The 57671-nt window shown below is 36.2% G+C and carries 44 protein-coding genes, 1 tRNA gene and 2 pseudogenes; 17 read left to right on the forward strand and 30 right to left on the reverse strand.

Going from position 1 to position 57671, the window contains the following annotated elements; genetic code table 11:
* From FC33_RS08270 to FC33_RS02475, 4 genes are all read right to left on the reverse strand, one after another.
* Positions 1–2228, reverse strand: a 2228-nt coding sequence (locus FC33_RS08270) for a SpaA isopeptide-forming pilin-related protein (RefSeq protein WP_057827042.1), incomplete at its 3' end; no start/stop codon positions are given.
* 251 nt (positions 2229–2479) lie between these two features.
* The gene (locus FC33_RS02465) at positions 2480–3475 is read right to left on the reverse strand and encodes a glycosyltransferase family 2 protein (protein WP_057827043.1); all 996 of its coding nucleotides are present in this window, start codon (positions 3473–3475) and stop codon (positions 2480–2482) included.
* Positions 3476–3493: 18 nt separating this feature from the next.
* On the reverse strand, positions 3494–4129 hold the full coding sequence (locus FC33_RS02470) for a sugar transferase (protein WP_146993465.1): 636 nt from the start codon (positions 4127–4129) through the stop codon (positions 3494–3496).
* A 24-nt stretch (positions 4130–4153) separates the two neighbouring features.
* Entirely contained in the window at positions 4154–4942 is a 789-nt protein-coding gene (locus FC33_RS02475) for a DUF4422 domain-containing protein (protein ID WP_057827045.1), read from the reverse strand.
* Positions 4943–5149: 207 nt separating this feature from the next.
* On the opposite strand from FC33_RS02475, the gene FC33_RS02480 reads away from it, so the two are divergent.
* Genes FC33_RS02480 through FC33_RS02490 form a run of 3 tightly spaced genes read left to right on the forward strand, consistent with a single transcriptional unit; the run spans position 5150 to position 8400 of the window.
* Complete coding sequence (locus FC33_RS02480) at positions 5150–6184, forward strand: sugar transferase (RefSeq protein ID WP_057827046.1); 1035 nt, start codon at positions 5150–5152, stop codon at positions 6182–6184.
* Positions 6185–6189: 5 nt separating this feature from the next.
* The gene (locus tag FC33_RS02485) at positions 6190–7227 is read left to right on the forward strand and encodes a sugar transferase (RefSeq protein ID WP_057827047.1); all 1038 of its coding nucleotides are present in this window, start codon (positions 6190–6192) and stop codon (positions 7225–7227) included.
* On the forward strand, positions 7228–8400 hold the full coding sequence (locus FC33_RS02490) for a hypothetical protein (RefSeq protein ID WP_057827048.1): 1173 nt from the start codon (positions 7228–7230) through the stop codon (positions 8398–8400).
* 141 nt (positions 8401–8541) lie between these two features.
* Here the strand turns inward: FC33_RS02490 and FC33_RS02495 are convergent, their stop codons facing one another.
* Positions 8542–9660, reverse strand: coding sequence for a serine hydrolase domain-containing protein (locus tag FC33_RS02495; protein WP_057827049.1), 1119 nt, complete (start codon positions 9658–9660; stop codon positions 8542–8544).
* A gap of 173 nt (positions 9661–9833) precedes the next feature.
* Positions 9834–10833: pseudogene (locus tag FC33_RS02500) on the reverse strand (glycosyltransferase family 2 protein).
* A 92-nt stretch (positions 10834–10925) separates the two neighbouring features.
* On the opposite strand from FC33_RS02500, the gene FC33_RS02510 reads away from it, so the two are divergent.
* From FC33_RS02510 to FC33_RS02520, 3 genes are read left to right on the forward strand one after another with little or no spacing between them, the layout of a single operon-like run.
* Positions 10926–11966, forward strand: coding sequence for a glycosyltransferase family 2 protein (locus tag FC33_RS02510; protein ID WP_081037034.1), 1041 nt, complete (start codon positions 10926–10928; stop codon positions 11964–11966).
* 15 nt (positions 11967–11981) lie between these two features.
* Positions 11982–12866 (forward strand): capsular polysaccharide synthesis protein, encoded by an 885-nt coding sequence (locus tag FC33_RS02515; protein WP_057827053.1) that lies wholly within the window; start codon positions 11982–11984, stop codon positions 12864–12866.
* A 1-nt stretch (position 12867) separates the two neighbouring features.
* Positions 12868–13806: a beta-1,6-N-acetylglucosaminyltransferase gene (locus FC33_RS02520; RefSeq protein ID WP_057827054.1), complete on the forward strand. Its 939-nt coding sequence runs from the start codon at positions 12868–12870 to the stop codon at positions 13804–13806.
* 234 nt (positions 13807–14040) lie between these two features.
* Here FC33_RS02520 and FC33_RS02525 read toward each other — a convergent pair whose 3' ends face one another.
* The 13 genes from FC33_RS02525 to FC33_RS02585 all read right to left on the reverse strand — a co-directional run bounded on the left by FC33_RS02525 (position 14041) and on the right by FC33_RS02585 (position 31820).
* Positions 14041–16656 carry a YfhO family protein gene (locus tag FC33_RS02525; protein ID WP_057827055.1) on the reverse strand — a complete coding sequence of 872 codons (2616 nt, stop codon included), beginning with the start codon at positions 16654–16656 and terminating at the stop codon, positions 14041–14043.
* Between the two features lie 5 nt (positions 16657–16661).
* Positions 16662–17855, reverse strand: coding sequence for a hypothetical protein (locus FC33_RS02530; RefSeq protein ID WP_162257611.1), 1194 nt, complete (start codon positions 17853–17855; stop codon positions 16662–16664).
* A 2-nt stretch (positions 17856–17857) separates the two neighbouring features.
* Entirely contained in the window at positions 17858–18871 is a 1014-nt protein-coding gene (locus FC33_RS02535; RefSeq protein WP_057827057.1) for a glycosyltransferase, read from the reverse strand.
* A gap of 15 nt (positions 18872–18886) precedes the next feature.
* Positions 18887–19879 (reverse strand): stealth family protein, encoded by a 993-nt coding sequence (locus FC33_RS02540; protein WP_057827058.1) that lies wholly within the window; start codon positions 19877–19879, stop codon positions 18887–18889.
* Positions 19880–20053: 174 nt separating this feature from the next.
* Positions 20054–22513: a mucin-binding protein gene (locus FC33_RS02545; protein ID WP_155519388.1), complete on the reverse strand. Its 2460-nt coding sequence runs from the start codon at positions 22511–22513 to the stop codon at positions 20054–20056.
* Positions 22514–22637: 124 nt separating this feature from the next.
* Positions 22638–23414, reverse strand: a complete 777-nt coding sequence (locus FC33_RS02550) for a tyrosine-protein phosphatase (protein WP_057827060.1) — start codon at positions 23412–23414, stop codon at positions 22638–22640.
* A 19-nt stretch (positions 23415–23433) separates the two neighbouring features.
* Entirely contained in the window at positions 23434–24252 is an 819-nt protein-coding gene (locus FC33_RS02555) for a CpsD/CapB family tyrosine-protein kinase (RefSeq protein ID WP_057827061.1), read from the reverse strand.
* 17 nt (positions 24253–24269) lie between these two features.
* The gene (locus FC33_RS02560; RefSeq protein WP_057827062.1) at positions 24270–25052 is read right to left on the reverse strand and encodes a YveK family protein; all 783 of its coding nucleotides are present in this window, start codon (positions 25050–25052) and stop codon (positions 24270–24272) included.
* Between the two features lie 17 nt (positions 25053–25069).
* Entirely contained in the window at positions 25070–26071 is a 1002-nt protein-coding gene (locus FC33_RS02565) for a glycosyltransferase family 8 protein (protein ID WP_057827063.1), read from the reverse strand.
* 16 nt (positions 26072–26087) lie between these two features.
* Complete coding sequence (locus FC33_RS02570; RefSeq protein ID WP_057827064.1) at positions 26088–27218, reverse strand: serine hydrolase domain-containing protein; 1131 nt, start codon at positions 27216–27218, stop codon at positions 26088–26090.
* A 32-nt stretch (positions 27219–27250) separates the two neighbouring features.
* Positions 27251–27904, reverse strand: coding sequence for a sugar transferase (locus FC33_RS02575; protein WP_057827065.1), 654 nt, complete (start codon positions 27902–27904; stop codon positions 27251–27253).
* Positions 27905–28245: 341 nt separating this feature from the next.
* On the reverse strand, positions 28246–29235 hold the full coding sequence (locus FC33_RS02580; protein ID WP_057827066.1) for an LCP family protein: 990 nt from the start codon (positions 29233–29235) through the stop codon (positions 28246–28248).
* Positions 29236–29378: 143 nt separating this feature from the next.
* Entirely contained in the window at positions 29379–31820 is a 2442-nt protein-coding gene (locus FC33_RS02585; protein ID WP_057827067.1) for a glycoside hydrolase family 68 protein, read from the reverse strand.
* A gap of 802 nt (positions 31821–32622) precedes the next feature.
* On the opposite strand from FC33_RS02585, the gene FC33_RS02590 reads away from it, so the two are divergent.
* Complete coding sequence (locus tag FC33_RS02590) at positions 32623–33600, forward strand: glycosyltransferase family 2 protein (protein WP_057827068.1); 978 nt, start codon at positions 32623–32625, stop codon at positions 33598–33600.
* Positions 33601–33645: 45 nt separating this feature from the next.
* On the opposite strand, the pseudogene FC33_RS02595 reads toward FC33_RS02590, so the two are convergent.
* The 4 genes and pseudogenes from FC33_RS02595 to helD form a co-directional block, all read right to left on the reverse strand.
* Positions 33646–34645: pseudogene (locus FC33_RS02595) on the reverse strand (Gfo/Idh/MocA family protein).
* Positions 34646–34763: 118 nt separating this feature from the next.
* Positions 34764–36305 carry a glutamine-hydrolyzing GMP synthase gene (guaA, locus tag FC33_RS02600; RefSeq protein WP_180752517.1) on the reverse strand — a complete coding sequence of 514 codons (1542 nt, stop codon included), beginning with the start codon at positions 36303–36305 and terminating at the stop codon, positions 34764–34766.
* A gap of 114 nt (positions 36306–36419) precedes the next feature.
* Complete coding sequence (gene coaA / locus FC33_RS02605) at positions 36420–37343, reverse strand: type I pantothenate kinase (RefSeq protein ID WP_057827070.1); 924 nt, start codon at positions 37341–37343, stop codon at positions 36420–36422.
* A 25-nt stretch (positions 37344–37368) separates the two neighbouring features.
* Complete coding sequence (helD, locus tag FC33_RS02610) at positions 37369–39672, reverse strand: RNA polymerase recycling motor HelD (protein ID WP_057827071.1); 2304 nt, start codon at positions 39670–39672, stop codon at positions 37369–37371.
* A gap of 294 nt (positions 39673–39966) precedes the next feature.
* Between helD and FC33_RS02615 the strand changes: the two genes are divergently transcribed.
* The 3 genes from FC33_RS02615 to hflX all read left to right on the forward strand — a co-directional run bounded on the left by FC33_RS02615 (position 39967) and on the right by hflX (position 43860).
* Positions 39967–40617 carry a VTT domain-containing protein gene (locus FC33_RS02615; protein WP_057827089.1) on the forward strand — a complete coding sequence of 217 codons (651 nt, stop codon included), beginning with the start codon at positions 39967–39969 and terminating at the stop codon, positions 40615–40617.
* A 78-nt stretch (positions 40618–40695) separates the two neighbouring features.
* Positions 40696–42561, forward strand: coding sequence for a monovalent cation:proton antiporter family protein (locus FC33_RS02620; RefSeq protein WP_057827072.1), 1866 nt, complete (start codon positions 40696–40698; stop codon positions 42559–42561).
* Positions 42562–42591: 30 nt separating this feature from the next.
* Positions 42592–43860: a GTPase HflX gene (gene hflX, locus FC33_RS02625; RefSeq protein WP_057827073.1), complete on the forward strand. Its 1269-nt coding sequence runs from the start codon at positions 42592–42594 to the stop codon at positions 43858–43860.
* A 31-nt stretch (positions 43861–43891) separates the two neighbouring features.
* On the opposite strand, the gene FC33_RS02630 is transcribed toward hflX, so the two are convergent.
* The 4 genes from FC33_RS02630 to FC33_RS02645 all read right to left on the reverse strand — a co-directional run bounded on the left by FC33_RS02630 (position 43892) and on the right by FC33_RS02645 (position 46537).
* Positions 43892–44881 (reverse strand): DUF6681 family protein, encoded by a 990-nt coding sequence (locus FC33_RS02630; protein WP_057827074.1) that lies wholly within the window; start codon positions 44879–44881, stop codon positions 43892–43894.
* 14 nt (positions 44882–44895) lie between these two features.
* Entirely contained in the window at positions 44896–45411 is a 516-nt protein-coding gene (locus FC33_RS02635; protein ID WP_057827075.1) for a hypothetical protein, read from the reverse strand.
* A 67-nt stretch (positions 45412–45478) separates the two neighbouring features.
* Positions 45479–45916, reverse strand: coding sequence for a Fur family transcriptional regulator (locus FC33_RS02640; RefSeq protein WP_057827076.1), 438 nt, complete (start codon positions 45914–45916; stop codon positions 45479–45481).
* Between the two features lie 72 nt (positions 45917–45988).
* Positions 45989–46537, reverse strand: coding sequence for a guanylate kinase (locus tag FC33_RS02645; protein ID WP_057827077.1), 549 nt, complete (start codon positions 46535–46537; stop codon positions 45989–45991).
* A gap of 64 nt (positions 46538–46601) precedes the next feature.
* Here FC33_RS02645 and FC33_RS02650 point away from each other — a divergent pair.
* A tRNA-Thr gene (locus FC33_RS02650) sits at positions 46602–46674 on the forward strand.
* Positions 46675–47223: 549 nt separating this feature from the next.
* On the forward strand, positions 47224–48288 hold the full coding sequence (locus FC33_RS02655; RefSeq protein ID WP_057827078.1) for an Abi family protein: 1065 nt from the start codon (positions 47224–47226) through the stop codon (positions 48286–48288).
* Positions 48289–48639: 351 nt separating this feature from the next.
* On the opposite strand, the gene FC33_RS02660 is transcribed toward FC33_RS02655, so the two are convergent.
* The 3 genes from FC33_RS02660 to FC33_RS02670 form a co-directional block, all read right to left on the reverse strand.
* Positions 48640–51684, reverse strand: coding sequence for an SEC10/PgrA surface exclusion domain-containing protein (locus FC33_RS02660; protein ID WP_057827079.1), 3045 nt, complete (start codon positions 51682–51684; stop codon positions 48640–48642).
* Between the two features lie 242 nt (positions 51685–51926).
* Positions 51927–52484 (reverse strand): recombinase family protein, encoded by a 558-nt coding sequence (locus FC33_RS02665; protein ID WP_057827080.1) that lies wholly within the window; start codon positions 52482–52484, stop codon positions 51927–51929.
* A 6-nt stretch (positions 52485–52490) separates the two neighbouring features.
* Positions 52491–53663, reverse strand: a complete 1173-nt coding sequence (locus tag FC33_RS02670) for a hypothetical protein (protein WP_146993478.1) — start codon at positions 53661–53663, stop codon at positions 52491–52493.
* A gap of 168 nt (positions 53664–53831) precedes the next feature.
* Between FC33_RS02670 and FC33_RS02675 the strand changes: the two genes are divergently transcribed.
* The 5 genes from FC33_RS02675 (at position 53832) to FC33_RS02695 (ending at position 57629) form a co-directional block, all read left to right on the forward strand.
* Positions 53832–54185 (forward strand): hypothetical protein, encoded by a 354-nt coding sequence (locus FC33_RS02675; protein ID WP_057827082.1) that lies wholly within the window; start codon positions 53832–53834, stop codon positions 54183–54185.
* A 2-nt stretch (positions 54186–54187) separates the two neighbouring features.
* Positions 54188–55315, forward strand: coding sequence for a type IV secretory system conjugative DNA transfer family protein (locus FC33_RS02680; protein WP_057827083.1), 1128 nt, complete (start codon positions 54188–54190; stop codon positions 55313–55315).
* Positions 55296–55871: a hypothetical protein gene (locus tag FC33_RS02685; RefSeq protein ID WP_057827084.1), complete on the forward strand. Its 576-nt coding sequence runs from the start codon at positions 55296–55298 to the stop codon at positions 55869–55871. The genes FC33_RS02680 and FC33_RS02685 overlap by 20 nt, the downstream gene beginning before the upstream one ends.
* A 185-nt stretch (positions 55872–56056) precedes the next feature.
* Positions 56057–57370 (forward strand): Rep family protein, encoded by a 1314-nt coding sequence (locus FC33_RS02690; protein ID WP_057827085.1) that lies wholly within the window; start codon positions 56057–56059, stop codon positions 57368–57370.
* Between the two features lie 58 nt (positions 57371–57428).
* Positions 57429–57629, forward strand: coding sequence for a hypothetical protein (locus FC33_RS02695; protein ID WP_057827086.1), 201 nt, complete (start codon positions 57429–57431; stop codon positions 57627–57629).
* Positions 57630–57671: the final 42 nt, after the last annotated feature.

Below are 57671 nucleotides of genomic sequence, written 5' to 3' on the forward strand. Positions count from 1 at the left end.
CTTGATGAACTCTTGATGCTTGAGCTCTTCTTGCTGCTGCTTGAAATCTTGCTTGAACTTAATTTCTTACTTGATGATGAACTCTTTACGCTTGAGCTCTTTTTGCTGCTTGATGAAATCTTGCTTGAACTTGATTTCTTTGATGATGAACTCTTAATACTTGAACTCTTCTTGCTGCTTGAAACCTTGCTTGAGCTTGACTTCTTGCTTGATGAGCTCTTAATACTTGAACTCTTCTTGCTACTGCTTGAAATCTTACTTGAACTTGATTTCTTGCTTGATGAACTCTTAATACTTGAACTCTTCTTGCTGCTTGAAACCTTACTTGAGCTTGACTTCTTGCTTGATGAGCTCTTAATACTTGAACTCTTCTTACTGCTTGAGATCTTGCTTGAGCTTGATTTCTTGCTTGATGAACTCTTGATGCTTGAGCTCTTCTTGCTGCTGCTTGAAATCTTGCTTGAGCTTGACTTCTTGCTTGATGAGCTCTTAATACTTGAACTCTTCTTGCTACTGCTTGAAATCTTGCTTGAACTTGATTTCTTACTTGATGATGAGCTCTTTACGCTTGAACTCTTCTTGCTGCTGCTTGAAATCTTGCTTGAACTTGACTTCTTGCTTGATGAACTCTTAATGCTTGAACTCTTCTTACTACTGCTTGAAACCTTGCTTGAACTTGACTTCTTTGATGATGAACTCTTAATACTTGAGCTCTTCTTGCTACTTGATGAAATCTTGCTTGAGCTTGATTTCTTTGATGATGAACTCTTAATGCTTGAACTCTTCTTACTGCTACTTGAAATCTTGCTTGAACTTGACTTCTTGCTTGATGAGCTCTTAATACTTGAACTCTTCTTACTGCTGCTTAAAATCTTGCTTGAGCTTGACTTCTTACTTGATGAACTCTTTACACTTGAACTCTTCTTACTGCTACTTGATGAGCTCTTTGAGCTTGAACTTGAACTACTGCTTGAAACTGCTGGCTTATCTGCAACAACCGGTGTTGCTGTGTGGTTATTGCTGCTGCTGATTACAACTTGAATTGGAGTTGAGCTTAATTGATAACCTGCAGGAGCCTTAGTTTCGACTAAGTAATATTGACCATCAGGCAAGTCATCAATTGTAATCTTACCATCTTGACCAGTTACTAAGTTTGTCTTAATAACTTGATGATTTGCATTTTCCAATTCAAAAACTGCTCCTGGTAAAACCTTTGTTTTATCGACCGAGTCAACCTTTGTAACCTCAATCTTACCAGCATAACTTTGAACTGTACCACCGGTCCCCCAGTTTACAGTCGCTGAATCTGTTGAACGTGACCACTTAACATTTGGTGTTGTGGTCGTAACAGTAGCTTTGTTGCTCCAAAGGTTACCACCATTATCATTAATATTTGTGATCGTTGTTTCATATTCAATTTCAACTGGCGTATCAATGTTACCTAAATCGAAGGTGATTGTATTCCCACTGACCGTTGCTGTTCCTGGAACGGTTCCCGTTTCGGTACTTTCTTGACCGTCATGATATTCAACTGAATGGAATGTTGCTGACCCATTATCATATGTTTGACCAGCACCAAGTGTATCGGTTACCTTTACATCCTTCAATGATTTACCTTGAGGATTAATAACAATATCCCAGTAGATCTTAGTCGGAACACCGTTTTTTTCAGCACCTTGATCAAGCCAGCCAGCTTTGTTAATTCCCCAATCAGGGTTATTATTTACCGTTCCGCCACCAGTAGCTGAACTGTTTGCTGTACTTGAAGATGATTCAACCTTCTTGACGGCTGTGACTGATAAGGTTCCGTGTTTGCCGTACTGGCCAGCAAGTTTACCGTTAAATGTAATCGTCCCAGTTGATGAACCCTTAGTAAACTTAACGGTTCCGACAACTTCACCGTTGGAATTCTTAACGACCCCAGTTGTGTCCTGGTTAACGACCATTCCTGCAGGTAATGTTACCGTTGCGGTATCACCGTCAGTAACGTTCGTGCTATCCGGAATTGACCAGTTATAACTGACGTTGTATCCTGTCCAACCATCAGCTGGCAAATCAGCCGGATTAACTTTCTGTCCCTGGCTATTTGTAACCGTTGCATCGCTACCGCTTAATCCCGTAATCGATGTGATTTCGTTTGCGTGGATCGCAGCGCCGACCGCAACAAAAACCGCAACAATTGCTGACGCAATGACAATCAGCAAGCTACGTTTCTTACCCTTTTTCATAACGAAAATCTCCTTACACCTTTTGTAACTCATTGCTTACTCTTAAAAAAGACATAACCTAATGAATTCGATGTTATTGTATAATTTAAAAATTTTGAAATGGTAAAGAGGTGTTAAGGAAGTCTTACGAAATTTATAAATTATCTTTAATTTTCAAAGCAAAGCATTAATAATATATGTAATCATAATTTATTGTTAATGATTTCCAACAGAAAATAAAAAAAGAGCCGTTTTCACGACCCTCTTCACTATTAACCTTCAACTTGTTTTTCATTTTGCTTAGCCCGCACAATGAATAAAATCGATGATAACCGATAGGCATGCATCTTAAGCAAAATTACCGGTAACATCCGCAATCCATGACATTCGCTTAACTTAATTCCGGATAAAGCTTCCTTAAAAATCGGTTTATTTAAAAGTTGCTTTAACTGTTTAATTTTCAAACTGTACTTAACCGGATTGGCCGATGCAAATGTCTCATGAACCATGATAATGTTAAAGTGCATCATCACGTATGTATTGAATGCTTTCTGAATTTCAGCCGGACAACCTTCCAAGTTCCGTTCGGATTCTTCCAAGGCAGTAAGGTAATCCTCTGACTTCCGGTCAAAGGTCGTCATTACCGATTCCGTATCCTTTGAGTAATGGTAACCAACCGGTAATGAAAACTTGATCGTTTCGCATTTCATTAAATATTGCAGCATAAAGTTGCCATCTTCAGCAACGCGCAGATTAGTATTGAACCTTAAATTGTATTTCTTAATTAAATCATGCTTGAAAATCTTTCCCCATGCTGTAAGATACTGGGTTGGATTTTCCATCATCATTGTTTTAGCATGGATGGATTCGTCGGCATCATAATACTTGGCCCGAACGACCTTTTGCTCTTCACCAGATTCAAATCCAAAAACATTCAAATCCGCCGTTTGCTCATCGTTCAACACGATCTTAAGCGGTGAGAGAACATAGTCATCCGCATCAACAAACATGATGTAATTGCCAGTGGCTTGCGCCAATCCGGTATTGCGCGCAACGGAAACACCTAGATTCTGTTGACTGATTGCTTTGACCCGTTCATCTTGGGCGGCATAATCCGTCATAATGGCAAGCGAATCATCCGTTGAACCATCATCCACTAAAATTATTTCTAAATTTTGATAATCTAAATTAATAATCGAATCCAAACAACGCTTTAAGTATTTCTCGTCGTTATACACTGGAATGATTATACTCAGTTTTTCTTCCATACTAATCCTCAACGTTCTTTAAAAAGCACCGTCGGCCTTAAAAATTGCAACGATATTCTTAAAAAAGACCTTAATGTCAAACCACAATGATGCATGGTCAACATAGTATAACTCAAGGTCGCACCGTTCTGGATACATAATATTACTTCTGCCGGAAGCTTGCCAGTATCCCATCGCTCCAGGCTTAACTGAAAGAAATTTATCTACCCGATCGCCGTATTCTTTTAATTCATCTTCAACAATTGGCCGGGGACCGATCAGTGACATGTCGCCCTTTAAAATATTGAAGAATTGCGGCAACTCGTCAATTGATGATTTCCGTAAGAAGCGACCAAACTTAGTAATTCGCGGATCTTCATCCGGTGGAAGCTTATACCCGTTTTCAATGTACTTTTGATAAAGTTGCGGGTCTTCTTCCAGCCGCTTTTCCGCACCAACGATCATCGACCGGTATTTATACATGTAAAATATCTTATGGTCTTTTCCAACACGTTTTTGTTTGTAAAATACCGGGCCCTTATTGTCACCAAAACGATCAATAATGAAAATTACTAAGGTCACTGGTATTAAAAAAATTAAAGCAATTACTGAAATCACGATATCCAGTAATCTCTTTACAAACAAATAGGCCTTATTTTGTTTTTTGACTGACAAAAAAGCCACCTCACAAACTAAAAACTACTTCTCGTCTTTATTAGGGTTTCCTTTGATCTTCCGCATTAAGAATGACGTGATTTTCTTAACCCAATGTTGCTTACCCATAAACATCACTGGGACTTCCGTATAGTTAATTTCATTCTTTTCAACCCAAACATCCATCAGCAATTCACTGATAAAGCCGTAAATTCGCTGTTCATATGGAGTATATCCGGTAATATCCGTTCGCTTTTCAACTTCAAAAAGCACATCCATTAACCAATCAGTATATTCATCAAAAATGGCTGACTTAGCAATGAACATGTTAAACATATGAGCCGATGTCCGTTGAACACACTTGTCAAAATACGGAACATAATCCGGATACTTTTCTTCTAACACTTTGCGGGTCGTTTCCATATCCTTGATGTGATGGATATGTTCATAGTGCGACCACGAAGTTTCAATGTAGTAATTTCGCTTTCTTGGCAAAATCATATCATATTTGTCCATCAATTTGGTCAACTGCTTTTCATTCATTACATGGTTATATTTTTGGTCAACAGTTGCAAAAAAGTGACTTCCACCGTCAGAGAAAAGCCGGCGGTAATGAACAAGTCCTTTAACGTCTGCTTGACGGTTATGAGCAACCCAGTATTGAGCCGTTAATTCTGAGTAATTCTGATTACGATCAGCAATGTTATCCCCTGTATTGTCCCGTAAATACCCTTTAAAGGTTTCCTTTGCCGGTCCAACTTGAAGCGGATAATAAATCTTTCCTTCAGGCATCCGGGTCTGTTTATGACTAACGACATAAATCTCAGATTTCATTAAAGGTCCTACTTTCTTATAGATTAGCCACTATCCGAGTATTATATTATATTTTTCCGGTAAAATAAAGTTAATCTTAGATTAATTAATCATTAATTGTCATTAAAGCTTACTGTAATAACAGTATATTTTGCGTTGCTCCATTACATTGTTGTGACGTATAATTACTTTATCTATGTAAAATTCTTTCGAATCAAGGAGCAAATAATGAATAATTATCTTGTAAATATTGATGACCCGGTTCTTAACGGGGGCCAAAAGGCTAAGAACGATATTACGCGGTTCTTAACCGAAGATGGGTTTAAGGAACTTAATATTCCAATCGTGATCCATCCAGAAGATAAGAGTCTTGGAGCCCAAATTCGGAAATTTAAGGATGGCTTGATTACCATTCCGAAAGCCATTAAAAAAATCAAAGATGCAGATAACATCGTCTTTCAATATCCGATTTATTCAACATTTATTATGAATAAATTGATTCCGGCAATCAAAAAGAACACGCATGCCAATTTGATCATTGTGATCCACGATGTTGAAAGTATCCGGATGTTCCAAGATGGCGGCTACCAACAGGATGAAATGAACATTTTGAATGCCGCTGATTTGATCATTTCGCATAATCAATTTATGACAGATTGGTTAAATCAGCAGCACGTCAACGCTAAAATCGTAAACTTAAACCTGTTTGATTACTACAACCCACAACAATTGAATACGAATAATTCATTTGATAAGAGTGTTGTTTTCGCCGGCAACTTAGCGAAATCTGAATTTTTACCAAAATTTAATCCAGATTTTCCATTGACTCTTTTCGGCCCGAATCCGGCTGACCAATACCAACCAAACGTCAGCTATCAAGGAAGCCTTGATCCTGACGAATTACCAGCACATTTGACCCAGAACTTCGGTTTAGTTTGGGATGGCACAAGCACAACAACGTGCGATGGGACTTACGGTCACTACCTTAAATACAATAACCCGCACAAAACATCATTGTATTTAAGCTCTGGTCTTCCGGTGATCATTTGGAAGGAAGCCGCATTAGCACAGTTTATTACTGAAAATAATGTTGGCTTCGCCGTTGCCAGCCTCGATGAGATCAATGACCGCTTGGATCAAATGACCACTGAGGATTATCAGACAATGAAGCAGAATACCATTGCCGTTGCTGAAAAATTACGTTCAGGATACTTCATTAAAACGGCAATGCACACAGCGCTTAAAGAACTGAAGGAGAATTAATCAAAATGAAAAACTACATTATTAATGACCTCGACGACAACACGATGAATGGTGGTCGCAAAGCCCGGAATGATGTTTTTACATTTGCGAAGCAAGACGGATTTAAGGAAATCCTTTTACCGTTTATCATTCATCCGCAAGATCGCAGTTTTAAAGCTAAGCTGCAAAAACTCAAATACAGTAAGATCACGATTCCTAAGCTGCTGAAGAATGCGAATGACGCGGATGTGATCGTCTTTCAATATCCAATGTACTCAACCTTTTTAATGAACCACTTAATTGAAGACATTAAAAAGTACACCCACGCTAAATTGGTTTACGTCATCCACGATATTGAAGGCATTCGGATGTTTGATGATACGGATAATTATTCAGATAACGAATTACGGCTTTTGAAACAGGCTGACGGGATCATCGCCCATAACCAACCAATGACTGACTGGTTGAAAGAACACGGAATCACCGTTCCAATCGTTAACCTTGGAATTTTTGATTATCAAAATCCGCAATTGATCAACCAAGATATGGATTACAACAAATCCGTTGTCTTCGCTGGAAGCTTGGAAAAGTCAACCTTCTTAACAAAGTTGAACCTGAAAGATACCAAGTTAACGCTGTACGGACCAAATCCAGCAGACCAATATCCAGACTGCATCCAATATGAAGGCAAACTTTCGCCCGAAGAATTGCCAAAGAAATTAACGCAAAACTTTGGCCTTGTATGGGACGGCGATGAACTCGATACTTGTTCTGGAACATACGGCCACTACTTACAATTCAACGCGCCGCATAAAACATCGTTGTACTTAAGTTCTGGCATCCCAGTAATCATCTGGAAGAAAGCTGCTATGGCCAAATTCATTGAAGAAAACCATGTCGGCTTAGCCATCGACAACTTAAACGACCTTGATGACGTCCTTGCTCAAATCACGGATGACGAATACAAGACAATCAAACAAAACGCCATCAACATGGCAATGCAGTTGCGTGAAGGCCACTACACTAAAGCCGCATTAGATCAAATTGTTAAGCAGGTGATGTAAATGGATTCGATCTTAACAAACTGGACAACGAAAGCAAGAAAATTTAAGGAAGCTCATCCGAACATTGCTTCTGCGCTATACTTGATTGCATTATCGATTTTCATTGTCGCAAGTATGATCAAGAATAGTCAGATGTTTCCGTTTTTCTCGCAGGGATTCATTTTTATTCTTGAATTAATTCCAGCATTAATGATTACCATCAAGATTCTGTTTCTTGATGAGCACAACTGGCAAGAATTAGTGATCTTCTTCTTAATGGAATTTTACCTGTACATGTCATCGTACATTGCTGCGAGTGTTAGCGTGTTTTATTTTAGTTTCTTCATTATTGGAGCTAAAGATGTCAAAGCGGAACAAATTTTGAAAGTCTTTATGTTAACGAACATCGCATTCATGATTGTGGCTGCGATTTTGGCATTGTCCGGCGTGATTTGGAACTATTCAACCACGCGGAGTTTGTATTCGCCAGTTTACCGATATGCGCTAGGAATGGCTTATCCAAGCGACTATGCTGCTCGTGGATTGTCCTTATTGCTGGCCTATGCTGTTTTGAAGAAGTTTCGGCTGCGCTTACCAGAATATATTTCATTCATTGCGGTCATCTTCTGGTTCTATTTGATTACCGGAACGCGGGTCGATCTGTTGCTTTCACTCTTACTGCTGGTCTTTCTGGTTGCTTACCCGAAGATCAAGCAACTGTTCAAAAAAATCAGTGTTAAAGCGGTCAATATTACAATGTTGGTTTACATGTTCTTGATCTACCTGATTGGATTCTTATTTACTTGTTTCCCAAGTAATAAGATTTTGAACCTGATCAATAGTGCTTTATCAGGCCGGTTATCACATGAACAAACGCTTTTCCACAACTTTCCAATCAGTTTCACCGGACGGTATATTTATCAGCCGGGTGGAGGATCCGGATTCTTCATTGACGCATCATTCTTCCGCATCTTATGGATGTATGGAATTCCAATGCTGCTGATTGCGATCGTTTTGTTCTTTATGTTGAATAACCGCTTCTTAAAGAATCTGAATTACTTGCCAATCGAATTGGCGTTCATCATCTTCTTTATCAGTGCGGGAATCGACCAGCACTTCTTGGACGCATCGTTTAACTTCGTGCCGCTGCTGTTATTCGCTAATCTGGAAATGTTTGATAAAGGGCAAAACTGAAAATAAAGTAAAACCTCGCCTAAATTTGGGCGAGGTTTTTGATTGCAATGAAATCTAAAAATATCTAAAAATGAATTTTTAAACAGCACCAAAACATAAAAATCAGGCACTGGCAGAAAACTTCTACCAGTGCCTTTTCCCTTATTCAAAGCAAATTTCTACTAATTTGCCCCTAACTTTCAACATCTGTTTAAATGAAATATTATTTGAAAAGAAAATAAATGTTTGATTGCTATCATAATTGGCAATGAAACAACTTTGACACCCATTCATCGCTCCATCTGCATGAATAGTTCCTTGTCCTAAATAAACACCATCGTAATACCTATTCGTATTTGAAGTGATATCGTTTAAAGGAATAATTTTATTACTCGTTAAAGCGTTGACAAAGTTCCAATAATCAATCGCACTGCTAAACATTCCGCCTGCTCCCAATGCAACCGACATTTTCCTTTTCAAGGTTTCAAAACATAAGTCATTTCCTGTGCTTTGCATATTTCCGCTAATTACATCCGCTTTATCATTGACTTGATTATAAAACTTTGTATTTTTTAATTTATATGGAACAAGAATATTTTTATTTATATAATCCTGATAGCCCATTCCTGATACTTTAGATACGATTCCTGCAAGTAAAGCATAGTCACTGTCAGAATAGTTCCATTTACCAATTTTACCCGTTGAATTCAAGTTCTTTTCAACAAAAGATAATGCATCATTTTCATTTTTTAATACTACTGGCGTTTGCTGATTCCCATCGTCAATTCCAGAAATATGCGATAACAAATCCCCAACCGTTATCTTGTTACTATTTGCAATCTTCGGATAAAATTTATTAATTGTCGTTGATAAACTAATTTTATGTTCATCAATTAACTTCTGAATTGCAATCCCAGTGTAAACTTTTTGCAATGACGCAATTGGATACAAGACATTCGGCCCAATCTTATTTTTAGCATCGTTACTTTGATCACTTTCAACAATGTTTGGCTTCTTGGACGGATCACCAAACAATACAATTCCGTTAATTTTATCTTTAGCCATTATCTTTTTTATTTTTTGTTCTTTGTCTTGATCCGTTGTACCGTTCATCTCATCAACGGTAACTTTATGGTAACCACTAATATCCGGATATTCATGCCCCGTCATTCTTTCAAAATAATAATGAGCCATACAATTTTTATTTAAAAAGACCATTATTAAAGCAATTAAAATAACAAAGGTAATACTCCCAATAATATACTTAACCTTATTCTTCACGTTTTTCCCTCATTCTTATTAATATAAAAAAACTAACCTTTATATTATATCTGATAGATTCAAATCATTCAATATAAAAAGAACTATGAACAAATCATAGCTCTTTTTATTCGGTAATTATGATTTCAATAATTATATTTAGATCACTATCTCAAACTTTTAAATAAAGCTGATTAATACCTTTTCTCGGGCTTTAATTTGTTCATTATCATTCCTGCAACAATTGTTAACCAATATTGATGCTTACTCAATAATTTTCGCACCAATTTTTTCCTTCCACTGAAGTATTTATCAAGATTTCCTAAAGAAATATATTTTTCATATTTATCAGATTGACTGATTGCTTTTAACTTTTTCGATGCTTCATAAACTGTAAACTGCTTTTCAAAAATTCCTGGCACAAAGTACCGATATACTAAGAAAATAATTCCTTTAGCCGCCATTCTCTGATTAACAATTGTTACCTGATTATCATTTTGATTATTGAAAAATTCATCTGTAACTTTTCTAAAATAAAGTTCATTATCCAAATTCTCTTTTTTGAATAAATAAACTGAATGCGCTTCTTGAAGATAATAATACTTTTTATTTGTCAAAATAATATTTTTTGCAGCTTCAATACACTGTAAATTGAAGTACATGTCTTCTCCTACACGCAGATTTGTATCAAAAGATAACTCGTTGTCAGTTAATAACTTTCGAAAATAAATGGTAAAGTTAACACCTATCTGAATGCGATGTTCTCCAATGTCAGCTAAGTTCTTTTTCTGCTTTTTAGTAACGCCACTGATTATTTGATCTTCTTTCAAGGCAGTTACATCTGAAAACAATAAATCAGTATCTGGCTTTACCTTTTTCCAAACATCCAGTAATTTTTCAGAATCAATAATATCATTCGCATCAAGAAACATAATATACTTTCCTTCTGCCTTTGTTATTCCTGTATTTCGTGCTGAACTTACCCCCCCCATTTTCCTTTTTTATTAAACTAAACATATTACTATTCTTAATAAATCCTTCTACAATACTTGCTGTACTGTCTTTGGAACCGTCATCAACACAAATGACTTCGACGTTTTCATCACACTTATCTATAAAATCATGAATTGAATTCAACACGTTATTAATCGTACTTTCACAATTATACATTGGAATGACAATACTTAAATCCATAACGTTCTTCACTCCTTAAACCTATAATCATATTATTAATAATATCAAAAATTATTTTTACTTAAATGGCTTTCTAAAAAAAAATAGCTATAATGGTATTATTGATTTATAAACCATTAACACTTGGAGGATTAATTTTGAAGTTACTTACACTTACAATCGCAGCGTATAATGTAGAAGACTATCTTGAAGATACATTATCCAGCCTTTACAAAAGCAAATTCTTAGATGAATTTGAAGTCTTGATCGTTGATGATGGTTCAAAAGACAAAACGTCTGAGATTGGAAAAAAATACGAAAATTTAGCACCTCAGACATTTAAATACATTTCAAAAGAAAATGGTGGGCATGGCTCAACAATCAACAAAGGAATTGAATTAGCGACCGGAAAATACTTTAAAGTCATTGATGGCGATGATTGGGTAAATACTGAAGCATTTGATCAATTCATAACAAAATTGCGAAACACAGATACTGATCTTGTATTGACACAACATGTTGAGATATATCCTGATAAAAAAGAATTAATTGATATGACGCATGATATTGAAGCAAATAAGATTTATTCTTTAAATTCTAAATTAAATTTAGAAGCATCTCTCCATACAATTAGTGTTAAAACTGAACTTTTAAGAAAATACAATGCTCACATTACTGAAAAAGTCCTTTATGATGATGCTGAATACGTAATTTGGGCATTATACGTTTCTGAAGATTTTATCTATTTTGATCTTCCTGTATATATGTATAGAAAAGGCAATGAAAACCAAAGTGTTTCTAAAAAAAGCATGATAAAGAATATTAAAATGCAAGAAAAAGTTGCCTATAGACTTGTTGAACTAGATAAAGACTTTATAAAGAGTATTAGCGATAATAAACAACGGGTAATTTTAAAAACAATTATCCAATCTGTTGGTGGGGCTATGCGTACATATTTACTTTTTGAAAAATATGATAATTCGAAAAAACAATTTATTAATTTTGATTCTCATATTAAGGATATTTCACAGGATGTGTATAACCAACTAAACAGTAATAAATTTATTTCATTAATTCGAAAAGGAAATTACGTACTATTTCCATTAATTCGATTAGTATACCGAATTCGTACAAAAATTAAATTTAATTACTAAGCGAGGTAATTATCGATGAATGATCTATCTCTATTAATAGCTAAAGTATTACGCAAATTTAATTTTCCAATAAAATTAAATGTTAAATATAATGATTGGCGACACAAAAGAATCCTTAATAAATTAACCCCCTACTTTATCCAGGCTAGTAATGATTTATCTGTCGAACCGGAAGAAAATGGGAATAACAAAATTTGGATTTTATGGTGGCAAGGCGAAAAAAGTATGCCTGTTCTTGTAAAATCATGTTTTGATTCTATCAAAAATAATGCTGGGAATGCTGAAGTAATTCTTATTGATAAAGATAACGTACGAAATTTTGCTGATTTTCCTGAATACATTTATCAAAAAGTATCATCAGGAAAAATATCTTTAACACATTTTTCAGATTTACTAAGATTCAACTTGTTAAAACAATATGGCGGATTATGGATGGATGCTACTCTTTTTGTTACGGATAGATTAGAAGATTCCATTTTCAAGGATGATATATATACATGTGCTGGACATGAAGATAAAGAGCATTTTTTTGTTACCCAAGGAAGATGGTGTGGCTTTTTTATAGGTGGTAAAAGAAATCAGCCTCTATTCAATTTCATGAACAATTTCTTCTTAAATTATTGGGAAAAAAATGATGAATTAATTGACTATTTTATGATTGATTACGCTTTAAACTATGCGTGGGAAAATAATATAGGAAATTTTAGATATTGGTGTTCAAAAGCAATCGGTAGAAACAAAAATATGTTTAAGTTACAAGATTATTTGAATTCTCCTTTTAGTCAAGAAACTTTGACTAAATTAATATCAAATACTTCTGTGTTTAAACTTTCATATAAAAAGAAATTGCAAAATGATTCCAATAATTTTTACCATAAATTTATTTTAAAGGAGCATTAATATGGAAAAACATGCTTATCTAATAATTGCTCAAAATGAATTTAGCCAATTAAAAAAAATCGTTTCAGTTATTGATGATACCAGAAATGATATATATATACATATTGATAAAAAAGTTGCATTCTCAGAAGATACTCGTCAATCAATTGAAAAAGAAGTTACTCATAGTAACATTTATTGGATTCCTAGAATTGAAGTAAATTGGGCAGGTCCATCTCAAGTACAAGTAGAATTAAATTTACTTGACTTTGCTATTAAAAAGGACGCATATTCTTATTATCATTTAATGTCCGCTAAAGATTTACCTTTACAAACACAAGATTATATCCATAATTACTTTAAAGAAAATTCAGTTGAATGTGTGGGTTTCTTTAATAAGGAACATTTTTTACAAGAAAAACCGTGGAAAAGGGTAGAACAATATCATGCTTTCCCAGAAAAATCTGTTCGTAGCTTTAAAAACAAATTTACCATTTTTACGTTTAGAGTATATCGTTTTTTAGAAAAAAAGATTCAGACACTCTTTAAAGTTAACCTATGGAAGAAATATAATTATAAGATAGGCTATGGAACTAATTGGTTTTCTATTAGTAATAATCTAGCAACTAAATTAATTTCTCATAAGGCCGAAATATCGAAAGCTTTTAGGCATTCTATTTTTGGTGATGAATTGCTTGTTCAATCTTTTGTACTGAGTTATCCCCAAAAATTTAATTTATCCCTAAAAATAAACGAGAAAGATGACGGTTCAAAAAGATTTATTGATTGGAACAGGAGCGATAATGGCGGTCCGCACATATGGCGAAGCAACGAATTTGACAAACTTGTAACTGCTCAAGAACAAGGATTTTTATTTGCTCGAAAATTCGATTCTCGCTTTGATAATGATACTATAAATAATTGGGTGGATTACTTAAAGAATAGTAAAACAAGTAAGTAATAAAAATACTAACTTAAATTTAATATGAATGTATACTTTTGGTACTGATAGAGAAACTTTATCAGTACCTTTTTTATTCTAGTTAGTGATAAAATCCACTATAATATCAAAATTCTCAAAAAAAGTATTTTAAATTTTCTATTAAATAAAAAAGCTGAGTACCATTATAGTACTCAGCATAGTCTATTCAGCTCATAAATTATTTTAAATATCATTCATAAACTTTATAGACTTCTATCTTTTCTTTTTTCTTATTATACTAATGCATACAATTAATGTTCCTAAGATGAAAAGCATTCCTGAAGTCTTTACTCCTGGAACTTCATAATGAAGTGTAATTTTATTAATACCTTTATTAAGTTTAATTCCCATAAAAGTACTAATTAGAACTTTAGGACTCTGCTTTTTACCATTAACTGTTACATCCCATCCTTTATCATATGGGATTGTTAACATTAAATAATTTGAATCAAAGTCTTTAGTAGTTTCAATATTAATTGCATTTCCTCTAACTTTATTAATTTTCACATTAGATTTTTGTACATCTGTTGATAATTTATCTACTAGCTTTTCATCTTCTACAGCAACAATTGGTGCTAATATTTTTACATCATGACCTCTATGCACTAATTTAATATTTATAACTTCATCTTTTCTAAACTTTCCGAGTGCTACTATTCCATTTTTACTGTTTTTTCCTTCTCCATTATTCAAAGTATAATAGTTAGAATTTATATTCCCTAATTTCCTGTCATTTACATATAAAGTTAACTCAGGAAGTTTTGCCATCATCTTTTCAGGTAAATACATATAAACAATTCCTGATCTGGATGTTTTATACATATAAGCATTCGATACTTGGGAAACTTTTTCATTACTCAGATTTAAATAACTATATAGATCTTTTACCCCAAATAATTTTTCAAATACCTTGTTTTGATATTTAAATGGATTGTTATTTGGTAATCCTGGAAAATCAATTTTTTCAACAGCACTTTTATCTACAGGAAAAGCTAATGGTAAGCTACATTTATTTTTATAAACTTTAAAATCGTTAATATCTTTACTCTCACCGACAATTGAAATTCCATTTTGTAAAGAAGAGATTGAGCGCAATTCATTATCACTTGCGATAACATTTTTGGCATAGGTTCTATTATTCCCAATATAGTACTTTGTACCCATTAAACTATCCATTGCCAACGTAGATCCATTATTATAAGAGCTCCAACGATATACTGGATTAGTTCTTTGAAAATAACCAACTGTTGACATAAAGTTTATCAATTGAGTTGGTTGTTGTGAAACATAATTTGATAGTCCATTAAAATCATACAGTAATGGATCATTAGGATTCATTTCATCTGCAGTTCCAATTCGATAAAACGATTTGTCACTTTTATTAATTTCATCCGTTACCGGCTTCATTGTATTGTAACTTTTAGTAAAAGCCGCTAGATTGGTACTTTGATTTGATAATTTATTAAATACTGCCACATTTGAAAAAATAATATCTAGCATTACAATTGGTAATAACCATCCAGTATATTTTCCATTTTTTACTGAAAGTAATGCAGCAGCAACAATAAGTAACAACATATTTATTATTAAGTTAGATATGTTATGAACACTTACAAAGTTTAATACAATTAAAAGTAACGTTACTAAAATTGGAATTTTTATATTTTCTTTTTTTACATTAAAATGCTTTGCATAATTACTTGAAATAATCACCAATACGAAATCAACAATAAATGTTCCGCGCTGTGGATATCCATGTGGAGCTGTGAACCCATGCCATATAAAATAAAGTGTTTGATTCCATGTAAATAAGAACAATATTCCCAACAATATTCCTGTAAGAATCTTCTCTTTTTTATTAATTAGTTTACTGAAAAAGAAACTTACTAAAATAAATGTAATAACAAAAGACATATATACATGTGGATAGTGGTTAAAGGCAATACCAGAATTCCCAATTATCTGTCCTTTAGCTGAATCAATATTAAAAAATAGATTATTAAATAAATCTTTTATATGGTAAATTCGGTGTAGATTTATTTGTAATGTAGCCTGATCTTTTACCATCTTTTGACATAAATACGAAGGTATTATGCTAATCGACCCTAAAAGAAAAGAAGTAATTCCTGTTATAGCTAATACTTTTGTACGATTAAAAATATATTTCTTATCTTTTACACTTAATATCCAAATAAAGTAAGAAATAGCAATGAAAACAGTAATCATAAAGGTAATATAGTAGTTCATTAACAACATTACTGTATATAAGATACCAAATTTCCAGCCACTCTTACCGTCCAATAATTCTTCAAGGAAAAGCATCAAAAGGGGGAAAAATGCAATAACATTAAACCACATTTCGCAATGATTATATAAAAAGAAATATGAACTTAGTGAAAAACAAAGCGAAAAAACAACATTTATCCCATTATTTGATTGTCTTGTATATTTCGATTTACTTAAAAATACGTATGTCAATAAACTTGTTAAACAAGCATTGAACACTGTATTCAATTCAAAAAATAATGGAATCTTATTTATTGGAAATAGTAGTGATATTAAATTAATTGGTGATAGTAAATAGTATGTTAAAACGCTAAAAAATTGACCACCTAAATTTAACTTATATGAAAAAAGTAAATTTTGCGGATGCAAAATATTTTCACGAAAATACGTTAAAATTGCAATATATTGATTATTCGCATCATTTATCGTGATTGAATTATTTCCAAATGGAAAAACTTTTACAATGCTAAACATTACCATTAATACTACTAATGGTAATACAAAACTTATTACTTTATTTGATAATTCTTTTTTACTTTTCATTATACTTACCTAATCGTCTTATTTTCTTTTGAAATAAAATAATCTGTATTCGCTAATAACAATATTGCCATAAAATTAAACGAATAGTGGAACATATATGATTCAAATATATTATCTATAATAATCAAAGAAAGAATAATCGCTAATGAAAACTTCTTTTCTTTAATAAATTTATATGAGAAATATACAATACATCCAATTACAACCAAGAAAATTAGTAATCCATAAATTAGTAATGTTTGTAAAAAGAAGCTATCAATATAGAAATAATTAGTATGTAACGCTCCTTGATTTATTAAATAGCCAATTTGTCCACCATATCCACGCATATAAATAAACTGGCCAAATAATTTAATTGGATAGGTCATAGCAGCAACATATCCAAGATACAATCTATTAGAAAACAATTTAATATTAATCATTTGTTCAAATTGAGAAGATGAATTAAAATGATATGCTAAATATAGCGATGATAAAATAATGACTAATATTAAAATTGGAACTACAATATTAATTTTCTTTAAAATACGACAAATCGGCTTATAAAATAAAGCTACAATTCCAGCTACACATATTAAAAGCATTGCAGTTTTGGCATACGCAACTTTTTTTACTATAAATGCAATTACAAATATCATCAAATTTTGAAATAATGATATATCAAATTTCTTATAAGTTAAATATGCAAGTACTAAGTACATTACAGTTGCTCCCAATGTTGTAGGATATACCATTCCAAGTGCCTTTCTGCCAACACTTGATGATCCTGTGTTATAAGAAAAAACGTAATTAGGAATTTTTCCTGATATAGCTAGCATTACTGTGATTCCTAATAATATTGTGACAGTCATAAAAAAGAATTTAACTATTTTTTTCCCATCGATATCCTTAGAAGAAAAAATAACTGGAAGTAAATATATTAAATCTCCATTTTTGGTATATTTGTAATTAATAAATGCTATAATTTCCAATCCTAAGAATGAGATAAAATTTAAAGTACTATTTTTTTGAAATAGAAAATATTTACTAAGTAATAGTATTTCACCAGTAATTGTAATTGGACGATACATTGAAGTTACAACAGATCCTAAAGTTGTACTTGTTAAAAATTGAATCGATATTACAAGTATTAATCCAGTAAAATAAATTAAATTTATAATATTTTCTCTTCTTTTACTTTCCAAAATTAATTCTCCCATTTCTAATTTGCAGCTACTTCTAAGGCTTTTAACAAATTCTTACCTTCTCTGATACGCTTTCCATAATTGATAACAGCTTTTTTCATTAATAAATACTCCTCGGAACTTACATTCGAAGTAATTAAATCTAAATCAGAGATATTATCAACTACAATTCCTAAATTGTTTTCCTTAACAATCGAAGCAATTCCTGCTTCCTTCCAAACAATAATTGGTAATCCTGAACTTATGTACAAGGAAGCTTTATGTGGAGAATTATACTTTGTATAATCACCAAACACACCTTTAGAAGAGTCTAAGGATGTTCCATCCCAAACGAGTCCGAAATCAGCGTTTAAATATTTAGGTAATTCATCTGAAGGATAAGCTCCACGATATTCCACATTATTTTTCAGAGAAAATACTGGTTTGGGAGTTCCAAATACTTCTAAATGTATTTTCTCTAAACTTATATTTTTTAGAAATTCGCTTTTTTCTAAATTGCCCGCATAGCAAATTTTGTTAGTTTTTTCTTCATTTTTAAACATTTCTTGCGGATTTAAATAATCAAAAAGTCCCTGTACAACCATTTTGGTAGTTACACCCATTTGTACAAGTTTCTCTTTCATTTTAATAGTGTGTACTATAATTGAGTTCACACTATTAAAAACCGCCATTTCTTTCTCTATATACTTTTTATCATCAGTTCTTAATCTTAAGGCTTCAATATCATGAATCAATAAAATTATTTTAGCATTAGGCGTATAATGTCTAATATTTTTAATAACATTTTCTATAATAAAAATAGAATAAAGTGGATATTGAATAACATACGACTCAGCTGGATGTTCTTTAACTATTTGTTTTATTTTCCAAATACCTTGAAATAATTTTTTAATTCTAGAATTTGAATTTGATATATCAAGAGGTGTGTAACCATTCTTTTCTAAAATTAAACGATCATCATTTTTAGCCTTTGAGCCCGCATCAAATGTTTTACTATCTTTTATTGAAGTAATTACATATTTATCAACCATCTTCTCACCTCTTAATTATTTTTCAAATTCTGATTTATTAGGAAATTTCTCTTCTAACAAATTAATTGTTCGGTTCTTAATTTCATCAAATAGATTATCATCATCAACGGAATCATCATTTAAGCAAAATCCAAGATATTCTTCCCTTGTAATTACATCTTTAATAACATTAAATTCTCCACCAATTGGTAAGAATTTACTACGTTTTTTTATTTTCACTGGTGTAAAATTGCCAGCCGCAAGTTGATAATAACGCATTAAATAATCTGGAATATCAGTATTTGCATCCCGAACATGATTATAACTACTTTTTTCTAGCTCTTCTCCAAAATCATTCCAAACATCTTCAAATGTTGACTTTAAGAATGGTTGAACCCAATGCGTAGACATAAAACCTGTAAATTGTGAATATGGTAAAGAAAGAAAACTTCTCAAGCCCTGCACTCCATACTTTGTCGAAAAATATTTATTAAAATTTTCTTTTATAAATTTTTTCTTATTAAATTTCTGATTAATGAATAGCATTGCCCCAAATAATGACTTAAACCATGGGATTGATGCTGTAAGAGCATTTTCCACTAAAAAATCACATGGCAGTCCATTTTTAAAGAAATCTGTTTCTTTTACAGGTGCATTAAGGAACATATCATCGTTAAAAATAATAAACTTATCAGATAAACCAGGAATTTTATGTGCGTTTAGCTGAATTACATTTGAATTAAATGTCGGTAAATATTTTTCATCAATAATCTCTTTATGATCAACAATTGAGACTTTAGGATTATCTAAATTTAGCCAATCTGGACATTGATTATCAGTAATTATATATATATGATTTGCCCATGATGCATACTTTTCTATTGAACGAAATACATATTTAAATGTTCCCCATTCACGAAATCTTCGATCAGCAAATTCTTTTTCGGGCATATATTGTTTAGCTTTTTTTTGCCAATTAGGATCACTACCATCAACCCATGTAAAAACTATATCGATTTTTTCTTTCACTTTGAACTCAACTTTCTGAATAAATTTAATATAATAATCTCTTGTTATTTTAATATATTAATGCCATAAAAACCATAAACTTACTAATAATAATTAGCAATCACAAAAAATGAGGCATTAAATTTCTAAAGAAATTCATATACCTCATTATAATCCTATGCTCTAACTGACATATTACCTATTGTTTTTTTCTTTTTTTGATAGCCTTAACATAGCTAAAATTCCTGAAAATGCTAATGCAATCGTACCTAATAAAGTATGTTTGTTTGAATTTTCGCCAGTTTGAGGTAATGTACTCTTCTTCGAATTTTGTAACTTTTCACTTAAAGCATTTTTAGTTGAAATATTTTGTTCTGCATAACCTGATGTACTAATTTCATTGTTATTTACTGACTTGTCAGCTGGTTTATTTTCACTCGTGTTATTATTTGCCGGCTTATCAGCTGGTTTATTTTCACTCGTGTTATTATTTACCGGCTTATCAGCTGGTTTATTCTCGCTCGTGTTATTATTTGCCGGCTTATCAGCTGGTTTATTCTCGCTCGTGTTATTATTTGCCGGCTTGTCAGCTGGCTTATTTTCACTCGTGTTATTATTTGCTGGCTTATCAGCTGGTTTATTCTCACTCGTGTTATTATTTACCGGCTTATCAGCTGGCTTATTTTCGTTCGTACTTTCTGATTTAATTTTTGAATACGTAATCGTTTGAACAATATTTGAACTATTTTCAGTTACTTTAATTAAATTACTATTCTCTTGGCTAGGAACATATCCATTAATTTGAGGAGATTTCACACTACTAAATGTAGTCTCAGTTGAAGTCCAATTTTCATACGTAATTTTTCCTGTAACCATATCCTTTTTCGCCGTTCGAATAAAGGTAATTGTCTGTTTAACAGAAGGAGCGGCTTCCTCTCCATTTTCATAACGGTAATTAATCGTATTTGTTATTTGTTTTGATAAGCTAAGGTTTAATGGATTATTTGAATTTGAATAGTTTTCAATTTTATGCTTCAACTCAACATTGAATGTTTGATCATTCTTTTCAAATTTCTTTCCATTGCCATAACCATTTGATACAAGTTCATATCCCTTAGCTTCCAATTCTTTAATTTCATTCGCGGTCGAATAATTACTTTCAGATCCCACTTTACCTGAAATTTTATCCGACTTTATAACCTTACCAGTTGTCTTATCAACATAATTTATTGTGATATTACCATTGCTTTGTACCCCACTTAATTCCGCAGCCTTGTCTGTCATCGGAATCCATTCAGGACTATTTCCTTGGTTACTACTATCTGGATCAACCCATCCTACAATATTTAATGTTCCTTTTTCTAAATAACTTTTTGGCATCCAATCTGGTTTAATATATGCCCAAGTATAAGTGTTAGTATCGCCTGCTCCTGTATACCCTGGAATATAGAATAACGAATAATTGCCATCAGTTGCTTTATCATGATCAGCAGTATATTGGCTTGTTGTTTTATTATCTATCTTATATCCCTTAGGCACATAGACTTTGTAATACACTTTGCTTGACTGTTTTGTTTGTGTTAAGTCTGGTAAATCTTTAATTGGAATAAATGGATAATTTGCAATCGGGTGGCTATCTTTATTTGAAATCCAATGAATTTGAATTCCATCTTGTTTATTCACAGGAAGTGGATGTCCTGTCTTTGCATTATACAAGAAAAGTTCGAATGTACCTGTTCTTCCGCGTTCAGCCGCGTATTGTTGCCAATTAAATCTTACTTCCGTATCTGAAATAAAATTAAAAAAGTGAGATTTATCAATATCAAAATTTTCTGTATACGCCACATCAAATTTGTACCCGGTTGGAGCATTAATCGTTACATATGGGCTTGTTTCGAATTTATCCACACTCGTTTGATTACCATAACCGTATGTCGTCCCAGGTAAACCTGACATAACATCGTCATTTTTTCCCCACTGATCTTTATAGCCAACCATGACATAATCCATATCTTTTTCCCAACGGTGCCCCGTTTCCTTCCAAGGATATACAGGTGCAAAAGTCCCATCAGAGGTAACATTATTTACATCATTAAAATAAATAAAATCATGATATTTATATTCATCCTTATTAACTGTTGATTCTTGCACTTTTGAAGAAGCATCAACTGATGAAGATGAACTTTGTACATTTAAATTAGTCTTTTCTAAGCTAGATGTACTTGAAGTTTTTGATGAATCATTTACTTTTAAATTCAAATCATTTTGATGTAAATTCGTACTTGAATTTACCGCTGCTTGTGATGATTGCGAAAATTTAATTTTTGTATTTTGAGATGAACCGATCTTTTCCTCACTTGAAGATTTAATTTGTGTAGAATTAGAATTTTCCTCAGATTGGTTATTTAAAGCTCTTGATTGTACTGCTAAACTAGAACCTTCTTTAGAAGATGTTTGTGATGATCTCAAAGAATAGACACTTGAACTACTTGATGATGAGCTAGAGCTTTTTACAGTTGAATTACTGATGCTGTTACTTTTAATATTTACATTATCAGCATTTACATTAGTATTAAAAAAAGAATTTGCGGTTAGTACTCCACCTAAAACAAAAGTACTAACTAATAATTTTTTATTGATATTTGTGTTACTCAATACTTGACACCCTTTCAAAATTATTATACCCTTAAAGTCTTAATATTATTTAACAAAATTTCTTATAATCTATAAAATTCCGTTTATAAAAAAGAGATGCAAATTCTGCATCTCCCATTTATAACTAGAAAAAGAAAAATCGTTTTTTCTTCTTTATTGGTGAATAGTCGTGTGCCACAACACGTTCCCCATTAATCAAATCTTCAGCGCTTTTTTCAAATTGAATAGCTTTATCTTCTCCAAAATCATCTGCAATTTGATTTAATGCTTCATGTAACACAAATTTTCTTCCTTTTAATGTGTGAGCATCAGAAGCAACAATTTGAACTAAATTATGCTCTACCATTTGCTTTGATATTTCAGCGACTTTTTCACCAAAGCCACCAATATAACTTGTTGCCGTAACCTGAGCCAAAGCCCCTTTTTCAATGAAATTATATAATAATTTAAGGTTGCTTTGAATTTCACTATTTCTTTCTGGATGAACGATTACCGGCGTTGTTCCTAATTTTTTCAAATTAAAAATCATCTGTCCTGCATACTCTGGAACGTTCCCATGCGGAAATTCAAGTAACATATATCGTTTATTGGCATCAATTCCTAATAAATCATCATAATTGGAAATTAAATTTCCATTGATATGAACTTCTTGTCCTGGGAAAATCCGCAATGGAATTTGATGAGCAATTAATTCGTTTTGAAATTCATTAGTTGCCTTAATTACGTCATCTTTATGATTCACGTATTCGTTATCTAAATGATGTGGCGTACATAAAATATGAGTCACCCCATCATTAACGGCCTGTTTAGCTAACATCAATGAACTTTCTAAATCTGGAGATCCGTCATCAATTTCCGGTAGAATATGACAATGCAAATCAACAATCTTTTCAAATTCCACAGTTCATCCACCTTATTTCTTAGTGTTTTGATTTTTTGTGATGCTTTCGGTGACTATGACCTTTTGATTCATTTTCATCATTTCCATAACCGTACCCATAACCATATCCATAACCGTAGCCATAACCATAACCATAGTAGCCACTATGTTCAACTTTAACGTCATTCAGTACAGTACCAATGATTTTACCGCCAACATGGTTCAACGCATCCACCGCATCATGAACGGCATTTTTATTAGCAACGTTTTGACGTACAACTAAAACCGTTCCATCAACCCTGGCTGCAATCAATTGGGCATCAGTTACTGTCAAAACTGGTGGGGCATCATAAATAACTAAATCAAAATTATTTTCTAACGCACTTTGCAATGTTTCCATTCGCTTTGAGCCGATTAATTCTGACGGGTTCGGTGGAACAGGTCCGCTTGGCATTACATATAGATTATTCACTGTTGTCCCATAAAGAACATCATTGACATTAAAATTCCGATCAGTCAAAAAGTTCGTTAATCCTCGTGAATCAGCAATTCCAAAAGTTGCTTGAATGGTTGGCCGTCGTAAATCAGCATCGACCAATAATACCTTTAAACCTTGCTTCGCAAATGAGGCCGCAACATTCGCTGAAATTGTTGACTTTCCTTCTGAAGCTGTCGATGAAGTGATCATAATGCTTTTATAATCCTGATCTGCACTTGAATAAGTAATGTTTGTCCGAATTGTATTAAATTGTTCGGTATCTACTGACTTAGGCTTAGCAACAGTAACAAGATAGATACCTTTTTCCATACTTGTTGTATCAAGCTCTTTTTTTCTATTAAATAAATCCTTAATACCCATTGTTCACTCTCCTAAATCTATACCCGCTTGCTTGGCTCTTCATCCTCTGATGAATTCATTCGATTTCGAACAATAACCTTTGCGACGCCATAACCTTTATCATTAAAGTTCATATGATAGATGACCCCTAAGTTTACTAATCCTAAATCATCAGATAAATATTTTTCTGATTTAACGGTATTATCTAACCCTAACATCAAAATTACTTTAAATATTCCAATTAAGATTCCTGCAAGTAAACCAATAACAGCACCCTTTTTCAGATTTGGCGATACTGGTTTATCACTTGGGGTTGCACTTGAAACAATCGTTACGTTGTTGATGTGCATCATTTTAGTAATTTTCCGCTTAAACACTTCACTAACAGTATTCGCCATATCTGCAGCAACAGTTGGACTCTTAGCCTTTGCATTAATACTGATTACTAATGAATTAACTTCATTAGATACTGAAATATCCTTACTCAAACTGTTAATATTTCCTTGATAGTTATCCTTCTTTTTCAGTTCTTTTAAAGCTGGTTCTAAAATGATATTTTTCTTTAAAACATCTTTATAAGTATTGATTGCTTGAAGGTCAGTTTGTTGAGCATTCCACTGCATAGCGTCGTTATTAGTCTTTTGACTAACCAAAATGTCAGTTGTTGCTGTATATTTAGGTGTTATGAAGAATAACATGATCAACAAAACAAACACTAAACCGCCAATTCCAAATAAAATGATTTGGCCAATATTCTTTCGAATTTCATTCAGGATGTCTTCCCAACTGAAATATTTTTCTTTCTTTTCACTATTATCCATTGAATAATGTCTCCTTATTATCTATTAACTAATCTATTCTTTAGTGGTCGAATATAAATTTGAAAAACTGAAGCAATAGTTAACGCTATTTTCTGAGGCAAGAAATCATATATATTGAAAATTATTTTCTTGATTCCTGATTTACTATCTTTCGTCAGTGGGATACTTCTCCATGGGCTTCTCCGATAATAACTTAACCATTTATCAGTTTCCGGATGGGTTGAATTTTCAAACCATGGCCTTACAGTGTTAAAAGCACTTGTATAATGAATAATTACCGGATCAGATTTTGCGTTTTCAATTTCTTCTTCACTGTAAAAGTTTACTGGTTTCCGATACGTAACCATATCCGAATAGGTATATTCATAATAAAGGGAAATCATGTTATATTTTGGATCAATAAAATCAATTTTTCCGTCTAAAACGTGATTCAGGACTCCTTGATCATTAAGTTGAACTTTCCCTTTTTTTCTAATTATATAATTTAGAATTTTCTTCTCAACCTGTTTATTTTTCCATTCATCCAAATCTACTAAGAAAACTCCTGCATTAATCATTGCATCGTAAGGACCAATTTCAATATTTTTTCGATAAAACTTACTAAAGGCATCCTTAGTTGCACCAATTACATTACCATGTAAATTTGTTTCTAATAATTTCTTTATTGAAGATACGATAATCGTATCAGAATCAATGTACAAAATTTTCTTTACATTTGAATCGAAATAATCACTCAAAAATAGCCTTGAATAGACAGCTAATGAACCGCGTGCTATATCCAGACTAAGTCCAACCTTTTTCTCTAAATCAATCGGCTTTATCCATCGTGGCATTTTCCGATTATATTTTTGAAAAATCTCTTCAACCTTTTCTTTATTTTCATCAGAGATTCCTGAATCAAAAATCGTAACCCGTAAATTTTCAAGGTCTTGATTATTTTCTAAAAGTGATAACAAAGAGACTCCCATAATTGATGCAAAATCATCATCTGCCGCATAAACTATTTCGTAATCTTCCACTTAAAGCTCCCAACCTTTAATCATTAACCTTATAAACTTTTCTTACAGTTTCTAATAGACTATTACTATCACTTGTCTGTCCATTTGAATTATTACTCATCAAAATAATTCCTGAATTTCCATCTTTTGAAATCTTAATAGCAACTTTGTAGCCTTGAATTCCAGCTGAACCTTCAAAACCGTCTGCTGACGATTCTAATTGTCCTGTCATATTCTGAGCATTTGCAGCTGTAAATCCTTGTTTATCGCCATACGCTTTAATCAAGATTTGCGTTAACTTCAAATAGTCACTTGGGCTTGCCATGATCTGGTTCATTCCCATTTGCGAATTCATTGTCTTAGCAAGCTCTCCACCGGTCATCTTTTGATTACCATTAAATGGTGTCGCAAGCTCGGAATCACTTACCTTGCTTACAAACTTGATATTATTCAAATTATTAGGTTTCAAGAAATTATTATTAATATAGTTTTGATATGACGTTCCAGATACTTGAGAAATAATTCCTTCTAAAAGAACATAATTAATTTCTTGATAGTTATATGTACCTGATGTTCCCGCATTTGCATGGTTTAAATTCCATTGTAAAATATTATCACCTGGTTGAAGTTGATTATTAGGAACATCATTATTCGTAATCCCAGAGGTCATATTAAGCAATGACTTGATCGTGACGTTTTTATTAAGCTCTAACGACTCGTTATAAAATTTACTTACCGGTGTTGATAAGCTCAATTTTCCACTATCAACTAATTTCATGATTGCAGCAGCCGTTAAGGTGTTTTCCAAATCTGCAACCTGATACAGCTTACCATTCTCAATTCCTTTTCCAATGGTTTTACTATCGGATACCTGCCCGTTCTTAATTACCGCATATGCCCCAGTAAAGTTCTGCTCCTGTAATGTTTTCTCGATTCCACTCGAATTTGATTTTGGAGATTCTGCCTTATTATCAACTTTAACCGTTGGCTTGACAGGCTTATCAGTTATTCGATGAACTTGAGTATCATCTTTAGATGACTTTTTTACTGTCTTTTCATACAAAACATGAGCGTAAGAACCAGTATCATATTTTGCAAGTGCATAACCGCCAACACCTAAGATCACTATCGCACCTGCCGTTAATCCGATTTTCTTTGCTGTCGACATAGATTCTCTCCTTTAAACCTTGAAGCAATACATTAATATGCTTCATTCGGAACAAATATTACCTTGACCGTCTTAAACATAATCTTTAAATCCAGCCAAATACTGCGACGTTGAATATAATCCAAGTCAATATTTACCATTCCCTGAAAACCCACACTATTTCTGGCCGTCACTTGCCATAATCCAGTGCATCCGGGTTTAACATATAATCGTTGCTTGTCATATTGAGTATAATCCGCGACTTCACGAGGCAACGGCGGACGTGGACCCACAATACTCATCTGGCCTAAAAGGACATTTAATAGTTGCGGGAATTCATCAATACTCGTTTTGCGAATAAATTTACCAACACGCGTGACCCGCGGATCATTTTTCATTTTAAACATCGCACCGTCAACTTCGCTGTGTTCCTGCAACTTTTCAATTTCATCTTCTGCATTGACGCGCATTGAACGGAACTTATACATTTTAAACCTTTTCCCGTTCTTTCCAATCCGAATTTGGTCATAAAAAACAGGCCCGCCATCATCACATTTTATTGCAATTGCTACAGCTAAAAAGACTGGGCTTAAAGCAACTAATCCGATTGCACTCGCAATAATGTCGAATGACCTTTTTAAAATCCTATAGCCATATTGTCCGTTAACCTTTTCTTGATTAAGTTCAATATCTATATTCTCCGTCATACAACACCCTTCAATCTTTATACTCACTCTTTATAGTCTCCCAACTATATTTCTCTTACAAAAACTACACGCTTCTTTCATGATAATTTATTTAAGAAAATATTTCAAAGATATTTTGGTAATTATCTAATTTTTTAAAATTTAACTAAAAATAAAAGAAGGTGTAGCAAAATGTTAAAAACGAGCGTGGTAGAAGCAGAAAAGTGAACGAATCGCGTAGCATAGATTCGGAGGTTTTCGAACTTCACTAGCTTCGCGTCGCAGTTCGTTTATTTTTGAAACCGATCATGCGGATATAGCAAAGAGGTTGCGATTTACGTCACAACCTCTTCTATAAAACACTATTGTTGTTCGATTTGAACCGATCTCAATCCCAATGACTCTCGAATAAGATCTGAGGCCTTTTGCCGTTCTTGGACAGAAACAACTTGGAATGAAACGCCATCTAAGTTTTGGTTCGTTCCTTGAACATATGTACTCTTAATGTTTTTTGTTGCCTTCCGGTATCCAAATGCAAGTTCTTTCATATCATTTAAAGTTAAATCTGTCTTCACTTGTGAAGAAACTGAATTTAAGAAGTCTTTATTAAGAACCGTTGTTGGTGAAACTGACTTCTTCAGCAACGCAGTAATGACCAGCCGTTGCCGTTCCTGACGACCATAATCGCCCCGCGGGTCTTGATAACGCATCCGGGTAAATTTCAAAGCCGTTGAACCATCCATGTGTTGTGCTTGACCCTTCACAAAGTTTGCGCCTAAGTAACTAAATGTCAATGGTGATGTAACTGTTACACCGCCAACATCATTAATTGCCTTTTCAAGGCCGCCCATGTTAATCAAGAAGTAATAGTCAATCGGAATCTTAAAGTGGCTTTCAACGGCATTAATTGCTTCCTTGACCCCACCATATGTATATGCTGAGTTGATCTTTGCCGGTGAGTATTGTGGAAAATCAGGTAAGTTAACTTCCATATCACGTGGAATACTCAGCAAAGTCGTCTTATTTGTTTTCGGATTGATCGTCATGATCATCATTGTATCTGTCCGCCCTTTATAATGACGGCCAAGAGCACCTGTATCTGTCCCCATGATTAAGATTGAAACAGGCTTCTTATCTTTTAAAATTGATGATGCATTCCGTGAATCAGTTGCACCTGATTTTTGATACATATTATTTGTCGTCGATTTTAAATTATGAAATGCAGTTGCTGCAAATACACCTGCTAAAATCAGCAAAATGATGATAATTGCTAAAATAATATTTCTTACAATATGCCGTTTTTTAGGTGGCTTACGATGGCTTGCCACTCTTGATAAATCATCGTTACTCATATGTTAAACCTCTTTTACAATGAATTCATTTTTCATTATATACAATTTAAGCCAAAAAATCTTTTTTATTTAAAAATTTAATTGTTTTAATATAAAAAAGAACTTAGTCAATGACTAAGTTCTTCAGTATAAATCATCGAATTTTATCCGCGACGCTTCTTGTCAGCAAATCCAAATGCTGCCAAAATGCTTGCCATTGCCATTGAAATCATTCCCCAAACTGTCTTGTTTGAAGCTGTTTCACCAGTTTGTGGCAATCCGTTTGCAGATGTGTTCTTTGCGTTCTTGGTTGCATTTGCTTTGTTAGCCATGCGAACGCTTTGAACAGTGTCAGCTTGAACTTCATTAGCATTTGCACGTGAAACTACTAAGTTCCGCTTTTGAGCGTCGTAGTAAATCTTTTCAGCGTTCTTTTGACCGTTTACACCGTTCTTCTTGTTGCTTACAACCTTAACTGCTGAGCCATTGTAAACTGGTGCAAATTCTGTATCGCCGTCTAATACCCAAACACCTTGTTCTTTGGTTACCGAACCTGGAACAACGCGGGTTGTCCCATCTGGCATAATTTCAACGATGAAGCTTGGACCCCATGTTGCATCATTGCCCTTACCAGCAACCCAGTTCCGGTTTGTCATGTAGTCAGTGATCAAAACATAGTTTGTTGGTTGACCATCTTTACCAAGGATCGGAACAGCATAGTAAGCATATGTTGCGGTTCTTGAGTTAGCATTAGCAGTTGCTGTTAATACAACCCCTGTGCCGTTCAATGGCTTATAACCGTATGTTAAGTGATCTGAAACAAAGCCAAGCATGATAACATTATCACCAACAGCTTTGTCAGCAGCTTGCCATGATGGGTCATTTGTTCCACGGTTCAACCGCGCATCATCAAACAAGTAGTACTTGCCGTTGATCTTGATAATGTCTGGCCGTTCAATTTCATCCGTTGCCAATGGTGCTTGAACTAACGGAGCATAAACGTGAGCAACCGTTGGATTCTTTTCCGTTCCGCCTAATCGAAGAATACCGATTGCAGCGTTAGCGTATGAACCACGAGCTGTCATATCGCTATTGTTAATGATTTGGAACATGTCATTAACGTCATCAGCAATTGTTGCACCACCGTAATTTCCAAGGTTGTAGATTTGATCCATTCCTTGGTAGTTATCTGAACCGGTACTACCTTCGAATAACAAGTAGCGTTGACCGTTATCAACAAAGATGTGCGGATCCCGCAAGCAGAAGTTATCAACATTCATGTTGCCTTGTTCGAATTGGGCAAATGTTTGGTAAAGCTTACCGTCACCGGCAAAGAGAATCTTTTCGTTTTGACGGTCAACGATTGAAATTTGACCATTATTTAAGCCTAATGTCAAAGTTACCGTTGCAATCCGTTGGTCGTTGTGACCTGTTGATGTATCAACATCTGTGTAGTACAACTGGATCGTACCGTCTGAGTTGACACATGCTGAACCTGACCAGCGTTGGTGAACTGAGTTTTGACCAAAACCGAAGACTGGACCGGCACATTTCCAATCGTTGAAGTTTTCATCACCATATTTAGTGTAGAAAAGATACAAATGATTGTCTCTGTTATTTGCTGGATTACCAGCCATTCCAAAAATCAATTGGTAACCGTTCCAGTTTGTAACTGCCCCAGTATTAGCGTTCATTACTGGCCATGAATCCCAAATATCAAGGGGTTCAACTTTCCCTGTTTCAGCATCAGCGGTTGTTGCTGCTGGAAAGTTCTTGATCGTGCTTGGATCAAATTGCGGAATTGCATATTGTGGATTCCGGTTGATCATGTCCTTTGCAATATCAGCATAATCTGTATATGTAACGGTTCCTGATTCTGGAGTACTATCCATCTTAACGCTGTTTAATGCGTCAATTTCTTGGTGAGTTAATTTAGCTAAGTCGATATTTGCTGCTTGGGCGATTTCCTTCGCATTGGCATTTAACTTGTCATATGCAGCCCGAGCATCAGGATTTACAAGTTGTTGTTCAAACTTTTCCTTATTTTGAGCAGCTTCCTTCTTAACCATTGCAGGAATGTTATGTTCATTTGCTTGGGTTCCGTATGCTTGGAAGCCGGCTGTTTCAGGGTTAACTGCAGCTTCATTACTTGATTGTGATGCTGTTGAGCTTGCCTTGGCAGAACTTGCTGAACTTTCATTCTTTGAACTCTTGCTTGATGAGTGATTGCTTGTTGCACCATTTGATGACGAAGCAGCGCCGCGAGTACTCATTGAACCTGTTGAAGCTTCAGAAGTTGCATTGCTCATTGTTGATTGACTGTTTGCAACTTGTGAATTACTTTCAGCAGAAGTTGAGTTTGCAGTTGCTGAAGACTTTGCGGCTGCTGAACTTGCTTTTGAAGCAGTAGCCGTTGCAACTGAATCGCTTTTAGCTTCTGATTCTAATGAAGCTTTTGTTTGATTTTGGCTTGTTGCTTTCTTTGCAGATGTTTCAATTTGTGAATTATTAGTTGAAACGTTATTTGCTGAAGCATTGCCAGTTGCCATTCCAGCAGTAACTGCTGCGGCACCTAAGGCAATTGCAGTAATTGTTTTCTTTTTCATAACAATCCCTACTCCTATTCAATTCATTAAACTAAATCTATTTGTCTCAAAATAGTTATACCGCAACATTTACAAATGTCAATATTCTGAAAATGTGGATTTTAAATTTCATACTTAATAATTTTTAGGTAACAAAAAAATTGTCATCGATATTAGGGGGCTGATTCATTGAATTTATAATGTTTTGTCCAATTACATAAAACATTTAATCGAGAAATATTACAATTACTTTAAATTTTAATCATCATTCGTATATGTCAAATTTTGACATATAATCCAGTGATAAATTATGTAGTTAACGATTTTTTGTTCGTTTTATAATCAAAAAGAAGATGTAACAAAACGTTAAAAACGAGCGTGGTGGAAACAGAAAAGCGAACAGATCGCGGAGCATAGATTCGGAGATTTTCGAATTAGCTTCGCGTCGTAACTCGTTTGTTTTGATGCGAATATAACAAAAGGCTGTGACATAAGCCACAGCCTCTTTTACCAATATCGAAGTTAGGAGGATAACTCGACATCTAATCGACTAGATGTTAAAAATTATACTTTTTAATACTTCCGCATAATAACCACACTGTCGGCAATTACTAAAATTGCCCCGGCAGCGACCACCATTGTGCACACATTTTTTGATTTTTTATCGCATTTGGATCATTAATGATCGTGAGTTACCAGCTTGCGGAAGACTTTTCCATCGTCTCTTATCGTAATTATTGAAATCATAATATTTTTCGTAATTCCCTAAAATATCCTATAATGTTAATATGTTTTGCAAAATCAATTAGGAGGAATTTTTAAAATGCTGCTTTCAATTATCGTTCCGCTTTACAATACCGGAAAATTTGTATCTCAGGCCTTGCATTCTATTCAAAATCAAACGTTCACTGACTTTGAATGTATCATCATAGATGACGGTTCAACTGATCAATCCGTTCAAGTTGCTCAAACTTTTACTCAGCATGATGCCCGCTTTAAGTTATTTCTAAATCCGCACCAGGGATTAGCTGCTACTTTAAATACGGCACTTCATCATGTTCACGGAAACTACATCACATTTTGCGATAGTGATGATTACCTTGAAGCAGATGCCTATCAAAATCTTCAACCGCTAATCCAAAAGAATCCCGATTTGATTATGAGTAACCTTTATTTTGAAAAAAACAACCATTCAATTCAAAATTCTAATTATAAATTTCATGATTTACAGGGAACAGCCGAAATCATCCGCTCTTTTCCTTTAATTTACCGGCAACAACTAATGTATTACAACACCAATAAAATTTATCGTCGAAATTTAATTGATAAGCTTTCATTTAATGATTTGACTGTTGGTTTAGACACTATTTTTAATTACCAAATTTTTGCACAGTGTAAAACGATCCTTTTTAACCGTGATCCGTATTACCACTATCTTCAACGGAAAGGATCGCTCGTAAATCATTTTGATCCGCAACGGCTCGCGATTCGTGAAAAAGAAACCCATGCATTGATCAACCTTTTGCATCAATGGCATGCTGATTATGCAGAGCAACTTTTAAATGAAGAATGGTTTAACACCTTAATAAACGTTGTTACTAATATTTATGCCCCACTCCCAAATGGAAAAACATTAACCCAGAGTGCGCGCTTAAATCGCATAAAAGCAACGTTAACATATTGCCTTCCCCAAATTAATTTTGATTGTCTCAATTCATCTCAGGCATCCCTTATTCATCAAATTCAACAGTGCGTTCGCGAAAATAACGATACTGTTTTGTTTCAGCAATATTCAATTTAAAAAAAAGGTTGTGACTTATGTCACGACCTTTTTCATTGTTATTGATTATTTTAATTCGTCTGCATCAAATCGAATTCCAGCTGATAACCGCAATTCACACAAAACCCGGTTGACCTGAATTGCAAGTTGAAGCCATTGTTTGCGCAATTGCCGGTTTAAATCTTTATTCGGGTCATTAATTATCTTCGCAAAGTCCTTGATTTCTGAAATTAAATGATTTTCCATTGGCTGACCAATTGGATGAGCATTTCGTTGATCATCAACCAATTTAACTTCATTTAGGTCAGCTGCATTGTCCATTACAATCGTATCCTTCAAACCGTAAATTTCACTTGGTAAATACGAGTTGGAAGTTTTACCAATGTTTAGCCCCACTTGAAAATGCGGATACTTCAAAATTGCAATTCCTGAGCCGTCAATTCCATTTTCAAGTTTGACCGGGAAATAATGAACTTCTTCGGGAACGCCAAACCAGCCAACAGCATCATATACTAAATACACGCCTAAATCTTGCAACGCTCCAGCTGAATGTTTCAGCGTAAAGATATTAGGATTCTTTCCTTCAAGAAAGGCATCATAGCGCGAAGAATACTTTTGATAAGTTAATGATGCTCCCTGAATTATCCTCATTGTCCCAAGCTTTTCCTTGATTGCCGCAAAACTTGGTTCATGAATCGTCCGCGCGGCTTCAAAGAAGCAAACTTCCGGATGAGCTTGAAGCAATGTAATAATTTGCTTCATCTCATTGGAATTTGAAAATGCCGGCTTTTCAACGATTACATTTTTATGATTTAAAATTGCTTGTTTTCTGTTGAAAATGCAAATCATTCGGCGAAGCAATGTAAATAGTACTGAACACTTCACTTTCAAAGAACTTATTCAAATCAGTAAAGAAATTCTGAGCCCCAAACGGTTCCCCAAATTCTTTTGCGCGTTCCTCCGTTCGTGAATAAACTGCCGTTAATTTAAATTCATTTGTTTTTTCAGCAGTTGCTACAAAATTCCGTGAAATCATCCCAGTTCCAATAATTCCTAAGTTAATCATAAACAACACTCCTTTACCCTCTTATTTTAATCCATCCACCATTCATCTTACTGATGAAAATAAAAAAAGAGGTCGTGATTTTCATCACGACCTCCGATAATCCTTGATATAACAAGGTTTATTCATATTCAATCGTTGCCGGTGGCTTACTCGTAATATCATACATTACGCGGTTAACGTGATCGACTTCGTTCACGATCCGCACTGAGATAGTTTGCAAAACATCCCATGGAATTTGAGCAAAATCAGCGGTCATCCCGTCAATTGACGTTACGGCGCGAATGGCAACGGCGTAATCGTATGTCCGACCATCGCCCATTACCCCAACGGAACGAATTCCTGGAAGGGCAACGAAGTATTGCCAAATTTCCTTATCTAAGCCGGCTTTAGCAATTTCTTCCCGTAAAATTGCATCCGCATCCCGGACGATTTTTAATTTCTCTTCTGTAACTTCCCCAATTACCCGGATTCCTAATCCTGGTCCTGGGAATGGTTGCCGCCATACTAAGTTATGTGGCATTCCAAGTTTTTCGCCCAATTCACGAACTTCATCTTTGAACAGCGTCCGTAATGGTTCGATCAACTTAAAGTCCATGTCCTTTGGCAGGCCCCCAACATTGTGGTGCGACTTGATCGTTTGGGCCGTATCCGTTCCTGATTCGATCACATCGGTGTACAGCGTTCCTTGAGCCAAGAACTTGATTCCATCAAGTTTTTGCGCTTCGTCGTTAAAGACTTGGATAAATTCATTTCCGATGATCTTCCGTTTCTTTTCAGGGTCAGTCACGCCCTTCAACTTATCTAAGAAACGTTTTTGCGCATCAACCTTAATGATATTCAAGCCGAACTTGCCGGCTAAACTATCCATTACCTGTTGAGCTTCATTTTTCCGTAATAATCCGTGGTCAACAAAGATACTTGTTAATTGGCTGCCGATTGCTTTATGCAACAGAACTCCAACAACTGATGAGTCGACCCCGCCTGATAATGCAAGCAAGACTTTCTTGTCCCCGACCGTTTCGCGGATCTTCTTGACCTGCATATCGATGAAATCATCCATTGTCCAGTTATCGCGTGCCCCGCAAACATCAAAAGCAAACCGCCGTAAAATGTCGTTTCCGTATTCAGTATTGCGGACTTCGGCGTGGAATTGGATTCCATAAAACTTCTTTTCATCATTTGCGATTGATGAAATTGGGCAGTTAGCACTGGTTGCAACCGTCTTAAAGCCATCCGGAGCTTGCGTTACCAAATCACCGTGACTCATCCAAACCGTTTGTTCTGTCGGCAAGCCTTTGAAGAGCACTGCATCCTTATCTTGAACGGTAATCACAGCTTTACCGTATTCCTTGTTATCGGCCGGTTCAACTTTTCCGCCTGGAAGAATGTGGGCCATCAATTGCATGCCGTAACAAATTCCCAAAACCGGAATTCCTAAATTAAAGATTTCCGGATCGACCCGGAATGCGCCATCATCGTACACACTATTTGGGCCGCCAGAGAAAATAATTCCCTTAGGGGCGATCTTTTTGATTTCCGCTGCCGTCGTTTTGTGCGAAAGCAATTCCGAGTATACCCCGAATTCTCGGATTCGCCGGGTAATCAGTTGGTTATACTGACTGCCGAAATCAAGCACGATGATCTTATCAAAGTCGTTCATTTCACTTGTTGCCACGCTGTTCACCTCGTTATCAGATATTGGTTATAATTCTAAACTGGTAACCGAATGATGTCAATCACTATTTGAATATTCGTCATAATTAACGGTGATTTTCTAATATTTACGCAATAATAGTTCGTTAATTATGTGATCATGCCCTTTTTCGATAATTAAATCCGCCCGGTTCTTCGTTGGCAAGATGTAATCCCGTAAATTAATATGGTTTACTTTTCGCCACGTCTCCTTCGCAATCGCAAAAGCTTCGTCACGTTTTCCCGGTTGAGCAAGGGAATAATAGTAATTATGCGGATCATTAAATGCGCCGTCTAACAGCATTTCGAACCGTTCCAAGTACCATCTCTTGATGTCTTTTTCATGCGCATCCACGTAAATTGAAAAATCAAAATAGTCACTTACGTAAATACGCTGATTCGATGGCAGCTGCAACACATTAATTCCCTCAACAATCAGGATATTCGGATTATCGACAATATCATACCGGTTCGGAATAATATCGTATATCTGGTGCGAGTACACTGGCGCGCTGGCCTTTTCACCATTCTTCACTTGATCCATAAACGTGATCAGCTTTTCCATGTCATAGCTTTCAGGAAATCCTTTGCGATCCATGATTCCGCGTTCTTTTAATTTGGCATTCGAATAAAGGAATCCGTCCGTTGTGATCAACTGAACCTTTTTCCCCGGAAATGCTTCCTTTAATAAGATCTTTAATAACCGGGCCGTGGTACTTTTCCCAACTGCAACTGAACCGGCAATTCCAATTACAAACGGGACGTTCGCCATTGGCTTATTTAAAAAGCGCGCCGTTTGTTCCTGCTTGAACCGTTGAACGTTCAGTTGCATTTCCAAATAATAAACTAACGGCATGTAGATTTCCTGCACGTCTTTCATTGAGATCCGGTCATTTAACGACTTGATCCGTTCAAGCTCTTCCGGAGTCAGCGGAACAATATTTTTTTCATAATATTCCCGCCATTTTTCCCGCGGAATTTTGAAATAATTCAATGATTCTTCCATCAATATTTTCCCCTCATTGCCGTAACTAATTGCGGGCGTTCAGCTTATACGTTGCTGGATCGACATTCGCAAACAACCGTGATAATTTGCCTTCCGCAAAAATATCTAACCGGTGCATTGCCCGTGAACAGATCGTATAAACCAATTGCCGTTCATCTTCATCGTGGTAATTAGCATCATTAGCATTCCACATGATAATGGCATCAAATTCCAGTCCCTTTGCCAAGTAAGCCGGAATTACCAAGGTTCCTTCAACTAACCGTTGATTTTCTGTTTTGATCAGCGTTGCCTGTTCTCCCCGGGCTTTAAGCTGATCTGTTAATTCAGTACACTCTGCCAGTGATTTTCCAATAATTGCGGTTGTCATGTGATTTGCCGCATTGCGGTGCAACTGGTTGACCACATCATTGACCATCTTCGCATTTTCCGTATCGACGGTGATCGTTGGCAAATCACCATTCCGGTTAAAGGCCGTTACCTTTTCGCCGTTAACTAAAACGCCCTTCGTAAAGTCGGTGATCTGCTTGGTTGACCGGTATGACTGGGTCAGCTGAACAACTTTCGTTTTTTCAGGATCAAACATCGTTGAAAGTTCATTCAACAAGCTATGACTGTTTTCCTTGGTGAAAATTGCCTGGTTAAGGTCACCTAGCATTGTAAAGTGTGCCCGCGGAAAATCAGTCTTTAAATAAGCGAGTTGGTAAGCAGTGTAATCTTGAATTTCATCAATAAAGACGTGTTTAATATCATTATTGCCGCGCTTCCCGGTAATCAAATCATACAGGTAAAGGTAAGCCGTTGTGTTGGTCATTGATAATTGCCGCTTGATCAATTCCTGCTTGACCTTTTCCGTATGAGCCTGCCATTCATCCGCCGTGATTTGATATTTGTCCAATTTCACTAATTGCGGAACTGCCCTTAAGAAGTCGTAATACTGGCGGTTAATATTAATGAAGCGATTATGAATGATCGTTTGGCGAATCTTTTGGAAATGCTCCATAACATAGTTTTTAGCCAAATAAAACATTTCATCTTCGCCGCTTTCAAAGCTGTCGCGGTTTTTATTGCCATATAATTTGTTCAATTCTTCTTGACTAAGATCTTGAACCGCTTTTTGGACCTTGTCCGTTTTCGCCGTCTTATTTAAGCGCCGGTGAAGCAATTTCAACAGTTCTTCCTTGGTTGCACTTAACCGGTTGCGCAAATGATAGTTTTCATTAAAGCCATAGTAAATTTCGCGAATCTTTTCCTTACTGAAGACGACCTTGCCCTGATACTTGATATCCTTAAAGTCCATTCCGTCCTTTTCAAGGAAAGCAGCGTATTTCGTGGTGGCATTAAAGAATGCCAAACTATCCTTAAGCGTCTTGATTCGCTTGTTTGCGCCCTGGTTATTTTCTTCAAACCGTTCCTGCAACGTTTCAACGTGCAACCGCGGAACCCGGCGTTGCGTATATTGATAGAAAGTCATCTGAACCATATTCTGTTCGCCCAATTCAGGCAAAACCCGGTCAATATAATCATTGAATAACTGGTTCGGCGAGAACAAAATAATTTGGCTTGAATTCAAATTTCCACGGTACCGGTAAAGCAGATAAGCGACCCGTTGCAGCACAGCGGAGGTCTTCCCAGAACCCGCAGCCCCCTGAACGAACAACAGATCAGATTGCGTATCCCGAATGATTTTGTTTTGTTCTTTTTGAATCGTTGTAACGATACTCTTCATCTTGATATCAGACGATTCATCCAACACTTCAAGCAGCATTTGGTCACCAACGGTTTCGTCGGTATCAAACATTGAAATGATTTTTCCGTCTTCAACCATGAACTGCCGTTTCAATTTCAAATCGACCGTTTGCGGACCATCCGGAGTATCATAGGTTACTTTTCCCAAGCCGCCGTCATAGTAGACGCTTGAAATTGGGGCCCGCCAATCATATACGAGAAAATGATCCGGAGTGTCGGAAAAACTAGCAAGCCCGATATAAATTGATTCCGGCTTGCTTTCGCCGGCTTCTTGAAAATCGATGCGGGCAAAGTATGGTTTCTTTTCAAGCTTTTCCAAGACTGCAAGTTCACGAGTCGCGCTTTTCCAGTTATTTTCCCGTTCTTGAAGAAGCTGTTGCTGTTGCCGCACCGACAGCGCCGTATCCATCATGCCCGAGTAAGTCGAGGTTTTGATCCGGACATTATTCTTAAAGTCTGCCTGAATTGCCCGCTCATCCGCTTCGGCATTTTGAATGTTCTGCTTGTCCTTCTTCTCAGCCTTTTGGATTTGGTCAACCACGTAATCCATTCGTTCCTGCTCTTGGCGTTTTTCCTGATCCATCTTCATTTTCCTTTCCGTTTTAAAATACAAGTTACAATATTATATCACAAAGGGAAGTTCAAAACGCGGAAAACGAACGGAAGATCCAAAGAAAGCCAAATTGAGGTTAATAATTCGCCTCTTTGGGGAAAATTAATTCCTTTTTCAGTTTAAACTTTCATAATTTAATCATATTTTTTGATTAGGATATTAAAGAACTAAACGTTTCATTTTACTTGCGTCATTTATTGGGCGCGGTAAAATACTTATTAATTGTTAACGGTCGCAGATGGTTTATTTGAAGTAGGTGAAGGAATGCTCGCGCAAATTATTTATGCAATTTTCCATTTTCGGGAATACCTTTTTCCATTGTTGCAAACCCTTGGAAACTGGTCGTACGTTTTGATCTTCGCAATCATCTTTATGGAAACCGGCCTGGTCGTTTTCCCATTCTTACCTGGTGAATCATTGATTTTCTTCACCAGTACGATTGCGGCGGTCAAGGGTTCAGTTTTAGACATTAAAGTTTTAGTGGTCGTCTTTTTCTTGGCGGCCCTGATTGGCGATACCGTCAACTTTGAAATTGGCCGGCACCTGAAACAATTACCGTTTTTTGAAAAGCACCTCACCGAAGCCAAATTACAGACTGGCATTCGCTTCTATAAGCGCCATGGCGGCAAAACCGTCATTTTTGGCCGGTTCATCCCTTTTATTCGGACATTTGTGCCGTTAATTTCCGGAACGATCGGCATGCATCCGCATCAATTCGCCTTCTTCAACGTGATTGGCGTGTTATTATGGGTCATCGTCGGTTCCGCAGTCGGCTATTTCTTCGGCCAGGTTCCATTTGTTCAAGAACATTTTTCACAAATTTTTATCGCCATTGCCTTATGCGCCCTTGTGCCTGCAATGTTAATGGCCATTATTAATTTCTTAAAACGGCGTAAAGAAAATCAAATGAGATAGTAAATCACTGCAGGTTGCAGTGATTTTTTATATAATAATGTAAGTTATATCTAAATTCAGAGAGGGTTTTTATTTTATATGACACTTTCACTAGTCGTCGTCACGCTGGCGATCTTTGCAACGCCAATGTTGCTGTCGCGTTTTAAAATTTCAGTTTTACCGACTTCGGTTGCCGAGGTCATCGTCGGGATCATTCTTGGCCAAAGCTGCTTGCACCTTGTCAAGATGAATACCGTGCTTGATTACCTTTCAACGTTAGGCGTTATTTTCTTAATGTTCCTTAGTGGAATGGAAATCGATTTTTCTCTTTTTAAGAAAAATAGTAAAAATCAAATGACGCCGTTGGAATTAAAACAGGCAAATGCGCAACCGAAAGCCTCACCGCTGAAAACAGCCGTTGTTGCATACATTTTGAGCTGTGTGACCGCCGTTGTTTTGGCAGTTCTTTTCAAAGTTTCAGGATTATTCTCCAACTTTATGCTCGCAACGATTTTATTTGCGACCGTTTCCCTGGGCGTTGTGATTTCCCTGCTCAAGGAAAATGAACTGCTCAGTAAACCATTTGGCCAAACATTACTGCTCTTTGCGGTTTTAGGCGAAGTTGTTCCGTTATTGACATTGACGGTTTACTCATCGATCTATTCGGGCAAAGGTGAAACCTTGTGGCTGATCTCACTGATTTTTATTGCGGCCGCGTTATTCTTACGGCACTTCCACAAGTTTTTCTCCTTTTATGATCAAATCAATAAAGCCACCACGCAGCTTGACATGCGGCTTGCATTTTTCATCATCATTACCTTGGTAGTGATCGCTGAAAGTGTCGGCGCTGAAAACATTTTAGGAGCTTTCGTTGCCGGGATCGTTGTGAAATTATTACAACCGGAAAAGGAAACGCAACGAAAATTGGATTCAATCGGTTATGGGATTTTTATTCCGTACTTCTTCATCTTAACCGGGGTCAAGTTAAATATTCCAGCCCTCTTAGCATCACCGAAGACGTTGATTTTAATCCCGTTGTTCTTTATTGCATTTACGGTTGCCAAACTGCCGGCCTACTTCGGCTTTAAGACCCGGTTCACCAAGCAAAATTCCCGGGCGGCATCAATGCTCGCAACCACAACGATCACCTTGGTTTTAGCAACCTTGACCGTTGCGCAACAGTTGCATGCGATTACTTCGCAACAATCTGGAGCCTTTATTTTAGCGGGAATCTTAACATGTATCTTTGGTCCGATGATGTTCAACAAGATGTACAAACCGGAACCGGAAGACGAAAAATCAACTCAGGTTCGAATCATCGGCGCCAACTTCATTACGATCCCGGCTGCTCAGCAACTCAGCAATGACGGCTATGACGTGAATGTCTACACCGATAATCAGACAGATTACAAGACATATCGCAATTCACGCGTTAAAGTTAACCTTGTAAAGACCCTTGATGCCGATGAATTGATCAAGCAGGAGATCTTCGATACCGATATTCTCGTGCTTGCCTATAATTCTGAGATCAACTATCATTTGGCATTGAGTGCTAAAAAGTACGGTGTTCGGGAAGTGCTGACTTACATTGAAACCCGTGATCCGAACAACACGATGGAAAAGGAACTTGAAGAAGCGGGCATTGATATCGTCAACAACTTCAGCATGGACGTTAACGTTCTTCGGACGGCAATTGAATCGCCATCAATGCTTCAAGTCCTTTCACACGGCGGCAATGCGCGGATCTATGAAGTGACGGTTACAAATGCCCGGTATGCAGGGCTTGAAATTCAAGAATTGCCGTTTATCAAAGACATTACGATCAGTCGGATCTTCCGCAATCGACGGTCAATCCCGCCTCACGGAAGTACCCGCATTCAATTAAACGACCACCTGATTTTTTCTGGCGAACGCGACGTTGTTCAAAAGATTCGCAAATCACTTGGACGCTTAAACGAAGAATAAATTTAATATAGATTGGGATCTTAATATAAAATGAAATCTGTTATAATTGGCGGAATTGAAAACGAACAAATTAATTTTGATTACACGATGACTGAACTGGCAAACCTTGCCGCCGCTGACAACATGGAAGTTGTCGGTGAAGTGCGGCAAAACATCGAAAAGCCGGTTTCAGCTACCTATTTTGGAAAGGGAAAGGTTGACGAAATTGCGCGGCAAGCGGAAATGCTTGATGCCGAAGCCTTGATCGTCAACGACGAACTGCTTCCTACTCAAATTCGGAATTTGGAAGAAGAAACCGGGTTGGATATCATTGACCGGACAGCCCTGATTCTTGATATCTTCGCTTCGCGGGCTCATACCCGGGTCGCAAAATTACAAGTTAAAATTGCCCAGTTGCAATATCAACTGCCGCGAATCCGGACAGCAAGCATCAATAAAATGGACCAGCAGACTGCCGGCGGAAATACCGGTGGTGGCTTTACTAACCGTGGGACCGGGGAAACTCAGATCGAATTAAACCGGCGGGTAATTCAAAAACAAATTTCTAGTTTACGCAAAGAACTGAAAGAGGTTCAACGCGATAACGAAACCCAACGGAAAAAACGGAAAAAGTCAGATATTAAGTCCGTTGCCCTTGTTGGCTATACCAACGCGGGGAAATCAACAACCATGAATAACGTGCTTGATTTACTTGAGATCAACGACAGCAAACGCGTTTTTGAAAAGGATATGCTGTTCGCAACCCTTGATACGTACGTTCGCAAGATCGTTTTACCTGACAAAAAGTCATTTATTTTAAGCGATACGGTCGGATTCGTTTCAAAACTGCCGCACCAATTGGTTGAAGCCTTCAAATCAACCTTGCAGGAAGCCGCTGAAGCCGATCTGTTGATCCAGGTCATTGATATTTCAGATCCGAACTACCGCCAAATGATCAAAACAACGGAAAAGACGCTTGCTGAAATCGGGGTCGATGGCATCCCAATGATCTATGCCTTTAATAAGGCTGATAAGGCTGGCATCCCGTATCCGTCCGTCGAAGGCAACCAGTTCACGTACTGTGCCCGTGATCAAAAATCAATTGAAATGCTGCTCAGCATTCTTAAAAAGGAACTCTTTAAGGATTATGAAACTGAAACTTTCTTGATCCCGTTCCAAGACGGGCGTTACCTTGACCTCTTAAACAAGAAAGCTAATATCAAGAAAACTGATTACCAAGCAGATGGCACTTTAATTACGGCTGAAGTTGCTCCCAAGCTGAAACAGCAGCTGGCAAAGTATATTGTTGAAGAAGATTAAAAAAAGAATGTGACTAGGTCACATTCTTTTTTTAATGCTTATATTTTTGACTTCGCCAATGCTTTTGCGGTGCCGGGGTCGATTGCCGCGGGCCGAATTCATCAAACGTTTCATGCTGACTGCGTGTCAGATGTTCTGGCGTTGATGATATCTCTGAACTGCTTGTAACCGTTGACCGACGTTGGTTCGTTGATGGCTCTTCAGCGGCTCGTTCACGGTACGCCACTTGAACCTGCACCCCATACGGCGTATCCTTTTCGATCAATCCTGTTCGGCCATTGATTTTTTCAGGTCCGCCAGTGATCACGGCCGTCGCCAGGTACAACTGATACCGTTTTACGGCTTCACGAGCAGTTAACAAGCCGACTTCTTTGACCGTCGCAACTTCTTTCCGGTCGATTTGGTTTAATCCCCCGTAAACGATCAATGAATTGCCCTTCCGCGCCAGTTCAAAGTATGGTAATGCGACAGGGGCACTTAATGCGGGAACCGGCTTGCCGGTTGCTTGAATCTTTTCAGCGATTTCTTCCTCACTCAACCCTTGATAGTCAGCCTTCATGTAATCCATCCGAATCAATTCAGCTGCAATCTGTTGAATATTGTCGCGTTGTTCCATCGTGTGGACCACCGTTGCTGGAAGAAAATCTTCATTCTTAAAGATTCCGTTTGTTTGAACGTACCCCGGTGCCATTTCTTTGCGTTCTTCTTCCGCTGCTGTCATCGGATCTTTGCTTTGAATATGCAAAACTTTTTCGATCCACGGTGAAATATCATATTTCGATTTTTTCGCCTTGGTGAAGTAATATAAAATATTCAAATACGTAAAGTAAAGAATCACTAAAAATGCCAGAATGAATAACGTTCCGCGTCCCCAGAAACCATTTTGGAAGAATCGGAAAGCAACGTACAGCAGGTAGAAATTCCCGATTCCGGCTAAAATCGTATAAATCCGATTCTTTAAAACCGTGCTCAAATTTACGTAACTTAATGAGCTTCGAATCATATCAAATAGCGTAAACACTTAACTTTCCTCCCTTACTGTTGAGCCGCGCCGGCATTATTCTGATTTTGTCCCTGGTTTTGAGCATTCCCATCCCCAGTTCCATTCGTTTGATTATTTGTTTGATTTTCATTGTCAGCATTGCCGTTTTGTTGAGCCTTTTCATTGTTAGCTTGCTGATTATCATTTGTTTGATTTTGGTTATCATTGGCCGCGTTCGTGTCATTATCATTATCTTGATTGTCATTCTTTTCACGTTGAGCCGTCTGACCGCCTTGATCCTTCAGATTATCGTTATTCGCATTTTGCTTTTGCTGATTCTTTTGATTATCTGTTTGATCTTGATTTTGATCATCCTGCTGATCATTTTTCGTTTTATCAGTTGGTTGATCCGTCGTTTTCTGTGAAGGGGTCGTCTTTTCAACCACCTCCGTTTTCGGCTTTCCTTCAACTGTATGAGTAGCCGTATTCACAACCACGTTCGTTGCCCCTAAAGCAAGTACTGCTGAAAAGATTGCAAACGGGGTAATAAAAGGTGCAGTCCGTTTCATTAAATTCTCTCTCCTTCCGCCTGACCCATAATGGTTATCATTCTAAAAGGTAATTTCGATATATCTGCTAACGATTTTTGAATTTTTGCATGCATTCGTCACAGATCCCATAAATTTCAAAGCGATGGCCCGTAATTCGATATCCTGGTAATTGCCGTGCAAATTGTTCCATTGGGCATTCATCCAGTTCACGGACTTTGCCGCAGTTCGTACAGATAAAATGGTGATGGTGAAAATGATCAAAATCGCATTGATACTTAACCTGCAACACACCCTGCCGCGTCTGCATCTCAACGATCCCTAACCGGTCAAAATCGCGAATATTACGGTAAATCGTGTTATGACTCATTTTAGGGTACAGTTGATGCATAAACTCATCGACCTGCGACACGTTGATGTATTCACTTTGAAACTGATAAAGATACTTTAAAAGTTCTTTCCGTTGCTTCGTCAGTTTATAATTATTCCGCGATAAAATTTGTAACGCACTATCGATATCCGCCATTCAAAATTCCTTTCTGAATTATTGATTGCATATAATTTACCACCGGTCTAAATAAAAAACAATCTTTTTTCGCTATCTTTTCTGAATAAGTTGATCGATCAATTGAGTTGTTTTTTCCCAGCAATCATTCACGATCACCTGCGTATTATTTTGGATCTCAGCTGGAATCTGTAAATCCCGCTGACTTTCAAAACTGTTAATTCGTTGTTTAACCGCTTGCGCATCATCGCCACGAGCTAACAGTCGATCTTTCAACGTTTCTTTATCCGAAACTTCAATGTGCCATACGTTGACCTGCTTTCCCAGCCGCTTAACATATTCAACCGCGCCGGCAGTGTCCACTACCAAGCTAACGATTGCATTTTTCTGCCAAGCCCGTTCAAGCCCTTCGCGTGAAGAACCGTATTGCTTTCCATCATAGGTTACCGATTCAAAATAGTGTTTTTGGGCAAAACTAGCTGGAGTTTCAAAATAATAGTCCACCCCGTCCTTTTCCTCTTTGCGTTTTGCCCGGGTCGTATGCGTTAATACCCGCGGAATTCCATATTGCTTTAACAGGTAATTTTGGATCGTTGTTTTGCCGGTTCCGGAAGCGCCGCATAAAATAATTAATTTTTTCATTGATAAATTCCTTCTCTTGTTGCATCTTTATCGATAATATAATATACTTACAAGGTACTAATTTGCTATCTTAGCTCAGCAGGTAGAGCATCACCATGGTAAGGTGGGGGTCGTCGGTTCAAATCCGATAGATAGCTTAAATAAGATTTATTAAGTTGTTGAAACTTTGTAAAACGTACATTTTAGTACGTTTAGAAACGTTAAATTACACTTAATTATAGATAAAAAATAGCATCTGTGCACATCAGATGCACATCGAAATTACCCAATGTGCAGATTTTGTTTGGAGAAGTATGATAATCGTTGATATAACAGGCTTTAAGCCTGTTTTTTTATGTGCACGACATGCACTTTACAAAGTAGAATATTTTTTTATCAAAAGAATAGCATACATTTTAAAATGGTGAATTACATTCAATTGTAGATAAAAAAACGGCATCTATGCACATCAGATGCACATCGAAGTTGCCCAATGTGCAGATTTTGTTTGAAGGGGTACGATAATCGTTGATATGACAGGCTTTAGGCCTGTTTTTTTATGTGCACGATATGCACCTTACCAAATAGAATGTTTTTATTGACAATACTTTGACAAAGGAATAACATACTATACATAGAGATCATTCCTATCCATTGAAGCACACGTTGCGAGCGGATAGGCTTTTTTTTTTAGGGAGAAACTGTATATGAAATATGAATACAAAAATATAACAGGCCTTTTAACATTATTCAAATCTCGAAACATGCAAGGCATTGATGAAACTAATGAAAAAACCTATCAAAAGAATATTAATACTATTCAAACAATTGGATACTATAAACTGAAGCAGTATGGATATCCTTTCTATAATAGGGAAACATTAACTTACTCCAATATTTCATTTAAACAGTTAGTAGACCGATATTATAGAGATCAAGCCTTAAAACAAGAAATATTCCAAATTATAACTGATATTGAAACAGCAATTAATAATCAAATTGCTAATGTCCTTGGTGAGCCCGGCCCATATGATTACTTATCATTTGGAAAATGGTGTCAAAAGAACAGTAAAAATAGGTTCTTAAAGAACAAGTATATGGATAAGTATTCTGTAAAAAAAGAAGAACTCGATTTTTTATCGAAGTTACAATATAAGATAAAAAAGTCTAACTTTGAAGATTTAATAGAATTTAAAAGAAATGATTCAGGTAACTTTTTCCCTCCTGTATGGCTGATGGTTAATACGTTAACATTTGGAGAAAGTATTCATATTATTAAATTAATGTCTAGACGTAAAAGAGAAATCATTGCAAATTTTTTCGACTTAGATGTAGTTACTTTTATAAAATGGATTGATTTATTAAATTTAATTAGAAACATATGTTGTCACAATGGCGACTTAGTTGATATAAAGTTAAAAACTAATCCCATTGTACCTAGAAAGTATCGTCAATACTTGAACATATCAAATATTGACGGTGAATCACTCCCCCACAACTTTTCGATGGTTGTTTGTGTACTTCTAGAACTTATGAAATGTATTAATCCTAAGCATAAAATATATAACATTTTTTACAGGTTAGACAAACTATGTTCAATGGGGAAATATGACAAGAATAAATTAGCACAAAATATAGGTTTCAAAGATTACTATTCAATGAAAAGAATGATATTCTCTTTCTATGAGTATCAAACAATTAAATTTTTCCCTAACGGGAATATATATGTAGTCAATAACCATCAGAAAGATACTTCCCATCATAATATGTAATTACAAAATTAACATATTAATGACCATAACATGTTAGCACCAAATATCATACCAGTCGCAATCGTTAAAGCACCTGTTCCTTCAAGTCAGAGCATTACGCTGAAGCCGGAACCAGCTACGAAGCCAGGAGCAATTGTAAGTTACAATAGTGCTTTTACAAACAAAAAGTACATCAAGTTTCACACTGCGATCGACAACTGCACTGATAAGCTCGGAAGACTTCATTCCGAATGGCGTCAAAGTAATCGATGCATACATGTACAAAAATAGACTACTCATGACGAGTAGTCTTTTTAGTTTGTCAATTTTTATTTATAAACCATCTTAATTTAAAAGATTTCTTTCTATAAATTAGTTACGTTTCTTCTTTGAAATTCCAAGTAAACCAAATCCAGTTAAAATTGATGCAATTCCTGCTAAGATACTACCTTTTGTAGATTGTTCACCTGTTTGAGGTAATGAATTCTTAGAAGTGCTGTTTTCGTTAGAGATATTAGCAAATTCATGTTTTGATGTAGCGATGCTAACAACTGAGCTCTTTTCACTTGTTGTTTCTTCTTTAGCACGTGTGCTTGAAACAATGTGGCGAACGGTCTTAACAGATGTAGTATTATTAGCTGTTGTATGATTACTCTTAACATTGTTAGATGCTGGCTTTTCAGCATTTGGATTTGAGCCTTGTGCCGGTTTATTAGCCGTTTGCTTGTTGTCAGCACTTGGTGTATCTGATACACTTGTTGAACCTTCAGGCTTTGTGGCTGGTTTGTCAACGGTTGTTGAACCGTTTCGTTCACCTGATGGCTTTTCAGCTGTTGTTGCCCCTGATGTGCTTGTAGAACTACTTGCAGTCGTCGTACCACTTGTAGCTGGCTTGTCTGCTGGTTTATTAGCTGTTTGCTTGTTGTCAGCACTTGGGATCCCTGATACACTTTGTGTTCCTTTGTCGTTAGTGCTTGCGGCTGGTTTATCACTATTTGTAGAACCACTTTGTTCACCAGCTGGTTTTTCACCAGTTGTTGTACCAGATGTGCTCGTCGAACCATTGCCACTTGGTGTACCTGATACACTTGATGAACCTTCAGGCTTTGTATCTGGTTTTGTTGCTGGTTTAACCGGCATTGGTTGGCCCGTCAACTTAGCAAGTTTTTCTTGGGCAACGGTCAACTTGTTTTGATCCGCTTGTAATTGCTTTTGCGCGTTGCTGTACGCAAGAGCCGTCTTGTTCAAGTTTGATTGCGCAGCGTTCAACGTGCTTTGTGCTTGTTGCAATGTCTTTTGCGCACTTGCAACGGCTTGCGGAGCGTTCTTCGCAGCTTGCGTGTCGCTTGCCAACTTACTTTGAGCTTCGACCAACTTAGCTTGCGCTGCTTGATAAGCTTGGTTAGCATTGTTCAAGTTGGCCTTCGCATCGGCTACGCCTTGGTTAGCGCTATTCAACGCATTGTTAGCGTCATTGAGTTTGCTTTGAGCATCGGCTAAAGCTTGCTTTGCAGCTGTAACTTGGCTACCCGCTTGTAAGTCAGCTAACTTGTTTTGCGCAGCGGTTAATTGATTGTTAAGATCGTTTAACTTAGCGGTGTCATCACTGATGCGCTTGTTGATCGCTTGCAAGGTCGCGTTGTCTTGATCGTAAGCCTTTTGTTGTTGATCGACTAAGGCTTGGGCATCGTTGACCGTTTCTTGTTGAGCAGCGATTTGACCATTGATACTGTTCAAGTTGTTACGGTCGATTTGTTCTTGATTGAGCGCGTCAACAAAGTTTTGACCGTCACGGGTCGTTTGATCACTTACCGGGAAGGCTGCCACGGTTTGCTTGTTGTTATACAATGGTGAATCTGCTTGACCTTGGAAGAATTCGATGTGCATCCAGCCATATTTGTCGAATGATAAACCAATTACCGCACTATTTGTTTGGTTGTCAGCATCCGTCAATTGGATTGCGTGACCTTCGTTTTCAGCGGAGTCGTTGTACAACATTGATGTTAAACCGGCAAAGATGTCTTTCGTTAAATCGTTAAATGAAACCTTACCAAGATTAGTTTCAGCACCACCATTATCCCATGGTGAAGCAACTTCACTCATGTAACTTAACTTGTTGTTTGCGTCATATAATGGAGCAAAGACGCGTGCTTTATCGTGACTTTGAGTTGTCATATCCCAGTTGTCTTCATTGTAGCCATCAGTGATTTGCTTGGTAATTTCATCAGCGTCTGATGATACGGTAACAGCTGGCATATTTAATTCGGCTCGGATTTGATTGATCAATCCGGCAGCGTACTTGGTTAACCGCATTTGGGTTGCGCTATCTAAATTGTATGGATCAAGATCCTTCACGTTGTCTTGCGCATCTGAGCTTGGAACATAGCCGATATACATGCTATGGTTGTTACCATCAGTCAAGTTCATATGATCATCACGTTCACCTGCCATGACGTTCTTGAAAGCCGTCATGCCTGATTGATAGTTATCATTCATGTAGCCATTGCTATTGAAACCACTGTGCATTTCATTCCAAGCATTAACGGCTGACGTATCAAGGGTTAATTGACCTTCGCCCCATGACTTCTGAATGTTTTGCACGGCTTGTTGATCAGTATCGACTTTTTGTTGAGCTTGACTTGCTTGATCTTTCAACCCATTCAACGTGTCTTTTTCTTGATCTAAGCTGTTTTGGGCATTTTGTAAGTTACCCTTGTCATCATCAACGTTGGCTTGGGCACCAAATTGTTGCCCTTCAGCATCGTTCTTGTCTTGGGTAACGGATGATTGTTGACTCTTAATTGAGCTGATTTGGTTTTGGGTTGCACTGATCTCACTGCTGTTTGCAGCTTGGGCTGATGACACGTTAGCTTGTGCTTGGTCAACCGTCTTCTGTGCATTGTTAACATTGCTTTGTGCTTGACTTGCCTTGCTTTGCGCCGCTGTGACCGCACTTGAAGCTGAAGCCACGTTTTGCTTAGCTGTGTTGACCGCTGAACTTGCTTGGGCAACTTGTTGCTTGTCACTGTTGATCACGCTTTGCGCATTTTCACTTAATTGCTTAGCATGGTCGACCGCACTTGAAGCCGATGACACGTTGGCTTGTGCTTGCTTGACACTTGCTTGTGCCGCATCGTATGAAGCTTTGGTACTGCCAACGTTCTTGGTATCGTTGTTGACCGCCGTTTGTGCTGAACTAACCGCTGCTTTAGCAGAACTGATTTGTGTTTGTTTTGTTAATGAAACTTGCTTTTGATTAATTGAGCTACTTGAAGCAGTTACTTTTGTGGTTTGTGAAGCTGGTTTTACATTGTCAGCATGCACATTTTCTTTGCCAACAAATGTTCCGGCACCTAAGACAGCGCCAGTAATCATTAATGATTTAATCAGATTATTAGTGTTGTTGTGTTTCTTCATTTTCTTTTTCAACCTTTCATTATTTTGCTTTTCTTGAACGACCTATTCCATAATCCATGGCATTCCCTCTTTCAATGGAATTAAAGAAATGTATATAAATTGTTAAAGTTTATATAAAATCATCGTTAATTAATTGTTAAAATCTAAAGAAATTTTACTACTAAATTCTCCTAATTATCAAGTCTTTCAAACAATTCAACGCTAAAACATATCTTTTCCAAAAAACGATGGTTTTTTACAGTCTATTGATTGGATCGTTTTAGGATATTGTAAACACTGCTTAGGGAAACTCCGCATCGCTCAGCGATTTCGTTATTATGAAGTCGCCCGGTTTTGTGGAGTTTTAGTATTTTTTCAACAGTTTCTTTACTTATTCTAGGTCTGCCAAGCTTTTTATCTGTTTGCCTTAATGCATCTTTAGTACGTTTGCTGATCATATCAGATTCTAATTCGGCAATGGCGCTCAAAATAGTAAAGAAGCATCGACCGTTTGGAGTTGTTGTATTGATATTATCGCTGATGGAAAGGAGATGGATCCCACGATCATTAAGACGATTCATAATTTTTACTAACTGTTGGGTACTACGACCTAACCGATCAAGTTTATAAATTAGTAAAGTATCGTCTTTTCTTAATGCTCGAAGTGCCTTTAACAGTTCCGGACGTTTTTCTAATCTTCCTGAGATCTGTTCACTATATATCTTGTAGGGATTATAGGCTTTAAAAGCATCTTTTTGAACTTCAATTCCAAGATCCTGTTTTCCCGTTGATGTTCGAGCGTATGCAATTGTTTTAGGCATTTAACATTATTCCTCCTTTTTAACCATTACAATTGGATAACGTTTCCATCCTATCTCTTTACCGTTACTATCGATTGGCCAAAATGCTTTTGACTGGTTCTTTAATTTATCAGGATTTTCAACACTATTTTCCTTATAATCATCGAGAAACTTTTGTTCTTTTGACTGAAGTGCTAGTTCCGATTGTAAGATAAATCGTTTATCATATTCGACTTGATCTTTTACATAATTGAACTCAGATACACCTCCCACAATCTCTCTAATCAATTCTGTTAACTCATCATTAATAATATGTAATTTATCGATTAACACATATACCTCTTTGTTTTGACCATATTGTCTCAATTCTTGAATCAACTCTTCGTTATCATTTACCAATTCACTTGTATTAGAGATATCTTGAATATGTTTTCTTATAACAGAACGCATTTCACTATCACTAACCTGCTCAATAAAATTATTTAGCTCTTCATTCCGTTGCTTTAAAATTTCATTTATTTTTTCTTCGTCTCGTTCCCTTACGTTTTTGTTGGGATCATCGTAATAGTTTCCTTTAAGACACTTCCTATCCATATCATCTAATCTCATTTCATAATTGGCATACTCTTCAAAAATATAAGGCCTGCGATTCTTCATCTTTATCATTCTTAAACGTAAAAAGTCCATAATTTTTCCACAGCTCTCTTCATTTAAGATAATGCTACTAAGTCTTTTCTCGTCATCTTCACGTAATCGTCTAAAAAGACGGTCACTTGCAGTACTCCTATCACTACTTTTGCTTCTATAGTCTACCTTCTCACCATATTTTATAAATCCTTTTCGATTCAAATATCTATTATCCCACGGGTTCCATTTAAAATTGTCATATTCCACATATATTTCATTAATTACATCGTTTATAGCATTAATTGTTTCTTTATCTCCTTTGTCCTTTTTATCTTTTGACAGTTTTTTTGATAACCTTTTTATTCTTTCTAAATTTTCTGATAAATAATTATGGCAAGTCTGAATAGCAGTACCTTCACCTTCATCAATTAGTAAATTTGGATCAAAACGCAAAATTTGATATCCTTCTGGACACCACACCTTAAAAGAGCGAAAACATAGTTCCTTACCTCGCTTCATAAACTCTTTCTTCTGGCTTTCATTTAAAGAGATAACATTTAATTCTTCTCCCATAATCAATAACTTCCTTTCTAAATATATATCAATTTTAAGTATTGAGAAAAAATCAAAAAATTGCAAAAAAAATACTTTTTGCAATAAAAACAAACCTTTATCAATAAGTTATAGGATGAAGATGTGGTCAGGAAAGACCATAAAAATCTAAAAGAAAGGATTGATTTTATGTTAAATAATCAATCGCGGAAAAAGGGCGGATACTCCCTAGAATGTACCCAAAAATACGTAAACCCAACCGGCATCTTCACTTATTGTGGTGTAATGCCTGAACCCGTTCGGGAATACGTTGACGGCAAATATACCGATCGCATTCTTGCAAATAAAGTATATGTCATGCAAGATACTCCCGATTCAAAGCAGAATCCCATTTGTGTTAAAGTATTGCAACCTAATTTACAGGAATTGCAATTCGGTCAAAAGTTAACGTTTGATAACCTCTTGGCTTGCGAGTTCTTTAGTGGCAACCGAAAGGATGTCTACTTCAAAGCGGATAACTTGCACTTAAAGGAGGCGAAGTAACAATGGTTCCTCAAAACAACAGTGGCCCTGCGGGGCTTACACAATATGTTGAAAGTTGTTTAGCATCTGAATTGGATACTAACGGCGAGTCAACATATAACAACGCATTCAAAGTCTCTTTGAGTGCCAATTACCTGGATATCACTTGTTCAAGGCCCGGAACGTTCGTTCTCGATTCCTTGCTTTACAAGAAAATCGAGAAGATCTTAACGGCCGACCTCTTCCCATATATCACAATTTTGCCATCAAGTGGCATGCATATTGTAGATACAAATAGTGGGGACATTTCAACTGCACGTGCATTACGCTTCTACTTCAAGAAGGGAGTTGCTAAGCGATTATGTTTTGAGAAACTTAGTAATTGTAAGGTAATTAGTCAAAATAATAAGGTATACATTCCTTTAATGGAAAATTACCTTATTGACGTAACAGATGGATTGCCGCACATTGCCCTTTCCGGTATGACTGGAAGCGGTAAAACGATTTGTGCTTTAGTGTTGCTTCAATTTATTTCACAAATTGGCAACATTACTGTTATTGATCCCAAAGGTGACCCCTACTTGATGCATTGGGCGAATTCATTAGGAATTCCCTATTTTACACCGGGAAATAAGCAAAGTGACACTGCCTTTATGGATTTAATTCAGCGAGAATTAAAAAAGTCTCTGGACTTTATCCAGTCTCGTCAGAGAGTCTTACAGGAGAATCCAAATTACAAATTCGATCCGTACGTTCTCTATATTGACGAAGCGATGGCACTTACTGTTTCCCTACCCAAAAAGATAAGGGACAGCTATCTGGGATTAATTGACAAGATTTGCTTAATGGGCCGTCAAACAAATGTCTGCCTATTCATTGCGTCACAAACGTTTGAAGCAAACACCGTCATTTCCAGTTCGGCACGAGACCAAATGGGGTTAAAAATATTGCTAACTCCAAACGTCAACCGCGAAAATTGCCGATACCTGTTCAAAGAACTAGCAAATCCAGAATCAATTGTGATTCCGGATGATGGATTTTCCCATGGTAAAGGCATTATTCAGAACACTAAGGATGGACTAACATTGCCGTTCTTGGTTCCCCAAATTAAAGATTTAGGAGGTTTTAACAATGAACAACAAAACATTTAACGCAGTTTCTTGGATGAAACACAATATGGTTCTTAGTAAGACAAAGGTTACAGGTTTAATCGTACTGTTATCAGGATTTCTCTGCTCTATGGTGGTTCTTCCAACAACCCACCAACGACCACTATCAGGGTTAGGAAACATCTTAGAAGTTTCAGGGGTATTGATTCTGATTTCCGTGTACGCCTACCTAGGAGTCCGCATTTCATCAACCAAGAAGATTTGTGATTTCAAATATTGGAAGTCAATTGTACTAACCGCAATTCTTCATTGGAAGATGAAGGAACCCGAAGGTAATGATGCCTCTGCTAAGTACGATATTGAAGTTTATAATCGGAAAATCGTACCTAAAACTTTTGCAGTTGTCACAAACGATGAAGTTATTTGCTTTTATCGTGAAGCTAGCTCCTTCCGCTTACACAATTTAGACACACAAAATCAAGCCCGGATTTTAGATTATGTGTCTCGGAAGTATGCGGGCCATTGCAGTGCATGGCAGCCTCTAAAAGACGATAAGAAATACAAAGATTACTTTGTCAGCGTCGTCAAATTAAATTAATTGCGCACTGCTGCCGCTAGGCAAGCAAAGTGCGCAAAGGAACTGGTTAAATGAATGCAATTATTTTAACCATCCTACTAATATCGCTGGGAACGGGCTCGTTTTCCCAGCGATTTGCAATATAACAAAAATGATGTTTCGAGTCTATCAAGTCAACGTTTCTATTGAGGTGAGATGAAAAAAAGATGTTACAAAAAGAACAGCAAAAAGCTGAAAAAACCGCAAGCTCTCCACGTTCAAGAGGTGTGATGTACGTTCAACAATTGGATAAAATGAAGTTTTCGAGCTTAGACGCTCTTAAAAGAAGAGTACAATCGTTAAGCAAGTTAAAACGCTTTGCAATGATTGTTCATGATAAAGATACCAATGGAGATAATGAATTGGTAAAGCCACACGTTCATGTGATGCTTGAATTTGAATCTCCGCGAATGCTAAGTGCCATTGCTAAGGAGCTTGACGATGCTCCGGAACATTTTGAATCAATGACTAAGCATAATAAGAATGGTATAAACAATGGCTTTGCCTATCTAGTTCATAGAACCAAGAATGCTTCAAATAAGTATCAATACGATCCCGATAAGGTTATTGCTAATTTCAATTATCAAGGCTTCTTAGACAAACTGAAAACTGAGGTAAATGAAGGACGCTACGAAGGCAAAATGGGGATCAGTAACTTACTAGGTGATTTCATCAACGGAAAGCTAACGAAAATTGAAGCAAAAGAAATTGCAAAAAATAGCAAGCCTGGTCAATTTGCACATATTTGTAAAAGAATTGATGAATCGGAGGTTCAAATGGAAGAACTAAAGGCTGACAAATGGATTCAAGAAATGCAAGGCAAACATGAAGCTAAAAAAGTGTTCTGGATCTATGGACCTGCTGGTGTAGGAAAAACAACTCTTGCCAAAATGATAACTGAAAGCCTTGATAAAGGATACTTTACTTCTGGTAGTTCCCGTGATTATTTTCAGAACTATCATGGTGAGCATTGCATTTTAATCGATGAGTTAAGGCCTAATGTTATTGACTATAGTGATTTACTAAGGATATTAGATCCATACAATTACAATTGTAACGTTCCATCAAGATATCACGACCATCGATTAACCGCCAATGCCATAGTTATTACCTCACCATTCAGTCCCGGAGACTTTTATATTCATCAACGAGACTTAAACACTGAAGTCGATGCATTTAAACAACTTCATCGAAGATTAAACTATGTAATTCAAGTTAAACCGTTAAAAATAAGACTGATGGAATTAATCTCAGACTATGTTCCCGGAGAAATGGTAGACGGAAAATATCGTTCCGCTACCCCTCCTCAATATGGTCCTCGAAGAGAAGTAATGAATTACGTCATGGTAGCAATTGAAAGCGGAAAATTCCAAGAAAATTATGACCAGGATTCACGGTGCATATTATCAGTATTGAAAAAATTGATAAGTGGTAACACCAATCCAAAAGAAAAAAGCACCATATCTAAAACAACCAAATAAATACAGTGCTTAAATCAATTAACTATTACTAACTATAACACAAAAGGAGCGTGTGAAAATGTTTAATGAAGAAATTTTAAACCGAAAGCAACTATGCGAAAAGTTAAATATCAGCTCTGCTCTTTTTTATAAGATGCTTCAAAATGGATTACCCTATCGTCAATTAGACGAACATTCACGAAAGTATTACGTATTTGATGAGGTTGAAACATGGCTCATCAATAACGGATTCAAAAAGAAAACAACTTGGCAACAATAGTGATAAAATGGAGGAGTATCATACTTCTCCATTTTTTGGAGG

Origin of the sequence: Ligilactobacillus aviarius subsp. aviarius DSM 20655 (genome assembly GCF_001436315.1) — a bacterium.
Lineage (GTDB): Bacteria > Bacillota > Bacilli > Lactobacillales > Lactobacillaceae > Ligilactobacillus > Ligilactobacillus aviarius.

What these genes read in the sequence shown, in the direction of transcription:
- FC33_RS02485 (WP_057827047.1), top strand. Translation starts at nt 6,190, where the DNA reads ATGAAAAACTACATTATTAATGACCTCGACGACAACACGATGAATGGT.
- FC33_RS02685 (WP_057827084.1), top strand. Translation starts at nt 55,296, where the DNA reads ATGAACAACAAAACATTTAACGCAGTTTCTTGGATGAAACACAATATG.
- FC33_RS02635 (WP_057827075.1), bottom strand. Translation starts at nt 45,411, where the DNA reads ATGAAACGGACTGCACCTTTTATTACCCCGTTTGCAATCTTTTCAGCA.
- FC33_RS02530 (WP_162257611.1), bottom strand. Translation starts at nt 17,855, where the DNA reads ATGGGAGAATTAATTTTGGAAAGTAAAAGAAGAGAAAATATTATAAAT.
- FC33_RS02560 (WP_057827062.1), bottom strand. Translation starts at nt 25,052, where the DNA reads ATGGATAATAGTGAAAAGAAAGAAAAATATTTCAGTTGGGAAGACATC.
- guaA (WP_180752517.1), bottom strand. Translation starts at nt 36,305, where the DNA reads ATGAACGACTTTGATAAGATCATCGTGCTTGATTTCGGCAGTCAGTAT.
- FC33_RS02570 (WP_057827064.1), bottom strand. Translation starts at nt 27,218, where the DNA reads ATGTCGACAGCAAAGAAAATCGGATTAACGGCAGGTGCGATAGTGATC.
- FC33_RS02675 (WP_057827082.1), top strand. Translation starts at nt 53,832, where the DNA reads ATGTTAAATAATCAATCGCGGAAAAAGGGCGGATACTCCCTAGAATGT.
- FC33_RS02615 (WP_057827089.1), top strand. Translation starts at nt 39,967, where the DNA reads ATGCTCGCGCAAATTATTTATGCAATTTTCCATTTTCGGGAATACCTT.
- FC33_RS02480 (WP_057827046.1), top strand. Translation starts at nt 5,150, where the DNA reads ATGAATAATTATCTTGTAAATATTGATGACCCGGTTCTTAACGGGGGC.
- FC33_RS02645 (WP_057827077.1), bottom strand. Translation starts at nt 46,537, where the DNA reads ATGAAAAAATTAATTATTTTATGCGGCGCTTCCGGAACCGGCAAAACA.
- FC33_RS02520 (WP_057827054.1), top strand. Translation starts at nt 12,868, where the DNA reads ATGGAAAAACATGCTTATCTAATAATTGCTCAAAATGAATTTAGCCAA.
- FC33_RS02580 (WP_057827066.1), bottom strand. Translation starts at nt 29,235, where the DNA reads ATGAGTAACGATGATTTATCAAGAGTGGCAAGCCATCGTAAGCCACCT.
- FC33_RS02590 (WP_057827068.1), top strand. Translation starts at nt 32,623, where the DNA reads ATGCTGCTTTCAATTATCGTTCCGCTTTACAATACCGGAAAATTTGTA.
- FC33_RS02640 (WP_057827076.1), bottom strand. Translation starts at nt 45,916, where the DNA reads ATGGCGGATATCGATAGTGCGTTACAAATTTTATCGCGGAATAATTAT.
- FC33_RS02680 (WP_057827083.1), top strand. Translation starts at nt 54,188, where the DNA reads ATGGTTCCTCAAAACAACAGTGGCCCTGCGGGGCTTACACAATATGTT.
- helD (WP_057827071.1), bottom strand. Translation starts at nt 39,672, where the DNA reads ATGGATCAGGAAAAACGCCAAGAGCAGGAACGAATGGATTACGTGGTT.
- FC33_RS02695 (WP_057827086.1), top strand. Translation starts at nt 57,429, where the DNA reads ATGTTTAATGAAGAAATTTTAAACCGAAAGCAACTATGCGAAAAGTTA.
- FC33_RS02465 (WP_057827043.1), bottom strand. Translation starts at nt 3,475, where the DNA reads ATGGAAGAAAAACTGAGTATAATCATTCCAGTGTATAACGACGAGAAA.
- FC33_RS02475 (WP_057827045.1), bottom strand. Translation starts at nt 4,942, where the DNA reads ATGAAATCTGAGATTTATGTCGTTAGTCATAAACAGACCCGGATGCCT.
- FC33_RS02525 (WP_057827055.1), bottom strand. Translation starts at nt 16,656, where the DNA reads ATGAAAAGTAAAAAAGAATTATCAAATAAAGTAATAAGTTTTGTATTA.
- FC33_RS02660 (WP_057827079.1), bottom strand. Translation starts at nt 51,684, where the DNA reads ATGAAGAAACACAACAACACTAATAATCTGATTAAATCATTAATGATT.
- FC33_RS02690 (WP_057827085.1), top strand. Translation starts at nt 56,057, where the DNA reads ATGTTACAAAAAGAACAGCAAAAAGCTGAAAAAACCGCAAGCTCTCCA.
- FC33_RS02510 (WP_081037034.1), top strand. Translation starts at nt 10,926, where the DNA reads ATGGTATTATTGATTTATAAACCATTAACACTTGGAGGATTAATTTTG.
- FC33_RS02555 (WP_057827061.1), bottom strand. Translation starts at nt 24,252, where the DNA reads ATGGGTATTAAGGATTTATTTAATAGAAAAAAAGAGCTTGATACAACA.
- FC33_RS02665 (WP_057827080.1), bottom strand. Translation starts at nt 52,484, where the DNA reads ATGCCTAAAACAATTGCATACGCTCGAACATCAACGGGAAAACAGGAT.
- FC33_RS02670 (WP_146993478.1), bottom strand. Translation starts at nt 53,663, where the DNA reads ATGGGAGAAGAATTAAATGTTATCTCTTTAAATGAAAGCCAGAAGAAA.
- FC33_RS02655 (WP_057827078.1), top strand. Translation starts at nt 47,224, where the DNA reads ATGAAATATGAATACAAAAATATAACAGGCCTTTTAACATTATTCAAA.
- FC33_RS02585 (WP_057827067.1), bottom strand. Translation starts at nt 31,820, where the DNA reads ATGAAAAAGAAAACAATTACTGCAATTGCCTTAGGTGCCGCAGCAGTT.
- FC33_RS02490 (WP_057827048.1), top strand. Translation starts at nt 7,228, where the DNA reads ATGGATTCGATCTTAACAAACTGGACAACGAAAGCAAGAAAATTTAAG.
- FC33_RS02575 (WP_057827065.1), bottom strand. Translation starts at nt 27,904, where the DNA reads ATGACGGAGAATATAGATATTGAACTTAATCAAGAAAAGGTTAACGGA.
- hflX (WP_057827073.1), top strand. Translation starts at nt 42,592, where the DNA reads ATGAAATCTGTTATAATTGGCGGAATTGAAAACGAACAAATTAATTTT.
- FC33_RS02535 (WP_057827057.1), bottom strand. Translation starts at nt 18,871, where the DNA reads ATGGTTGATAAATATGTAATTACTTCAATAAAAGATAGTAAAACATTT.
- coaA (WP_057827070.1), bottom strand. Translation starts at nt 37,343, where the DNA reads ATGGAAGAATCATTGAATTATTTCAAAATTCCGCGGGAAAAATGGCGG.
- FC33_RS02515 (WP_057827053.1), top strand. Translation starts at nt 11,982, where the DNA reads ATGAATGATCTATCTCTATTAATAGCTAAAGTATTACGCAAATTTAAT.
- FC33_RS02620 (WP_057827072.1), top strand. Translation starts at nt 40,696, where the DNA reads ATGACACTTTCACTAGTCGTCGTCACGCTGGCGATCTTTGCAACGCCA.